This is a genomic window from Streptomyces sp. NPDC037389, from assembly GCF_040636475.1.
Lineage (GTDB): Bacteria > Actinomycetota > Actinomycetes > Streptomycetales > Streptomycetaceae > Streptomyces > Streptomyces hesseae.
Map to the genome: position 1 here is coordinate 134,285 of NZ_JBEZUS010000004.1, position 55,987 is coordinate 190,271.

Genomic DNA, 55,987 nt, shown 5'->3' on the forward strand with positions numbered 1-55,987 from the left:
GTCGCCCTTGAAGTCCAGGGCGAGGACGAAGGAGCCGCGGAAGCCGGAGTCCAGCAGGGACAGCATCATGGCGGTCGTCTTGCCGCGGCCGCTTCGTCCGATGAAGGCCGAGGTCGTGGCGTCGCCACGCTCGGAGCCGCCGGTGAGGTCGTTGCGTACGACGCCGGGCGTCGAGCCCGTCAGGTAGCCGATGATCGGGCCGGAGTCGTCGCCCACCGACGCGCCGCCCCAGAACCAGGAGCCGGCGAACGCGCCGACCGTCCGGGTGTGCACCAGGTCCGGCACCCGCAGCATGTCGCCGGGCTGGGACTCCAGCCACAGCTCGCGCTGTTCCTCGGCGGCGACGCTGACCTCGATGCCCAGTCCGCCGTAGAAGCCGATGACGGCATCGCAGCGGTTGCGCAGGTCCTCCAGCGAAACGTCACTGCTGACGATCAGGCGGGGGTGGTCCTCCAGCAGCGTGACGTCCTCGCGCTTCATGTCGCGCGAGAGGGCCGTCATCGTCTCCTCGGTCTCCTCGATCTCCTGCGCGGTCTCGCCGGCGGAGTGCTTGGCGGCGCTCTGCCGCTGCTCCTTGGCGAGCCGGCGGACCTCGTCGATCTGCTTCAGCGCGTCCCGCTTGTGGAGGACCCTGAAGCGGACGGACGGTTCGGCGTTGACCGGCTTGACGTGGATGTCCCGGTCGAGGTCGTCGTCCGTGTACTCGGGCACGTAGGTGATCTCGGCGATCGCCCGCAGCCATTCGCCAGCTCCCGGGGACTCCATCTCCTCCGGGAAGCCGTCCATGGTCAGGACCGCGGTCCACGCGGAGGTCTCGCCGCGCTGGTCGACGATGCGCAGGTGGTCGGGGTAGGGCAGCACCCGGCCGCGGGTGAGCTGGGCCAGCTTGGCGCCCGTGATCGTGCCGTCGCCGTCGGGCGTCGGCAGCGGCGCGCCGCGTCGCTGCTCGCGCGCGATCATCCAGGCCAGCATCTCGACGGTGGCCGGCTGGGCCTTCCAGGGCGTGGTCTCCAGCTGTCGGCCCAGGCGCCGGGTGAGGGCGTCGAGCCGCGCGAGCTCCTTCGGGGCGACGGACGTGGAGCCGATGCCCATGGCGTCCTGGACACCGCGGCTGCCCCGGGCCTTCGCCTGCGTGGAGCGCTCGACGAGACGGACGCCGAGCAGCAGCAGCCGGGTGGGGAGCTCCAGGTCGTCGAGGCGGTCGATCCGGGTCTCGGCCCAGGCGGCGTAGTCGCCGGCGGAGAAGAGGCTCTCCGCCTCGTCGCGGTACTCGTTGGAGTTCAGCGGCGCCCAGAGCACCTTGAGGTGGCAGTCGTAGCCGGAGAGGGTGCGGGCGAGCGCGCTGCTGGCCTGGTCGTGCTCGGCGTCCCGGGCGCTCTCCGACATCAGGTCGGTGTTGGAGCCCGAGAGGACGAACCACGCCTCGGCGTGGGTCTCGGTGACGATCAGGCCGTCCGCGAGGGCGACATAGCGGGGCGGCGGGGCGGAACGGTCACCCTCGACGCCGAGGAAACGGGCGATGCCCTTGAACAGCTTCAATGTCGGCTACCTTTACGTGCCTTCCGGGCCGGGCCGGTGCGCCGCACTGCCCGTCCACGCCTGCTGGGCCGCGTGCTGGACGTTCTTCTGTGCCGCCTGCTCGGCGGCCTTGCGCTCCTTCGCGGAGAGGCCGCGCGTCCGCACGCGGTAGACGTGGTCCGGGCCGTAGAGCCGGGGCCGGGCGTCGAGCTTCGCCGGGCGGCCCGCCGTCGGCTTGGGTTCGTCGCCGCCGAGGGCGCCCTCGAACACGCCCATGCCCGGGAGGGCCAGGAACTCGTCCGTCCGATCGCCCAGCCGGGCCCGGAGCGGCAGCCACTCGCTGCGGTCGGCCGCGCGCCGTCCGCCGTTGATGACGGGCCGGTGGCCCACCGTCAGATAGCGGATGGCCAGGGCCCACTGGGTCAGGTTCCACCGCCGCTCGTTACGCCGGGAGCGCTGCGCGCCGTAGAAGGTGATGAGCGCGGGCGGAGCGAAGTAGAGGGTGAAGAAGATCTTCGAGGGGATCCCGAAGGCGAGGAACAGTCCACCCACCCAGACCCCGTAGATCACGGCACCGGTCACGAGGACGCGGCGGGAGGGGCCCTCGCCGAGGTCCATGCCGAACAGCTCGTGCTGCCGTGTCTCCAGGTCGAAGTGGCGGGTGAACGTGTGCCCCACCCTCACGAGCCGGCGACTTTCTTCCAGACCTCGGTCAGCATCGTCTGCGAGACGTCCGGCGCGAAGACGAAGCCCGCGACGACCACGCCGGCCAGGAAGTGGCCGAGGAGCTCGCCCCACTCGCGCTTCGCGTAGTGGCCGATGGCCCTGACCGCGAGGACGATCAGGAAGATGTTCCCGGCGATCAGGAACACCCAGGACTTGAGTTCGGCGCCACTGGTCAGCGCGAGTTGCATCGGTATCTCCCCCGTGGTGAAAACGGACAGCAGTGAGTGAATGAATGAGTGAGTGGGTGGGTGGGTGGGTGTCGGCGGACCGGCGCGCTACGGCGTGAATCCGCCGTGGACCTCGGAGACCTGCCAGCGCTCGGCCTGCGCCGAGGACACGCGGGTGACCTTCACCCGGTAGGTCTGCTCGATCTCGGCCCCGCCGACGTTCCAGCTGACGACGACCGTGCCGACGCGGTCGGTGCCGCTGCCTTCGTCCACGGTCCAGTTGCGGATCGTGCCGAGCGTCATGCCGGACGGCAGGGCGGGAATGGAGGCGCCGGGCGCGGCGACCGAACCGGACTCGCCCGTGGCGTACTTCGAGAAGAACTCCTCGACCACGCCGCGGGTCTTGTCGCTGAACTCCATGTCGTTGCTCTTGGCGGTCGGCGCCGGTACGGACGGGCCGCCGTTCGGCACGCCGACGATGCCGGGCTCGCCGGTGACGACGACACGGCCGGAGGCCTCGACGACGGGGACTTCCAGACCCATCCACCGAGTGGCGGGGGCGGGCTTGGCGTCCTTCTTGGCGTCGTCCTTTTTCGAGTCGCCCTTCTTGGCGTCGTCCTTGTTGTCGCCCTTGTCCTTGTCGGCGGGGGCGGGGGCGGAGTCGGCCGGCGCCGGGCCGCTCACCAGGAGGTCCACCCGGACGCGGGCGCGCTTGTCGCCAACCACGGAGACGGTGCTCGGCAGGACGACGAGCACGGACTGGCGGCCCTTGGAATTCCAGCCGGTGGTGGTGTCGGTGCCCCTCGGCACGTCCCGCGCCAGGGCGCCGGCCCGCGCCTGCGGGTCGGTCTCGTCCCAGGTCAGATACGAGCGCGCGAAGCGCGCGGCGACCGCCTGCGCCTCCTGGACTGGGTACTGCGGCCCGCTGTCGACCTTGGTGGGAGCGGGCTTGGGCGGGGCGGGGGCCCAGAACCACGACCGGATGCCGGTGATCGCGGCGAGTGCGACGACGCCCCAGAGCACGCCACGGCCGACCTTCACGGCGAACTTGGAGCCGCTCTTCTCGTCCTCGATCCGCCAGGGGACCTGACTGCCGGGGGCGGTCCTGGGCGCGCTCTCGGGCGCCGCCGGCTCGGTGCGGGCGGGGCCCGGCGTCTGCGACTGCAGCCGCGCGGCGGCGTCCGTCCACTGCTGGAGGCCGGCGGGGGCGGAAACGGGCGCGGGAGAGGGGGCGACGGCGGGCTGGGCCACCGGGGTTGCTTGTGGCGCGAGCATGTCAGCAGTCGGCGCTACCGGAGCCTTGTCGTGCGGCTCCGGCAGATTCAGTATTCGCCACACGACTGTCTTGAATGTGCTCAACCCTGGCGACCCTTCCCCCGTACAACGCCTGAGTGCGAGGACAGTACGTTGGCTGATTACTGATCGTCAAATGTCTTCATTTGACAACTAGTAGCAGAACAGTTACCAACTCTGCCCGCGCCAATAGGCGCAAAGTTCCGACAATATGGGCTGTATCGGAAGCGCTCGCCCCAGGTTCCGGGTGACCCCGCCGACGCGTCCGCGTAGGCGGCCAGGCCGGGCCCGGCCCTTTGTAGCCATTCTGTTGCGCAGGCCTTACGACATCGATCGGCCACGCCCGCGCGACTGCGCCGGAACGGGGTCGGCGATGGTGGGCGACACGTCGGAGCGGCGGGGCGGTTCGGCCTTCGCGCCCAATCTGTCACGCAGGCCCCGGCCGCCGGTATCCAGTGATTCGCCCAGGCCATTGCCGAGGGTGTTCGCCTGCTGCTGTTCCTTGGCCGCGGCATGCGTGGCCTGGAGATCCGCCTCCATGCGCCGGACGTGCTCGATGACTTCGGGGTCCAGATTCGGATTGAGCGTGGCACGAATCTTGCGCTCGTTCAGCTCTTCGACGCCCGGAGGGATGCGGACGTTCTCGTACCGCTCGTTCTGGAGAAGGTCCGACGCCTCCTGGTAGGCCTCGGACCGCTTCGGCTCCTTTTTGGTGTTGAATTCCTCGAACTTCCCCGAGCGGGCCAGCTCATAGAGCTCGTGGTTGTCCGACTTCGCCTTAAAACTCTCCGGCGTATGGAACTGGAGCTCGAACCGCTCCTTGGTCTCCGGGTGTTCCCACGCCGTGTTCACACCCTTATAGACCGGGTCTTCCCAGGTGTTGTACTCGTATACGGTCTCGTAGCCGCGTTCCTGGAGCTCCGCGTACGTCTGCTTCGTGCCCTGGACGTATTCGTCCGTTTCGAATGTCAGCGTGTAGCGGTTGAGGTCGTCGACGTCCTCGCAGACCTCCTGGGCGTCACTGCCTCGCTTCACGGCGACGGCGGCCTTCCGCCGGAAGGAGTCCAGGCCCTTGAGGGAGTGGTCCAGCCCCTCCAGCCTGCCGCCCTGCGAGGCCGACTGCTGCTCGATGCCCCGCATCATGTCGTCGAGGCCGCCACGTGCCTCCTTGGCCGCCTCCCACCGGGCGGTGACCAGGCGGTTCTGGTCGGCCGTCAGTTGCAGGTGGTCCTCGGCCTTTTCCGCCGAGCCCTGCCACGCGCCGACGTCTGAACTGCTCACAGCTGGGTGGCCCCCATCACGCCGCGCAGTTCCTGAAGGAGTCGCTCAGCCTCTTCGACCGTGATCTCCTCCAGGTGCGGGGGGTTGCTCTGACGCGCGTCGAAGAACTCGAAGATCGCGCTGTCGGGCTCCCACACATCGCCCTGCATGAACGTTTCGTCGTAAATACGCTCAGGGCTCCTCCGGCGCCGGACCACCGTGGTGGGACCCTTGCCGGCACGCCACCTGCGCTCCGACGAGTAGAACGCCCAGTAGGTCACCCAGCCCTGCCGGTCCGCCTCCAGCTCCGCGGCCCGCTCTGCGGTCACCGGATGCAGGGCCCCGGGCCCCGGCACATGCTCGATGGTGTCCTTGACCTTGTGCCACTCCCAGTCGAGCAGCGACAGGAATTCCCACTCGTCCCCCGACCGCCGCCACAGGCTGGAGGGCCGCTCCGGCGTGTTCGGCGGCGTCGCCTTGACGAAGTACTCGTAAGTGCTCTGATCACCCATCAGTGACCTTCCCTTCCGGATTTCATTCCGTAACGCCCGCTCTGCACCAGCTCCGCCGCCTGCTCGCGCGCCTTCGAGAACTCCGGGCCGGACACGGCATGCGCGTCCCGGACCCGCCCCGAGCGGTAGAGATCGTAAAGGAGCTGGTTCTCGGACTGGGCCGAATAACTCTCCGCCGTATGGAAGCGGATCTCGAATCGTGGCTCTCCGCCCGGCCGCTGCCAGGCCGCCCGGAATCCCTTGTAGAGGGGGTCCTCCCAAGTGTTCCGTTCCGAGCCGGGGACGAGCTCGAAGCCCTGTTCGTGCAGGAGGGCGTATGTCTGCTGGACGCCCGCCGTGTAGTGATCGGTTGCGAGGACGAGGGTGTAGCGGTTGAGGTCCGTGACCTTGCGCGCGAACGCTTCCACGTCGACTCGGAGGCGTTTACGGGCGGCGGCCCGGCGGCGGAAGGCGATGAGGGACTTCAGGCGGTACTGCTTTCCCTCCAGGCGGGCCCCGTACGGTTCGGCCAGCCGGGACGCCAGGGTTTCCACGACCGTGTCGAGCTGCGGATGGGCCGCGCGGGCGCGTTCCCAGCGGGCCGTGACGAGGCGGTTCTCGTCGGCCGTCAGGGACAGGGGGCGGGCGTCGTCGGGGCGGGCGTCCTGCCAGGCGCCCACCGGCTTGTCGGTGCCCACCGGCTTGTCGGTGCCCACCGGCTTGTCGGTGCCCACCGGCTTGTCGGTGCCCACCGGCTTGTCGGTGCCCACCGGCTTGTCGGTGCTCACAGGCCGATGTCCCCGTCCGTCAGCCGCGCCGCCTCCGTCGCGTCGATCTCCACCAGGTGCGGGGGGTCGGAGGGCCGGGCGCTGAGGAAGTCGTGGACGGCGTCGGTGGGCTCCCAGACGCCGTCCGGGCCGTACGCCTCGTCGAGGACCCGCTCCGGGCTGCGCCGGCGCCGGACCACCGTGGTCGGCGGCATCCCGGCCCGCCAGTCCGGCTCGTCGGTGTGGTGGGCCCAGTAGGTGACCCAGGACTGACGGTCGGCGGCCAGTTCCAGCGCCCGTTCGGCCGGCAGCGGGTGGAGGATCTCCCGCTTCACCGGCGGTTTCTCCACCGCGTGCCACTCCCAGTCGAGAAGGGAGAGGTACTCCCACGTCTCGTCGTCGGCCGAACGCCACAGGCCGTCCGGCCGGTCGACGGTGAACCCCGGCGGGACCTCGGCGAAGAACGCGTACCGCGCGTTCTCCAGGCGCAGGCGTTCCGTCTCCGCCTCGGCGACGCGCGCGCGGAGGGCGGTCGTGTCCGTGGGGCGGCCGGGGCGGTCCGGGGAGTGGTCGGTCTCGCACTCGCTGAACATGTAGTTCTGCCGGATGCGCTCGACCGTCGGCCACAGCCACATCTGGTGCCAGTACGCCAGCTCGGAGCCGGCGCGCGCCGGGTCGGCGTCGGCCTCGACGGCCGCGCACCAGGCCGCGCGGAGGGCGGCGAGCTCCTCGACGACGCCGCCGTGCGCCGGCCAGCAGGGCCAGAAACGCAGGTGGAGCTGGGGTGCGTAGTGGCGGCCGAGCCAGTCGATCCAGTCGGCCAGGTCCTGCCAGTCCTTCTCCGTGGCGCGCAGCGACCACGGGAGGTGGCCGCCGCCGGTGGACGCCCCGGGCACGGCGACCGCCTCCAGCGCGTTCAGGCGGTCGAGGATCTCGCCCAGGATCTCCTCGACCTCGCCCTGTTCGCGCTTGACGCCCAGCGCGAACTTCTTGATGTGCTCTTCCAGGTCCGCCCGGTAGGCGGCGAAGTCCGAACGCTTCAGTACGTCGTCCATCGGCAGTACGTCGTCCACTGTCAGCGCCCCCCTTACAGGTGCTCGATCGGCGGGCGGCCGACGCGTGCCGCGCGGGTGGCCTGCTCGGCGGCGCGCAGCGCCTGGCCGTCGGGGCTCTGGTCCCACGGTTCCAGCTCGACGATGACGCCCGGGGCGCCGCGGAAGAGGAGGAGGGCCCGGCCGTGCGGGAGCTGGCGGATCTCCTCGGGGCGCAGGATGCGGCGTTCGCGGTTGACCTCGGAGGTGGTGTAACCGAAGAGGCGCTGGGTGTCGCGGGAGGTGGAGAGCTCGGCCATCTCGGTCTCGCCGATGAGCTCGGAGAAGCGGCGCAGGGCCTCGATGTCCTTGAGGCCGCCCATCACCATGGTCGCGGCGGCGTTGTCGAGGAGGGTGGCGGCTTCCTTGTCGCCCCAGCGCTGCCCGGCCTGGGCGAGGGACTGGAGGGCGTAGACGAGGTGGATGCCGTAGCCGCGCGCGTCGGAGGCGAGCGCGGGGAGCTTCGGCAGCGGGGCGACGTTGGCGACCTCGTCCAGCACCAGGCGGAGGAAGGGGTCGAGGCGGCCGGACGGCGTCCGGGGCGCGCGGCGCTTGGCGGCGTCGACGACCTCGCCGAGCAGCATGGTGGTGAGCGGGGAGACGTTCGTGGAGGCGTTGGAGTCGCTGATGAGGACGAGCGTGTCGCGCGAGGCGACGAAGCGGTCCGCGTCAAAGACCGGCACGCCTTCCTGGGGCGTCACACAGCGCAGGACCTTGCGCAGCGCGAGGGGTTCGAGCTGTGCGGCGAGGGTCTGCCGGGTGGAGGCGACGGTCTCGTCGGCGCCCGTGGAGACGGAGCGCAGCAGGACATCCCAGCCGGGCTCGGCGCCGGGGTGGTCGGTGAGGATGGCGCGGGGTTCGCTGGCCTTCTCCAGGTTGGTGGCCCAGCGCAGTACGTGCTCGATGGTGCGGCCTTCGAGCGCGGCCGCGTGCAGCAGGCGGGTGAGGGCGGACGAGGCGGTCTGCTGGAAGAAGCCGGCGTTGGTGGACGAGCCGTCGTCGGCGCCCATGCCGACGGAGAAGGACAGGGCGCGGGAGGTGGCGGTCTCGCCGTCCTGGCAGCCGGCGACCGGGTCCCACACCATGCGCTCGGGCCAGCCGACCGTGTCGAGCGGGTCGAAGACCCACACCTTGCCCTGGCGGGAGCGCGGCTGGGCGATGACGTCGAGGACGTCGGCACGCGTCGAGGTGACGACGAGCGGGCCGGGCGCGTCGAGGCAGGCGGGGATGACGACGTTGCGGGACTTGCCGCCGCCGGAGGGGGCGATGACCGCGATGGAGTCCTCCGGCGTGGCGACGAGCGGCTGTCCGCTGCCGAGCTGCCGGCCCATCCGCCAGCCGAACTCGCGCAGTTCGGCGCGGGCGACGGCCCTGGCGTCGTGGCGGCCGTCCTTGCCGGAGAAGCTGGTGGCGCGGGTCTGCGCGGCGGCGGCCCGGGCGCGTGCCTCGCCGAGGTTGTGACGGGCCTCGACGGCGGAGGCCAGGCCTTCGCCGCCGGCGCCGTGGACGCGCCGGGCACGGGCGCGCACGGCCAGCGTGATCAGGGCGATGGGCAGGGCGATGAAGGCCAGCCAGACGCAGACGGTGACGGCGGGCGAGGCGGCCCGGATGCCGTCCTCGGCCAGTCCGTCCAGCGGCCGGTGGAGGGCGAGGGCCTTGACGGTGGCGGCGACGTCCGTCACGGCCATGTCGTCGGCGGTGGCCACCAGGGCCAGATGCCAGGTGGCGAAGAGCCCCGCCACCACGGCGACACCCTTCACCAGGGCTATCTCACCCTGGGGCCCAGTGCCCTTTTCCCTCTTCCGTCCCGTTTCCCGTGCGTTCGCCACGCGCGACCCCCGTCCTCGCCTGCGTTCCTGTAGGAGCCCAGACGGTAACACCCCTGATTCCAGCGAAAGTCCCTGGTCAGGGCTGTTGGAACGGAGGGTCCGCGCTGTCCTCGGCCTCGGACTCATCCTCGGACTCGCCCTCAGGTTCGTCCTCGGATTCGTCCTCGGATTCGTCCTCGTACGGCGCCTCTTCCAGCAGCCGTTCGCCGATGTCGTCGGACCAGGCCCGTGCCCAGCCGCGCAGCTCGGCGACCCGGTCCTCCGCCAGCCCGTACGCGGTGAACTCGTGGTCGTCGATCCAGTCGGCGCCGTCCAGCCGGGCCCGCAGGTCGGCCGGGTCGAAGGCCTCGTCCCAGGCGTGCCGTCTGCCGAACTCCTCCAGCTCGGCGGGCGGCCAGTGGGCGGAGGCGGCGTGGACGTCGATGAAGTCGCGGGCGAAGCCCCGGGCGGCCAGGGCGCGGACCTTGGTGCCGACGACGTCCTCGGCCGCCAGGCAGGGGCCGAGCTCCGTCGGGACGAGCGGGCGCCAGACCGTCTCCTTGAGGATCTGCACGGCGCGCTCCTCCCCGGTCTCCGGGTCGGTCACCGCGAAGCGGGCCGACAGCGGGTCGGTCTCGGTGTGTCCCACCCGCCAGCCGTGTTCCTCCAGGGCCGTGCGCAGTGCCGCGACGACGGCGGGCATCGGCTCCTGGCTGTCGGTGGCGAGGGCCGCGTTGCACACGGGCCGGGTGGTCAGGCCGAGCGCCCGCAGGGCGAGGCCGCCGGTCAGGACGAGCGGATACGCCGTCCCCGCCGTGACGAGGTGGGCGATCAGCCGCCGGAAGGACCCGGCGATCGGCTCAGGGCCATCCGCTTCCATGGTCGTGATTATCGCGCAGGGAATGATCACCACGTGCTGTCGCGGGGCGCGGCCGTGCCGCGCCCCGCGAGTGTCGTCGTCAGTGCTGCGGCCAGCCGTCCAGCTGGCGGTGGACCTTCACGGACGGGCGGGCCGGGTGGGCGGCGGTCAGCGAGGTGGGCTGGGACAGCAGGGCCTTGACCTCGTCGGCCAGGGCGTCCGCCTGGCGCTTGAGGTCGGCGGCGGGCACCCGGGAGGCGCTCAGCGCGTCCAGCCTGCGGTGGATGCCGGCGAGCCGGTGCTGGGCGTCGGCGGTGAGCCGGGCGGGCGTGGCGGTCGAGACGACGAACTGGTAGGCGCCCGCGAGGGTCTGGCAGCCGTCGCAGTGCTCGTTGACGGCGTGGCCGTTGTTGACCGCGGAGAGCCGGACGTTCTGCCCCGAAAGGGTGACGACCTGGAAGGACAGAGCCACCGAGCGGCAGGCGTCGTCGGCGGTGCACCCCACCGACTTGGCGTCCGCGCGGTTGCCGACGCGGGCCGCCGCGACCGTGCCGAACTGGTGGATGGTGAAGCTGTCGCGGTACTCGATGTGGTGCCGGTGGTCCGCCGTCGTCCGGACGCCGTCCTGGGTGACGGCGATGGCCTCGGCGGCCTGGGCCGGGCCGGTGGCGGCCGCGGCGAGCCCGGCGGCCAGGAGACCGGCTCGCAGAAAGTGACGCGAGAGGTAGGCGTTCATGGAGTGCTCCTTGCGACGGTGTGACTGAGTGGATCAGTGGGTCGCGGCAGGCGTCGCCGTCGGCGAAGGTGCCGGGGGCGCCGGGGACGCGGTGGTGGGCACCGGGGCCGGGGGGCTCGCCGGCGCGGGGGCCGGGGCGGGCGGGGCGGACGCGGCCGACGGGGACGCGGTCGCGGCCGGGGTGGGCACCGGCTTGGGTGCCGGGGAGGGCGGCAGCGCGGGGGGCTTCGGGGGCGCCGTGGTGGGCGCCAGGACGATCGGGGCCGGGACCGCGGAGGGCTTGGGGGCCGGCGCGGGGCCCGCCGCCGGGGCGGCCGGGGCCGGGGCGGCCGACGGGGGCGGCGAGGGGAGCCCCGGGGCGGCCGACGGGGTGCGCCAGGGCAGCGGGGAGAGCGCCGGGGTGGCCGCGTCCGGGATGGCACCGCTCGGGGCGCGCCCGGCGATCGGGGCGTGCGCGTTCGCCTCGGCCGGGTCGGGCGCGGGCGGCACGGTGGGGACGTTGGGCTGGAGGATCGGCGCGATCGGCGGCTTGGGCGGCAGCGGCTTGGGCGTGACCCCGCTGGTCCAGGCGTACGCGAGGACCGTGGCCACGGCGACGACGGCCAGGACGAGCGCGGTGCGCAGCCGCGGGCGTCCGGCGGTGGCGCGCAGGGCGTTGCGGCCGAGCCGTCCGGAGAGCCGGATGGACAGGTACGTCATGCCGGCCAGCGGCACGATGAGCATCAGGCTGCCCAGCACTCCGGCGAGCCCGGCGGCGAGCTGGCCGTCGGCGAACGCCTCGTAGGTGCCGGTGAGTTGCTGGGTGAGGGAGCGGATGCCCGTGCCGATCAGGCGCGGGAGGTTCCACAGGGCGTAGGCGACCTCGGCGGCCAGCAGCGGGACCATGGTCAGCACCCAGGTGGTGACGACGGCCCGGGTCCTGGGCTTGAGGTCGGCGACGGCGGGGTCGGTGCCGCGCCAGGGCAGCGCGCTCAGCAGGATCGGCTTGATCTTGCCGTAGAGGTCGGGCACTCCGGCGAGGTCACCGAGGATGAAGTAGCCGTCGAGCCGGACGGCGGGCATCAGCTGTTCCAGCACCTCGAAGTGGCCGAGGTAGACCGCGCAGAGCAGAAAGGGCTGGCCGGTGGCGAAGTACAGCCCGGTCAGCAGCAGCATGAAGACGACGTTGAAGTAGACCCCGCCCAGGTCGGTGCGGATCCGTCCGGCCCGGCCGATGCGGTAGACGTCGGTGACGTCCGTGTACATCGAGGGCCAGATCAGGAAGAGGCCGCAGCCGATGCAGCCGGGTGTCGCGCCGTCGTATCTGCATGCCGAGGCGTGGCCGAACTCGTGGAAGACGAGCGAGGCGACGGTCAGCCCGAAGACCACGAGCAGCAGCAGCGGCTGGTCGAGGACGTTGAGCACGGGCGTCATCGCGCCGTGGACGCCGAACAGCCAGGTGTCCATAGCCAGGGCCAGCATCAGGACGACCGCCACCACGGGCGGGCGGTGCAGCCAGGCCAGCGAGCGGGCGATGACGGCGACCCGCCGCTCGTTGAAGATCACGCGGTGGCCCTTGAGGGCCAGCAGCAGGTCGGAGCGCGGTGCGTGGACCTCGTCGCCCTCCTGGCCGGGCGGCACGGTGATGCCGAGCGGCTGGAGCTTGGTCTCCACGAGATAGGCGATGTTGTCGGCGCTGACCTCGCGGCCGAACGAGACGCTGACCTCCCGGGCGATGGCCCATGTGTCGCGCCGCCCGTCGACGGCGGAGGCGACCAGGTGGAGCAGCCGGGAGAGCTGCACCACCTGGCCGTCGCCGCGGCGGGCGATGTACTTGGGCTCGGTGAACCCCGAGCCCTGGTACTCGCCGTGCAGCCGCAGCCCGGCGCTGAGCCGTGGGACGACGGCTTCCGCGTCGGGCGGCGGCGGGGTCCCGGTGGTCTCCCCCTCCGCGTACGCCGGTGGCAGGACGTACGGGAAACCGCCGGGGCCCGGCACCGGGGCTCCGCTGTCCCCTGTCCGGACCTCGGTCCCCCCGGTGCCGAAGTGGATCGTCGTGGTCGTGCCCGTGGTGCGGCGATGGCGGCTACGGCCGGCCTCGTGGTCTCCGACCACCGTCATCTGGTCTCCCCCTGGACGAACTTCGACGGATCCACCCCTGTCCCCAACCCCCAAGCCCCCCTGGGGATCGGCGGACCGCGCTTCCCCTGGACGCGGTCCGCCGAGCGCGTGGGCCGGACCGGCCTACTGCTTGATGGAGATGGACTGGGCCGCCTCGGACTGCGCCACCGCGAACGGCGAGTTGTCGTTCACCGCGAGCGACTCGTTGTGCGCGTGGACGTTGGCGATGTGCTTGGTGACGCTGGTGGTGCGGGAGAAGCTGAACTTCAGCTTGCCCAGGGCCTCACGACCCGGCAGCAGCTCGGCGGACTCGGCGTCGAGCTCGTGCGCGTTCATGCTCATGGCAGTGCCTTTCTCTGACGACGTGCGAACGATGTGCCGGTGGCGGGCCGCGGGCGGCCGGAGCCGGCCGCGGCCCCCGCCGCTACTGCTGGATGGCGATGGTCTGCGTGGCCGCCGACTGGGCGACGGCGTCGGGCGAGCAGACGTTCAGCGCCGTCGACGTGTTGTGCGCCGAGACGTTGGCGATGTGCTTGGTGACGGTCGTGGTGCGGGAGAAGCTGAACTTCAGCTTCCCCAGGGCCTCACGACCCGGCAGCAGCTCAGCGGACTCGGCGTCGAGCTCGTGCACATCGAGCATGGTCGTCCCCCTCGGGATCGTGGTCCGCGATGACGGACCGCGGTGTCGCGACCGGACCCGGGCAGGACCCCCCGGCTCGCGTCCGATGCGGTCGGACAAGCTGTCCAACGAGATTGGACAGTAGTGGGGTCCGCCGACGCCGCGCAAGTGGTTCCCCGAAGATCCCCTCTGGACGGCCTCCGTAGAATCGGTTCACCCGAGCGCGCCCGAGCCAGCCGAGAGCAGGAAGCGACCTTCAGTGACCAACGCACTGAGCCAGATCATCAAAGATCGACTGGACCGGCAGGGGTGGTCCTACGGGGAGGTCGCCCGCCGGGGCGGCGTTCCGCGGTCGACCGTGCACCACCTGGCCACGGCCGAGCGTCTGGTGCGGATGCCGCAGCCGGCCACGCTCGAAGGACTGTCGCGCGGTCTCGAGCTCCCGCTGGACACCCTGCGCCGCGCGGCCGCCGAGGCCTGCGGGATCCACCTCTACCCGACCGCGGAACCGGCCGCCCCGGACACCAGGGAGCCGGCCACGCCGGCGGACCCGGAGGTCGATCTGCTGATCGCGAGTGTCCACCGGCTGTCCGCCGACGACCGCCGGCATGTGGCGGCGCTGGTCGAGTCGTTGCTCGAACGCTCGCCCAAGGACCACCCGGACGGGGGCTGAACCACCCGTTCGGGCCGGCGAGTTCAGTACCGGACGTCGTCGGCGGCGTCCACGGTTCCCTGGATCACCGGATTCCGGCGAATATTCGCGTCCGCCCGAGGAGCGCGTCCCCACCGGGCTATCGTCTCGGTCTGCCCGAAGCCAGGGGGAATGCGTGCTCGTTGTCAGTGGTGCCTCGACGTCCAACGCCGTCGTACGGGGGCGCTGTGGGGAATCCGTGGTCCTGCTCTCCGGTGAGCTGCCCGAAGTGCTCACCGAACGGAGCGTCGCCGAACTGCTCGACCTGGCGGCCGCCGTGCTGACCGGCGAGGAGATGGCCATGTTCCGCGACTGCCTGCGCGCGCTGCGCCGGGGGGAACGGCTGGGACACCGCCGCGTGGAGGTCGGCGGCGCGGTGCTGACCATTTACCACGAGAGCTGAGACAAGCGGGCTGAAAACGGAAGGGGAGCCGCCCCCGGCCCCGAGACCGGAGGGCGGCTCCCGCACCGGGCGGGTCAGGCGCGGCCGTCAGTGGCCGTGACCGTGACCGTGCCCCCGGCCGCCCAACTCCCCGAAGAGACCTCCCTCATTGCCGGAGCCGTTGCCCGACAGGATCGGGATGTCGTCGAGGATGTGCGACAGCGGGTCGTCCCCGTCGTTGATCGTCGAGTTCTCCGTGCACATCTGCTGCTGCGACGACGACAGGATCGGGATGTCCTGGATGCTGATGGGAACCGCCCCGAGGAGACCCTGGACGCCCAGCTTGCCGATGGCGATGCACGGCTTGTTGAACGAGCCGTTGATCAGGCCCATCTGCGGGCTCATATAGCCGCTGGTGTAGGTGTTGCCGTACATCTGCATGGCACCGTTGGCGTTGTAGACGTCCCTGGCGTCACTCCCGCCGTAAGCGAACGCGGGGGCCGACGACACACCGACCGCGGAAACCGCGAGCGCGGCCGTGGCCACAACCTTCTTGAACACGTTTCTTCCTCAGCTCCGGTCGACGGAATTCCTGGACTCACTGCCTAACTCGGAGCGGCCGCGAAGGTTATCGGCCTTCATCCCTTCGGCCCAGCGCAGAGAAAAGGGGAGTCCCCCCGCAGCGGGTCCCGCACACCCGCCGCAGAGGGACTCTTGTCCGTAGCCGGACGGTCCGGTCAGTGACCGTTGCCCGAGCCGTTGCCCGACAGGATCGGAATCTCGTCGAGGATGTGCGACAGCGGGTCGTCCCCGTCGTTGATCGTCGAGTTGTCGGTGCACTGCTGCTGCTGCTGCGAGGTGAGGATCGGGATGTCCTGGAGGTTGATGGGAACCGCCCCGACGAGACCCTGGGCGTTGATCTTCCCGATGCCCACGCACGGCTTGTTCAGCGTGCCCTGGATCAGGCTCATCTGCGGGCTTTCCTTGCCGCCGGTGGCCGTGTTGCCGTAACCGGTCTTGGCGCCATTGGCGTTGAGGACATCCTGGTCGTTTCCGATGGCCATCGCCGGCGAGGCGACGGCGCCGACCGCGGAAGCCGACAGGGCGGCCGTGGCGAGAACCTTCTTGAGCACGTCTATGCCTTTCGATCGAGTAGCGCCCCCACAGAGAAAGCGTTCTGAATAACTCCGACCCATTCCTTGGGTTGCGGGGTTTCACTCGTTCGATCCAGTGGGACGCGCTAAGCCCGATCGGCGTTCATAGCGATATCCAAAAGACCCTCAACGGGTCAGCCGTCGATAGGAAAAAATGCTGGTCAGCGTCACATACCGATATTGCCCGCCGCGCTCGCTGCGCAGTTCGCCGCGCTCGATGAGATGGGCGACGGTCCACGGGGAGAGCCCCAACAGCGAGGCCGCCGTGCGCACCGGGACGCTCAGCCCCTCGAATACCGCGGGCAGGGGCTCCGCCGGGGAACGGCCGGCCGGAGCCCGGTCGTCCGGCGCGGCGTCGGCGGGCGCCTCATGGCGCGCACCACCGGCCGCGGCGAGACCCGTCGCGTAGTAGTCGTGTGCGTAGTAGTCGATCGCGGCAGCAACATGTCGTGCCATGTCGACGCGCACCATCCCCTCGGTCCAGTCACATTTACGTACCTGCCGCCAGGCTAGTCAGCTCGGTCGGAAGCGTAAGAGCCCCCTAGCCGGGCGTCAAGTATGGTTTCGCCTTGCCTGCCGTCCGGCTAGATTCCCTCCGTCGCACCCGTCCCGGCCGCCACAAGGGCACCGATAAGGGGGGTCGCCCGTTACTTACTTGCCGACGGGCTAGTTATGACCTTAAAGAAAGCGCACCACGGACCAGCAGGAGAGTGAGCCCATGGGCAGCACATCCCAGGCACGCAAGAGCGACACCCGCGAGCGCATCCAGCGGACAGCCCTCGACCTCTTCGTCTCGCGCGGATACGAGAAGACCTCGCTACGGGAGATCGCCGAGGAGCTCGGCGTCACCAAGGCCGCGCTGTACTACCACTTCAAGACCAAGGAGGACATCCTCGGCGCCCTCTCCGACCAGCTCGGCCGCCCCGTCGACGAACTGATCGCCTGGGGCCGGGACCAGCCCTCCACCCTGGAGACCAAGCGCGAGCTGCTGCGCCGCTACAGCGCGGCCCTGCGCGAGGCCGCGCCGATCTACCACATCCTCCAGGAGAACCAGGCGACGCTGCGCGAGCTCGCCATCGGCGAGACGCTCCGGCAGCGGGTGACGGCGGTCTCCGGGCTGCTCCACGACGGCGAGGCACCGCTGGACACCCGGGTACGCCTCTCCAGCGCCCTGCTGGCCGTCCACTTCGGCGCGCTCACCATGGACGCGCTGCCGGGGGACCGCGAGGCCAAACGCGCGGCCGTCCTCCGGGTCGCCCTGGAGATCCTGGACTCCACCGCCCGCGAGACCGCCGCGCAGGCCGTCACCGCGGGCTGACACTCGGGCCGGCACTCGGGCTGACGCCCCACACCACGGGAAAGGCCGGGCCGGCCGCTTGCTCAAAAAGTGGCTGGCCAATACAACATTCAATACCGTCACGTCGGTTTGCTCTACCGCCGACGAATGTTTTCAGCCGTCGCTTTCCGGCCAGCCTAAGAGAAACGGGTGCCCTGCGGCACCCTATTTACGGAATAAGACACTCCGGAATAAGTCACTCCGCCCTGGCGGGAAACCGGGGAAACGACCCGCGCGGAAAACGGCCCGCGGTTCAGCCCACCCCGGCCGGCGCGGCCTCCAGGGCACCCTCCGCCTCGGCCGACCGCAGACGTTGTCGCTCCGCCTCGGCCAGGGCCCGGGCACCGCGCCCGGGGGCCAGGTCGAGCCGGGCCAGCACCGAGGGCACCGCCACGCTGGGCATCACGTGCTCGTAGAGGATCGTGGCGCGACGCTCCAGGTCAGAGCGGTTGTTGATGGCCTGGGACATGGTGTTGATACCGGCGTACGCGCCGACGATCAGCTCCGCGGTGTCGGCCGGGACCACGTGCGGCAGCACCTCGCCGCGCTCCTTGCCCTCGGCCAGGACCCGTGTGTGCAGCTCCGTCCAGCCGTGGAAGGGGCCGCTGCGGTTGAGGTTCGTCGAACCGTGTTCGAGGGTGAGCCGGACGCTGCCGCGCAACAGCGGGTCCACGAGCAGCCGATGGGCGAAGATCATGCCCATGTCGACCAATTCCTGCATCTTGGACGCCCGGCCCGGCTCGGCGGCCGGGAGGTCCGTCATCATCTGGGCATCGATCACGGCGAGCGCCAGCTCCTCCTTGGAGGCGAAGTGGAAATACAGCGCCCCCTTGGTCACTTCGGCCCGGGCCAGGATCTCCGTAATGGTGGCGGCGTCGTAACCCCGCTCGTCGAACACCACCGCGGCCGCTTCCAGAATGGACTGGCGAGTCCTGATCGCGCGGTCCTGCTTTGCCACGGTCTGCCTCCGGATCGATGAGATAGCTCCGCCGCGTCCCGGCGGCGAGGGCGACATGTCGCCGGCCATACGTGCCGCGGTCGCCCCGGAAATCAAACCGGCGAGTACGTATCCTATCAAGAGCCGTCTGGCAACATGGCGCAATACACTCGATACCAATTCGTCCGGGGCGGCGCGGCCGGTCCCCCAACTCCCGTGTCACTCCATGCGCGTCACACCATGTGGAAGCCGCCGTCCACGGGAACGGTGGCGCCGGTGACGAAGGACGAACGGTCGCTCAGGAGCCAGGCCGCGGCCTCCGCTATCTCCCCCGGCTCGGCGGTACGGGGCTGGGGCGACGCCGCGTGCAACGCCGCCTCCATTCCCGGGTTCCGGTCGAACCACTCCGCCACCACCTCGGTGCGCGTGGTGCCCGGGGCCACGGCATTCACCCGGATGCCGCTCGCCGCGTATTCGGCGGCCGCCGCCCGGGTGAATCCGATGACCGCGTGCTTGGCGGCCACGTACGGGGCGGCCACGGGAGTGGCCAACAGCCCGCCCACGCTGCTGTTGTTGACGATGGACCCTCCGGTTCCGCCCTCCAGCATGGCGGTGATCTCGTCCCGCAGGCAGTTCCAGGTGCCCCGGGCGTTGACGTCCATGATGGCGTCGTAGAGGTCGTCGTCCATCAGATGCAGCGGAGTGCGCCCCTGGCCCCAACCGGCGTTGTTGAAAGCGGAGTCAAGTCTTCCGTATCGTTCCACGGCAAAGGCGACGGCACGGGCCGTGTCCTCGCGCCGGGTCACATCGGTGACCACGTACGCCGCCTCGGCCCCCGCCTCGCGCAGCTCCGTCACCAGCTCGCGCAGCCGGTCCTCGCGCCGGGCGGCCAGCACGACCGTCGCCCCCTCGCGGGCGAACACGCGTGCGGCCGCCGCGCCGATGCCACTGCTGGCACCGGTGATCAAGGCGATGCGGTCCCGCAGCAATCCCTGGCCACTCTTCATCAAGGGAACCCCTTCACTCACGCTCCGGCAGCGGTACCGTCGGGGGCGGTACCGTCAACCGGCTCCATGATGCTGGTTCGTCAGGCGTCGCCCGGCCCGGTGGGGGCCGCCCACGACGTCCCGGCAGTGGCCTCCGCGTCGACGGTGCGCAGCAGCGACTCGTCGATGGCGGAGAGCGAGCCGGCCAGGTGCCGTACGCCCGCCGCCCGCATCAACTCGCCCTGGAAGCCGTGGACGAAGCCGGAGGGGTGCCCGATGAACGCCACGCCGAGCTCGCGCGCCGTCTCCGCGACCCGGGCGACGTCGTCGATGAACACCGCCTCGTCGGGACGGAGCCCGAAGAACTCCGTGGTGATCTCCTTGAGGCCCGGCCGGAAATCGTTGGTGCAGACGTACCGGGGGCCGTCGAAGAGGTCCGCGTACGCGCCGAGGTGGCGGTCGAAGTGAGCGGCGTCGAGGCCGCCGTAACAGACGACGCGCAGGCCCAGGGCGCGCAGCCGGCGCAGCAGGTCCACGGCGCCGTCGAGCAGCCGGACCGGGTCGCCCTCCAGATACGCGGCGCGCTCCTGGAAGTAGACCTCCAGCACCTTCTCCGGCGTCCAGTCCACCCCGGCCGCCGCGCCCAGCGCGCGGGCCGCCACCAACTGGGGCTGGGAGAAGACGTCGTACTCCACTTCGGCGGTGTACCGGCCGCCCCGGTCGGTGACGAACCGGTGGATCACCGGGCTGAACGTGTCGTTGAGAAGGACACCGTCGATATTGACGGCGGCCAGCCGTATCCGTCGCAGGGACCCGACCACTATCGACCTCCATTGTCGAACGAAAGAACAGACGTGGGGAACGTGCCCTCGAATTACAGAGCGACGCACCGCGATTGCCCCAGGTGAGAGAGGTAAATCACATCGGCGCTGAAAGGCCGTCGCCCGCCTTGTATCTTGACCCCCCGAAGGGCGTTGACCGGGGGGCCGTCAGCAGCTCGAGAAGCCCTGACAGAACGCACCTTGACATATCCGCAGTCGATCCTGGGCGCTGCATGCAGATCCGAGGGGGAACCATGTCCCAGACCACCTCCGCCCCGGCGTCCTTCGCCCCGGCCCTGCCCCGGCTGACGACCACCGTCCCGCGTGAGTACGTCCACCGCGCGGCGGTCGCCGAGGTGTTGCTCACCGGCTGGCGCAAGGTCGAGGCGAACCGTTTCCGGGTCTGGGCCCAATGGCCGCGCGGTCACAGTTTCTTCGCCCCGCTCCGGGGAGTGCAGCACGATCCCATGCTGATCGCCGAGACCGTACGGCAGATCGGTTCGCTGCTCGCCCACGCGGAATTCGACGTACCACTTGGATTCCAGTTCCTGATGTGGCACCTGGACTACTCGCTGCGTCCCCAGCACACGACGCTCGAGTCCACCCCCGCCGAACTGGTGCTGGACGTCGAATGCTCGGAAATCCGCCGCAAGGGCCGGAGTTTCGGCGGCATGCGCTATGACGTGGTCATCCGCCGGGACGGGGCGATCGCCGCCACCGGCAGCGCCTCGTACACCTGCACCTCTCCCGAGGTCTACCGCCGGCTGCGCGGCGACCGGCTCCCCGGCACGCCGACCGTGCTCGGCGCCCCGCTGCGCCCCCGGCGCGTCGGCCGCCACTCCCCGTTCGACGTGGTGCTCGCCGAGGAGGACACGCCCGGCGCGGCCCGGTGGCGGCTGCGCGCCGACGGGCGGCATCCCATCCTCTTCGACCACCCCGTCGACCACGTGCCCGGGATGGTCTTACTGGAGGCCGCCCGCCAGGCCGCCGCCGTCCTCTCACCGGACCCGGTCATCCTCCCCACCGAGCTCACCAGCAGCTTCCACCGCTACGCGGAACTGGACAGCCCCATCTGGATAGAGGCAACCCGCGAGACCCCCGCCGGGGGGCGGAGCGGGCCGGCCGCCACCGTCGTCCGGGGCCATCAGGACGACGAGGTGCTCTTCACCTGCGCGCTGACCTCCATACGGCCGCGGAACGCCCCCGCTCCGCCCGGCGATACGGCTGTCAACCCTTCCGAGTAGCCCTGCCCCGTTTTCTCCGGCGCTCCCTCCCCCGCTCCATTAGGGTCGTCCCGCCATCGGGACCGACGAGCCGAAGGGGCGTCCGCGGGATGGGCCTGAGTCTCACCAGCACCGCGTTCCTCGTTCTGCTCGTCGTCGCGTCCGTGCTGGCCGTGGTCGCCACGCTGCTGCTGTGGGGGCGGGTCCCCGGGCCGGCGCCGCTGCGCTGGCTGGGCCGGGTCCTGCTCATCGGCCTCTGTCAGGCGACCGCGATCTGCGTGGTCGCGGTCTCGATCAACTCCAGTTACGGCCTCTACGCCTCCTGGGACGACCTCCTCGGCCGCAAGAGCACCGGGCCCGTCTCGATGCCCGGCCCGCCCGCCCACCGCGCCCGCTTCAGCAAGGCCGACTACGGCATGCAGGAGACGTACTTCCGCGGCTCGCGCTCCCAGCTCTCCGGTCAGGTCCTGGTGTGGACCCCGCCGCAGTACGAGCAGGAGCGCTACCGCCACACCAACTTCCCGGTGGTCGTCCTGCTGCACGGGGTGCCCGGCTCGCCGCAGTCCTGGATGGAGCTGGGCCGGATGCCGGGCGCCTACGAGCGGCTGCTGAAGGAGGGCGCGACCCGCCCGTTCATCCTGGCCGTGCCGATCATCAACCCCGGTGGCGTCGACACCGACTGCTCCGACGTGCCCGGCCGCAAGGTCGCGACCTGGCTCTCTGAGGATGTGCCCGAGCTGCTGCGCAAGCACTTCCGCACGGGCCGGGGCCCGGAGTCCTGGGGCGTGCTGGGCATCTCCACCGGCGGCTACTGCGCGGCCAAGCTGCCGCTCCAGTACCCCAAGGCGTACACCGCGGGCGCGGCCCTGGACCCGGATCCGCTCAACGGCGACGGCGGCGCGATCCCCGATCCCGGGCTGCGGAAACGCAACAGCCCGACGTGGCTGGTGCGGCACACCGACGCCGACGTCGGGCTGTTCGTGGCGACGTCCCGGCAGGACCGGGACAGCCCGCCGCGCTATGTCGAGGAGTTCCAGCGGGAGGCGGCGGGCACCAAGGTCCGGCTGCGGACGATGCTGCTGCCGTCCGGGGGCCACAACTACGGCACCTGGATCAACCTCTACCCGGCGGCCTTCGCCTGGCTGGGCGGACAGCTGCGGGGCGGGCCCGGCTAGCGGCCGGCTATTCGGCCGCCTCGGGCTCCTCCGACGCCTTCGGCTCCTCGGACGCCTTCGGCTCCTCCGTCGGCTTGGGCTCCGGCGAGGGCTTCGCGGCCTGCGAGGGATCCGGCGTCCCGGACGGCTTGCCGCCGTCCTTCGGCTTGGGCTGCTTGTCCGCCGTGTCCTGCGGGAACGTCAGCTGCTGGCTCATCCACTCCAGCACCGGGCCGATCTCCCGCCGCCACGTGGTGAAGTGGTGGCTGCCCTCGGCGAGGATGATCGAGGAGGCCGTCATGGGCTGCTTGACGGCCTTGAGGAACTTCTCCGTCTCGGCGTAGTTCTTCTCGCCCTTCTTGCTGCTGGTCACCAGCACGTTCACCCGGGGCACGGGCATGTTCTCCAGCCGCCAGAGCAGGTCGTGCTCCTGCTGGTTCCGCTTGGCGTCCGGGCCGCCGCCGAAGAGGTTGCCGGTGGTGAGGTCGTTGCCGACCTTGTAGTCGCCGGAGAGCGCGGCGGCCGCCGGGTAGACGTTCGGCTGGCGCATGGCGAGCTCCAGCGCGCAGGTGCCGCCCGAGGAGTAGCCGAGGACGCCCCAGGCGCTCGGGTCGTGGCCGACCCGGTAGGTGCTCTTGAGCGCGTCGGGCAGGTCCTTGGTGAAGAACGTCTCCGCCTGCGGGCCGTCGGGCACGTCCACGCACTCGGTGTCGCGCGGCGGCGCGATCGTCGGCCGGACCATCACGATGATCGTCGGCTGCATCCTGTTCTCCTGGAGCAGCCGGCCCGCCGTCTGCGGCACCTGGAGGTGCTGGGCCAAATTCATGATCCCGCCGGGATAGCCGCTGATCACGACCATGACGGGAAAGCGGTGACGTTCGTACTGCTTCTGGAAGTACTGCGGCGGGAGATAGACGAATGCGGGGTTGATGGCCCGGGAGCGCTCTCCGACGATACGGACCGACTGGACCTTCCCCTCCTTGTCGGCGGGGCCGCGCGGAATTCCGCCCACCTTGTCGAGCCCCTGCGGCCCGGCCGGCTGCACGAGCCCGTCCTTCGACGCGCCGACCGTGGCGTACGGCCCGCCCCGGCCCATCTCGTTCACATTGACGGGGGCCTTGTCGACGCGCCCGAGGAGCTGATTCCAGGTGCCGTAGAAGCCGCCCCAGGAATTCACGGCCAGTGCCAGCGCCGCCATGATGGACAGCTGGGTGGTCACGATGGCCCCCAGCCGCCCCAGCACCGGCCGGACGCCGCGGCCGGCCAGCCGGGGCCAGATCCAGACGGTGAGCCCCACGCACAACACGGCGGCGAATACCACCGTGTACAAGAGTGACCTGCTGGTCAGGCCCATGCGCCTCTCAACTCCCTGCCCCCGTGGTGGGTACTCATGTTCGGTCCGGTAATACTCACCGATAAAGAGGCCGGAACATGCGGACAGGGTTGCCCTGACCTCATTTATTGCCCTGCTCTTGTCCTGCCCGTGTCCTGGGCTTCCCCAGGCGTTCCCGACAACGAAAGCCCCCTTCGGGCGGTTACCCCGGCCCGGTGAAGAACGGTCGACCGCCGGATGGAGACTGGCCGAACGCCGCCTTCCGCTGTTTGGTGGAATCACGGCCGAGCGTCGGGGGCACCGCCCGGGGGCGGCGGGGACGGGGCCGGTGGAGGTGGGACGGCATGAACCGGAATCCGGACGCCGAGGGGCGCAATCCGTACCTCGGGGGGTTCTACGCCCCCGTGACGGACGAGACGACCGCCTTCGACCTGCCCGTGACGGGACGGCTGCCCGAGTCGCTGCGCGGCCGCTATCTGCGCAACGGCCCCAACCCCGTGCACGTCGCCGACCCGGCCGACTACCACTGGTTCGGCGGCGAGGGCATGATCCACGGCGTCCGGCTCCGCGACGGTCGCGCCGAGTGGTACCGCAACCGCTGGGTGCGCTCCGACGCCGTCGCCGGGCGGCTCGGCGAGAAGCTGCTGCACGGGCCGCGCCACCGGGGCCTGGACTTCGCGCCCAACACCCACGTCCAGTCCTTCGCCGGGCACTGTCTCGCCCTCGTCGAGGGCGGGGCGCTCCCCTACGAGCTGGACCCCGAGCTCCATACGATCGGCCCGTTCGACTTCCACGGCACCCTGCCGGGCGGCTTCTCCGCCCACCCGGTGACCGACCCGCGCTCCGGCGAGCTCCACGCGGTGGCGTACTGCCTGGACTGGCCGTATGTGCAGTACGTCGTCGCCGGGCGGAACGGCTGTGTGCGCCGGCACGTCGAGATCCCCGTCGAGGGCTCGCCGATGATGCACGCCTTCTCTCTCACCGAGCGATACGTGCTGCTGTACGACCTGCCGGTGGTCTTCGGGCGGGACCCGCGCGACGGCGGCCCCCATCCGCGCTGGGACACCGGCAGGCCCGCCCGGCTCGGGGTCCTGCCGCGCGACGGCGGGGCGGCGGAGACGCGCTGGCTGGAGACCGAACCGTGCTTCGTCTTCCACCCCATGAACGCGTACCAGCGCGCCGACGGCCTGATCACCGTCCATCTCGTCGTCTACGAACGGTACTTCGACCGCCACCGGCTGCCCGGCGAGCACCTCGCCCGGCTGGAGCGCTGGACCGTCGACCCCGCGGCGGGCACCGTGCGCCGACTCCCGCTGGACGACCGGCCGGTGGAGTACCCCCGCGTCGACCCCCGGCGGCTGACCGTCCACCACCGCTTCGGCTACGTCATGCGGGAGCGCGCGGCAGGGCGGGACACCGCACTCATCAAATATGACCTGGAGCGCGGTACGAGCGAGGAGTTCGAGGTGCCGGCGGGCGGCGACGTGGGCGAGGGCGTGTTCGTCCCGGCCGCGCCCGGGGCGGCGGAGGACGAGGGATGGGTGCTGGCGTACGCGTACGACCCGGAACGCGGGGCAGGCGAACTGGTGGTGCTGGCGGCCCAGGACTTCACGGCCGGCCCCGTGGCCCGGGTGCACCTCCCGGTACGGGTGCCGCTGGGTTTCCACGGGAGCTGGATCCCGGACTGCCCATGACCGGACCGTCCATGACCGGACTGCTCATGACACACGCTACGGCGTGTCGGGTGTGAACGTACTGGACCGGACTTGACAGCTAGCCTTACGTAGTCGCCAAGCATGCGGACTTTTACGAGCAGTACGGACATAAACCTCCTCCCCTCCATCCCCTCCCTCCCCCGGCACCACTCGCACCCCGAGACACACGAAGGGCATCTCCCCATGGGCATTCGGAGTCTGCTGCGGAACGCGTTCGGCCGCGCCAAGGCCGCCGGACACGACGAACCGAGCCTCCCCCAGCAGAACGCGGGCCCCGACCACACAGCGAACGCCGTGTCCGTTCCGGCCCAGCCGACCGCCGAGACCGCCGACCGCGCCGGCTCGACCATTCCCGACCCCGGCCCGCTCGGCCCCATTCCCACCCCGGGCCCCGCCCGGCCCGAGCCGGTCCCCGAGCCCGAGCCGTCGCCGACCCCGATGCCGAAGCCCAAGCCCATCCCCGAGCCGGATCCGGTCCCCCGGCCGGACCCCCACCCCGTACCCGAGCCGCCACCCGGCCCGGACCCGGAGCCCGCTCCCGCGATGACGGCGGAGCCCGGCACGGCAGAGCCCGGCACGGCGGAGCCCGGCACGGCGGAGCCCGGCACGGCGGGGGCGGCCATCAGCCTGGAGAAGGTCCAGGAGACCGCGCCCGGCCTCGTCAGCCTCTACAAGTCGGCGGGCGTCTCGCTGCGGAAGCAGGGCCTGGCGGGCCAACGAGCGGCGGTCTACCTGGTCCTGGACCGCTCGGGCTCCATGCGCCGCTACTACAAGGACGGCTCCGTCCAGCACCTCGCCGAGCAGGCGCTGGGCATGGCGGCCCACCTCGACGACGACGGCGTCGTCCCCGTCGTCTTCTTCTCCACGGACGTCGACGGCACGGCCGAGATCGACCTCGGCAACCACCAGGGCCGGATCCAGGAACTCCACCAGTCCTACGGTCACATGGGCCGCACCAACTACCACTGGGCCATCGAGGCCGTCATCACGCACTACAAGGCGTCCGGAGCGACCGACCCCGCGTTCGTCATCTTCCAGACCGACGGCGCGCCCTACAGCAAGCCCGCCGCGGAGAAGGCGCTGTGCGAGGCGGCCGGGCTGCCGATCTTCTGGCAGTTCGTGGGCTTCGGCGACCCCGAGGCCAAGGGCTTCGACTTCCTGCGCCGCCTCGACGACCTGCCCGTGCCGGAGCGCCGGGTGGTCGACAACGCCGGCTTCTTCCACGCCGGTCTCGAACCGCGGCTGCTGACGGACGACGAGCTCTACAAGGAGCTCATGATCGAGTTCCCCGAATGGCTGATGGAAGCACGCGCCGCCGGAATCGTCCGCTAGCGCGCCCGTCCGGCCGGCAGGTCGACGACCACCCGAAGGCCGCCCCCCGCGTCGGGGCGGCCTTCGCCGTACCGCCGTTCGCCGGCCTCTGAATCACCACACGCCCTCTTGATCCCCGCGTCACTCTCCGCAACCATTCAATAACCGATCAGGCGACGTGCGAGTGGGCATGGATAGAGGCGTGAGCGATGAAATTCCCTGTGGGACGTACGCCGTCGACACCCGGACCGGGCGGCTCGGCGAAGTGATGGACCACCATGCCGGTCACGTACAGCTACGGCCGCCACGCGGCGGGCTGGAGTGGAACTGCCCGCCCGAGCACGCGCGGCCGGCGACGGAGAGCGAGGCCGGTCCACCCGGGGGCGGCGCCGAGGGGCATGGAGAGGGGGAAGGGTCGTGACGGCGCGGACGGTCTTCCTCTTCGGTACGTGGACACTCGCGCCGGATCAGGAGCCGGACGCCGAGCCGATCACGTACGCGATGCAGTGCGCCGTGTGCGGGGCGGGCTCGGAGTCGAGCGAGGACGCGGCGGTGGGTCAGCGGTGGACGTTCCAGCACGTGGGGCGGAACCCTTCCCACCACACCTTCCGGGAGTCGATCACCCGGCCGTGGCGGGCCTGGATGCAGCCGTGAGCGAGAGGAACGCGCGGGCTCCCGACATTGACACAGCCGTCATAAAAGCAGCGCGGCCCCCCTCTGGCGCTCGGATACGCTAAAGGTGCACAAGCCTTTGACACACAGCGACCAGGGAGCAGCCGCAATGGCTCGACACCTCATCACCAGCGCCCTTCCGTACATCAACGGGATCAAGCACCTGGGCAACATGGTGGGGTCCATGCTCCCGGCCGATGTGTACGCGCGCTTCCTGCGGCAGACCGGCCGCGAGGCCCTGTACATCTGCGCCACCGACGAGCACGGCACGCCCGCCGAGCTGGCGGCCAAGGAGGCGGGGCTGCCCGTCGACACCTTCTGCGCCCAGCAGCACGACGCGCAGAAGGCGATCTACGACGGCTTCGGGCTGTCCTTCGACTACTTCGGCCGCAGCTCCTCGCCGCAGAACCGCGAGATCACCCAGCACTTCGCGCGCCGGCTCCAGGAGAACGGGTTCATCGAGGAGCGGTCGATCCGCCAGGTCTACTCCCTGACCGACGGCCGTTTCCTCCCCGACCGCTACATCGTCGGCACCTGCCCGCACTGCGGCTACGACAAGGCGCGCGGCGACCAGTGCGAGAACTGCACCCGTGTCCTCGACCCCACCGACCTGATCGACGCCCGCTCGGCCATCAGCGGCAGCAGCGACCTGGAGGTGCGCGAGACCAAGCACCTCTTCCTCCTCCAGTCGAAGCTCCAGGGCGAGGTCGAGGCCTGGATCGACGAGCACGGCAAGGACTGGCCGGTGCTGGCGTCCTCCATCGCCCGCAAGTGGCTGACCGAGGGCCTCAACGACCGCGCCATCACCCGTGACCTGGACTGGGGCGTCCCGGTCCCGGCGGACACCTGGCCCGAGCTGGCCGCCGAGGGCAAGGTCTTCTACGTCTGGTTCGACGCGCCCGTCGAGTACATCGGCGCCACCAAGGAGTGGGCGGAGGCGGACCCGGAGAACCGCGACTGGAAGTCCTGGTGGTACGAGGCCGAGGACGTCCGCTACACCCAGTTCATGGCGAAGGACAACGTCCCGTTCCACACGGTGATGTTCCCCGCCACCGAGCTGGGCACCCGTGAGCCCTGGAAGAAGGTCGACTACGTCAAGGCCTTCAACTGGCTGACGTACTACGGCGGCAAGTTCTCCACCTCCCAGAAGCGCGGCATCTTCACCGACGCCGCCCTTGAGGTGCTCCCCGCCGACTACTGGCGCTACTTCCTGATCGCGAACGCCCCGGAGTCCGACGACTCGTCCTTCACCTGGGAGCACTTCGCCGCGACGGTCAACAAGGACCTCGCCGACACCCTGGGCAACTTCGTCAACCGCGTCCTGTCCTTCTCCCGCAAGCGGTTCGGCGACGAGGTCCCGGCCGGCCTGGAGGAGGGCGAGGCCGAGGCGCAGCTGGGCCACCAGATCGCCGAGCTGCTCGCGGAGTACGAGCGGCACATGGAGGAGCTCCAGTTCCGCAAGGCCGCGCAGGCGCTGCGCGCCCTGTGGAGCGCGGGCAACTCCTACCTGGAGACCAAGGCCCCCTGGCTGGAGATCAAGACCAACCCCGAGGGCGCCGCGCTGACGCTGCGTACGGCGATGAACCTCATCCACCTGTACGCGATCGTCTCCGAGCCCTTCATCCCGGCCTCGGCGGCCGCCATGCGCTCGGCCTTCCGGCTGGACGGTGACAACGCCACCTGGGTCACGCAGGACGAGGCCCGCTCGCTGACCTTCGTCCCGGCGGGCACGCCGTTCACCGTGCCGCCGGTTCTCTTCGCGAAGATCACCGAGGACGACCTGGCGGCGTACCGCGAGCGCTTCGGCGGCGACGAGACCGCCGTCTGAGCCTGACGGACACCGGCTGACTCAAGGCCCGGAACCGCTCTCGCGGTCCCGGGCCTCCGTGCGCTATACGCGCGTTGATCGTTCGACAATCGTTCGTTCAGCCCGCTCCGGAAGGCTTCACCATGTGTTCGAGAAGTCCATCACCGTAAACGTTCATTCCGCCGACGAGGTCGGCCGGCACCGGATCGTCCGGCAGCTCCGGTCGCTTCCCGGTGTCGACGTCGTCAGCCAGACGCCGGCGGTCGACATCCTGCTGATGGGGCGGTACGACACCGACGCCCCGGAGAAGCTGCGCAGACTGGCCCGGGCCGGAGACGCGCCCCTGGTGGTGATCGCCGACGACCTCGGCGAGACGGAGCTGATGGCCGTGTCGGAGTACGGCGTGCGCTCCGTCCTGTGGGGGGAGCGGCTCACTCCGGGCCGGTTGTCGCGGGCGGTGCACCAGGCGGCGGGCTGCTGCCCGAGAGAGCCGATATCCGCCGCCCTGGTCTGACCCACCGCCGTGAGACAGCGAAACGCCGCAGGGCGGGCTCCCCGGGGAGCCCGCCCTGCGGCGTTCGCGGAAGCGGAAGGGTGTTACTTCACCTGGGTCTGCGGCTTGCGGATCGACAGGTGGAGCTCCTTCAGCCGGGACTCGTCGACCTCGCTCGGGGCGCCCATCAGGAGGTCCTGGGCGTTGCCGTTGAGCGGGAAGGCGATGGTCTCGCGGATGTTCGGCTCGTCGGCCAGCAGCATCACGATGCGGTCGATGCCCGGGGCGATGCCACCGTGCGGCGGGGCGCCGAACTTGAAGGCGCGCAGCATGCCGCCGAACTCCTGCTCGACCTCCTCGTTGCTGTAACCGGCGATCTCGAAGGCCTTGTACATGACCTCGGGCTCGTGGTTACGGATGGCACCGGAGGACAGCTCGGTGCCGTTGCAGACGATGTCGTACTGCCAGGCCAGGATGTCCAGCGGGTCCATGGTCTCCAGGGCCTCAAGGCCGCCCTGGGGCATGGAGAACGGGTTGTGGGAGAACTCGATCTTGCCGGTCTCCTCGTCCTTCTCGAACATCGGGAAGTCGACGATCCAGCAGAACCGGAAGACGTTCTCCTCGAACTGGCCGGCGCGCTTGGCGGCCTCGACGCGCACGGCGCCCATGATCTTGGAGACCTCGTCGAACTCGCCGGCGCCGAAGAAGACCGCGTGGCCCGGGGTGAGGCCGAGGCGCTCGACGAGGGCCTTGACGTTCTCCGCGGTGAGGAACTTGGCGATCGGGCCGGTGAGGACGTCGCCCTCGCCGACGCGGACCCAGGCCAGGCCCTTCGCGCCCTGCTCGACCGCGTAGTCGCCGAGGCCGTCGAAGAACTTGCGCGTCTGGTCCTGGACGTCCGGCACGGCCAGGGCACGGACGTGCTTGCCCGCGAAGGCCTTGAACTCCGAGCCCTCGAAGACGTCCGAGACGTCCACGAGCTCCAGCTTGGCGCGCAGGTCCGGCTTGTCGGAGCCGTACTTGAGCATCGCCTGGCGGAACGGGATGCGCGGGAAGGGGGAGGTGACGTGGCGGCCGTTGCCGAACTCCTCGAAGAGGTCGGTCATGACCTTCTCGATCACCTGGAAGACGTCCTCCTGCTCGACGAAGGACATCTCCATGTCGAGCTGGTAGAACTCGCCCGGCGAGCGGTCGGCGCGGGCGTCCTCGTCGCGGAAGCAGGGCGCGATCTGGAAGTAGCGGTCGAAGCCCGCGATCATCAGCAGCTGCTTGAACTGCTGGGGGGCCTGCGGCAGCGCGTAGAACTTGCCGGCGTGCAGCCGGGACGGCACCAGGAAGTCGCGCGCGCCCTCGGGGGAGGTGGCGGACAGGATCGGGGTGGCCATCTCGTTGAAGCCGAGGTTCGTCATCTTCTCGCGGATGGAGGAGATGACGGCGGAGCGCAGCATGATGTTGCTGTGCATGCGCTCGCGGCGCAGGTCGAGGAAGCGGTACTCCAGACGGCGCTCCTCGTTCACCCCGTCCTCGGCGTTGATGGTGAAGGGGATCTGCTCGGCGGCGCCGAGCACCTCGACGGCGGTGACCTCGACCTCGACCTCGCCGGTGGGCAGCTCGGGGTTGACGTTCTCCGCGCCACGGCTGGTGACCTTGCCGTCCACGCGGACGACGGTCTCCTTGGTGAGGTGGCTCAGGGCCTCGTTCGCCGGGGTGCCGGGGCGGGCCACCAGCTGGGTGATGCCGTGGTGGTCACGGAGATCGATGAAGAGGATGCCGCCCAGGTCGCGCCGATTGTGCAGCCAGCCACTCAGACGGACGTCGGTGTCGACGTCAGCCGCACGGAGCTCGCCGCAGTTGTGGGACCGGTACCGATGCATCGTTCATCCAAGTCGTGGTCGAGGGCGTTGGTCTAAGGTGCGCCGCACAGTGCATACAGCACCAAGCAAGGGTACTGCCCCACCCGGCATCGGTGGTCTCCCCTGTGCATACCTGCATAAGGTGGGGCAATGCGCACCGAGGACGTCCTGGCCACCGTGGCGACCGGTCTGTGGTGCTGGGACAACGCCGCCGGAGCCGTCACCCTCGACGCCGAGGCCAGGCGACTGCTGGCGCTGGCCGAGCACGCCCCGCTGACCGAGGGCGTCATCCGTGCCCGTTTCCACGCGGTCGACTGGCTGGAGTTCCGCAGCGTCCTCGCCCTCTCCGGGGCCGAGGGGTCCCTCGGCGAGCTGCGGATGCGCGTGGTGGACGACCGGGGCGAGACGCTCAGGACCGTACGGCTGCGCGCCAAGCCGGCCCGGGGCGGCAGCAGCGACTACCTGATGGTCGGCACCATCGAGGAGATCGCCGAGGCCATGGAGGGCACCTCGACCGCCCGGATGCCCATCGTCGCCGACTGGCACCGCAACCGCGAGGCGTTCCTGCTGGACGCGGGCCGGGCGCTGGCCGAGGCGCACTCGACGTCCGAGGTGCTGCGGGTGGCGGCCGGGCTGTCGATGCCGGGGTTCGAGCCGTCGGGGCTGGCGGTCTTCGTCGGCGAGGCCGGCCGGGTGCGGGTGATCGGCCACCACGGCTACGCGCCGGGCGAGGCGGACCCGTTCCTCGACCAGCCGCTGGACTCGGCCTACCCCGCCGCCGAGGTCATCCGCACCGGCCGCGCCGTCTATCTGCCCGCGCCCGACGACTACCGGCGGCGCTTCCCCGACGCCTACCGCAAGGTGGCCCACTTCGGCCGCACCTCCTGGGCCTTCCTCCCGCTGATCAACGCGGGCCGCACCATCGGCGCCTGGATGGCCGGCTTCGGCGTCCCCGTCGCCTTCACCCCCGACGAGCGCTCGGTGCTCACCACCGTCGCCCGGATGCTCGCCCAGGCGCTCGGCCGGGCCAGTGTCACGGAGTCCGAGCGCGAGCTCAGCGTGGGCCTCCAGCGCTCGATGCTGCCCACCGTCCAGCCCGACATCCCGGGCATGGCGGTGGCCGCCCGCTATGTGCCCACCGGCGGCGGGCTGGAGGTCGGCGGCGACTGGTACGACATGATCCCGCTGCCCAACGGCAAGATCGCCCTGGTCATCGGCGACGTCCAGGGCCATGACGTGAGGGCCGCCGGGCTCATGGGCCAGCTGCGGATCGCGCTGCGCGCGTACGCCTCCGAGGGCCACCACCCCGACGCGGTACTCTCCCGCGCCTCCCGCTTCCTGGCCGGCATCAACGGCACCGGCGACACGGGCGACGAGCAGCGCTTCGCCACCTGTCTCTACATCGAGGTGTGCCCCTCCAGCGGACTGCTGGTGATCGCGCGGGCCGGCCACCCCGACCCGGCGATCCGGCTCAGCGACGGCACCCTGCTGGTACGGCCCACGGCGGGCGGGCTGCCGCTGGGGATCATCCCCGACACGGACTACCCCACCACCCGGATCGTCCTGGAGCCCGGCGAGACGATGCTCGTCTTCACCGACGGCCTCATCGAGACCGGCGGCCACGACCTGGAGTCCGGCATGGCCCGGCTGCGTCAGACCGTCGAGGGCCACGCCCTGGACGCGGACGGCGATCTGGAGGAGCTCGCCGACGCGCTCGTCCAGGCCGTCCACGGGCCGCCCTCGCACTACACGACCGGGCCGCTCATCGACCGCCGCGAGGACGACATCGCCCTGCTGCTGCTCCGCCGCACGGTCCCGGCCGCCGTACTGGAGGGCGCGGCGCCGGGGGCGCTGCCGCATCCGCCGCGCCGCACGGTCATGACCATCGCCCAGGCCGAGCCCGAGCGGATCGCGCATGCCCGGCAGCAGATCCGCGAGCTCATGCACGACTGGCCGGACGAGGACCAGACGGACTCCGCCGTGCTGATGGTCTCCGAGATGGTGACGAACGTCCTGGTCCACACGGACGGCGACGCGCTGCTGATCGCCGAGATATCGGGCGAGCGCGGCACCCGCTGTGTCCGGGTCGACGTCGCGGACTCCAGCGACGAGCTGCCCCACCGCCGGCACCCCGGGGAGATGGCCTCCTCGGGCCGCGGCCTGGTGCTGATGGAGCTGCTGGCGGGGGCCTGGGGCGTCGACCCCCGGGGCGAGGGCAAGAACATCTGGTTCGAGCTGTACGAGGCCGCCGCCGGTGTGGAGGCGCAGTTCGAGGGCGTGACCTGAGCAGTTGGAAGCGGGAGGGCTTCAGAAGGTCGTCGTCCACCCCGCGCCCTGGACCTGTTCGCGGGTGTAGGCGACGCCGTGCGCCTTGAGCCCCGCCGGATCGATCAGGGTGACCGCTCCCCCCTCCGGGCCGAGCCGGAATCCGTTGCCTCCCGCGACGGTGACGGTCGTCCCGGAGGCGAGAGGTCCCGTGGGGAGCGGGCGGAGGTGTCCCCGTCCGTCGGCGAGCCGCCAGCCGCCCATGTCGACGGGGTCGGGGGAGGCGTTGAGCAGCGTGACGGACTCGGCGCCCTGCCCCAGGCGCGCCGGGCCGACGCGGGCGGCCACGATGCGCAAGGGGGCCTCGCGTTCCCCGACCGGGAACGGTGCGCCGCCCGCTGTTCGCAGGGTGTGCCCCGTGGTGTCGTCGGTGTGCCACGCCTGCGACTGGAAGGCCAGGAAGACCCCCACCCAGCGGTCCTCCGCGGTCACGTGGAACAGCAGCCCGCCGTCCTGCCACACGCCGTCGTCCGGGACGAACGGCTCGACGTTGCCCTGGTTCATATGGATGTCGTGGACACCGATGACGGCGGGGCCGCTCCCCGCGGACCGGAACCGGAAGACCCTGGCGAGGAGGGAGCGGTGGGGCCCGAAGCCCTGGCCGAAGGCGTAGACGGCCACGGTGGGGTCGGCGATGGCGCGCTCGGCGTAGTGGTCCAGGAAGTCGGAGAGGTCGTTGTCCACGCCGGGGCGGTCCGGCGGCAGCGGGCGCATCCGGGTGTGATCGAAGAGATTGCCGCGGATGAAGTCGAGGGCGCCCGAGCCCGCCTGCGAGGCGAGCGGGGTCCAGCCGCTGCCCGCCGGCGGCAGGAGCCGCGTCATCGGGTGACGGAAGTCGTCGTCCGCCAGGAACAGCAGCTCGGACGGGGCCACTTTGGACAGGACGTTCACGGGCACCTGGTAGGAGGCGCCGGCGTTGTCCTTGAGGAAGAGCTGGTAGTGCGGCGTCTGGGTGCCGCCCTCCCGACGTCGGTCGGTGGCACGGGCCGCCAGTACGCCATAAGGCCTGATCGGCATGGCCGGGCCTCCGTTTCTGAAGGATTCCGCTGGTAACACCCACCCCCATTTCCACCCTGCGCCCACCGGAACCCCGGCACCACTCGACTGGCGCCGGGACGTCACTCATGTCCAGAGTCTGGAACTTGATCACCGCTGCCGCGAGCCGCCTCTTCCCGCACGACAGACGTCACCCTCTCGGCAACCTTTTTAGCCAGTCGTTCGTTGTCGGCCACCTTGTCGCTGAGCGCAGCAGCCAGATCATCGGCGTTCGCGGACTTCAAAGCCAGCATCACGTCAGTCGCCGTCCACAAATAGCCGACCATGAATCCCAGTATCAGAAACAGGACCATAAGGCAGCCGGCCATGACTCTCGCCCCATCGCCGCCCCCGAGGCTTTTGCCCACCACGCCGACCAGTCGACCCGCCGGCGCACCCATACGACCAAATTCAACCAGCCCGATACCCACGAGTATTTTGGTGAGCCAGTCCGACACCTGCTCAAGATTCGTGTTGGGCAAATAATCGGACAGACGGCGCCCGGCACCGGCCTCTCGACCGGTTGCAGCACCACCCCCCTCCCGTCTGCGAGGGATCCCGAAGAGGAAACCGATGACGCCGCCCGCAGTGGCCGACGCAGCCGAGACGGCAAGGCCGATGCCGAATACTTGCCACTCAACAGAAGCGCTTTTGTGCAAGGTGCTGGAGTAAATCAGCAGACCGCCGATGCCGACCACCACTCCGATGACACCCAGGGCTATATAAATGCCCGTTGGTTGATCTTTAGCGGGGGTCGCACGCTGCCCGCGATCAGCAGGGGGGCCACCATCAGCCATGTCGAACCACCTCGCAGCGGGGCGACCGTCACCGGACATGGTCTCCGTGCCCACAGTCGCCCGGACGGGGGCAAGTCGCCAGTCGATCAAGGGGTCGAGCCCGCCCCTGACAGCCGAGTGGCGCCCTGCATCCCTCGGGGCGACGATGGGATTCAACTGTCTTCGACGACGGAGGAAAAGGGGGAAAGAAATGACAGCCTTTGATATCGGCTGGGACACCATAGCCGCCAACAGCTCGACCAATTGGTTTGTTCACGGCTGGAGCCAAAACGAATCAGTCAATTTCAGCATCGTCGTGTTCCCCGGGTCCGGCGAAGGCGTGCCCAACCCTCTGGCGCACGCAACCCTTACTCAGGGCGAAGCATTCCAGCACGTCGACGGAACGAGCGCATACAGGATCTACATCCAGAACAATGCACCCTTCAACTCCTGCAACGTTCACATACTCGCACAGTCCGAGTCACTGTGAAGGAAGAGAAGAGCAAGGAGGAATGGGCATGGCCACAGTCAGGGCGTCCATCGTGCACGACATTTCCGGGCGCGTCGTTTCGGTAGCCCGTCCCGCGAACGGCACCAAGGTCAAGGTCACAGTACTGAGTGGCCCCGGGCAGTCCGTCCTCGAAACGGATATCGAGGAAGACGACATCCGCGAACTGATAAACGGAAAGCTCAGGGTTGACACGGAGAAGAAAAACATCGTCTCCTACAACCAATAACGTGCGAGAGGGGATCGGCCGACCACAACGGATTGCGGCCGGCCGATCTCTTGCACGCGTCGTCGAGTGTCTTCGACAATCCCCTCAGGCGGTCGGGACGGTCCCCAGTCGTCCCGCCCGGAAGTCCTCGAAGGCCTGGGCGAGCTCGGCGTGGGTGTTCATCACGAACGGGCCGTAGTGGCGCATCGGCTCACGGATCGGCTGCCCGCCCAGCAGGACCACCTCGAAGTTCGGGCTGCGCGACTCCTGGCTCGCGTCCGCCCGGAGGGTGAGCGCGTCCCCGTCGCCGAAGACCACGGTCTGGCCCGTGCGGAACGGCCGTCCCTCCACGCCCGCGGTACCGCGGCCGGCGAGGCCGTAGGCCAGGGCGTTGAAGTCCGGGCGCCAGGGGAGGCTGAGTTCGGCGCCGGGGCTGAGGGAGATGTGGGTCATCGTGATGGGCGTGTGGGTGATCCCCGGCCCCCGGTGACCGCCGATCTCGCCCGCGATCACGCGGATCACCGCCCCGCCGTCGGCGGAGGTGAGCAGCGTGACCTTGCCGCCGCCGATGTCCTGATAGCGGGGCGGCATCATCTTGTCCTTCTTCGGCAGGTTCACCCACAGCTGGAGGCCGTGGAAGAGCCCGCCGCTGACGACCAGCGACTCCGGCGGCGCCTCGATGTGGAGCAGCCCCGACCCGGCGGTCATCCACTGGGTGTCGCCGTCGCTGATCGTTCCGCCACCCCCGTGGGAGTCACGGTGCACAAACGTTCCGTCGATCAGGTAGGTGACGGTCTCGAAGCCGCGGTGCGGGTGCCACGGGGTGCCCTTGGGCTCGCCCGGCGCGTACTCCACCTCGCCCATCTGGTCCATCATGATGAACGGGTCCAGGTAGCGGTAGTCGATCCCCGCGAAGGCCCGGCGGACGGGGAAGCCCTCCCCCTCGAAGCCGCCGGGGGCGGTGCCGACGTACAGCACCGGGCGCCGCGCCACATCCCCGGCGGGCGCCGGGACACGGGGCAGGGTCAGCGGGTTCTCTACGGTCACGGCGGGCATGGCGGCCTCCTCGGGTGGGGTGCGGTTCCAATTTAGTTGAATGGTGAACCACTGGCAAGGAGCGTTCATTCCCGGAAGAGGGACACTTGATCGATGCGCCCGACTCACGCCGCTCTCGTCACCGCCGCAGTGCTGGTCCTCGCCGCCCTGGGGCTCTTCGTGGCGTTCGGCGGCCCGGCCGCTGACGCGCCGCTGGCCACCGGCGACGCGACCGGGCACTACAGACAGTCCAAGGCGGCTGCCGACGAGGCGGCGAAGGCGCTGAAGGGCGTTCTGCGGATCCCCCGGCAGGCCGCGCCCGCCCCGCTGAACGCCCCGCCGCAGGCCGGCCCCGCCGAAGCCGCCCCGGAGTCCCCCGCGCAGCCGCCGGCCGCCGCGGAGGCGGGCCCCTCCTCCGCCGTGGGGCCGCTGTTCTACACCTCCGAGAGCGTCCCGGCCCACGGCTGCACCGCGAGCGTGGTGCACAGCCCGGCGGGCGACCTGGTCGTCACCGCCGCGCACTGCGTGTACATGGACGGCTTCCGCACCGACCTCGCCTTCGTCCCGGGCTACAAGGACGGCACGGCTCCCTACGGGGTGTGGGTGCCGACCTCCATCGACATCGACCCGGAGTGGGCGGCCGACCGGGACCCCGACCACGACATGGCGTTCCTGCGCGTCCGCCCGGCGGAGGGCGGCTCACCCCTCGAGCGGGTGACGGGGGCGGAGCGGGTGCGCTTCGACCCGCCGCGCGAGCGGCTCACCCAGGTGCTGGGCTACCCGAACGACGACGAGCGGCCCGTGTCCTGCCGGAACACGACGGAGGGCGAGGGCGACACCCAGCTGCGCTTCGACTGCGAGGGCCTGCCGAACGGCACGAGCGGCAGCCCGTTCCTCACGGACGTGGACCCGGGGACGGGGCTGGGGACGCTGGTCGGCGTCCTCGGCGGCAAGGACGAGGGCGGCGACGAGGAGACGTCGTACGCGTCGTACTTCGGGCCCGCCGCCAAGCGGCTGTACGAGCGCGCGACGCGTGCGTAGGGCCTCAGCCCTGCATGCCTCGGCCGTACGCGATGCCTCAGCCGTACATCCGCCGCATGGCGAAGTCGACCATCTGCTCCACCGACTTCGCGTCGAAGACCATGCGGTGGTCGCCCTCCATGTCGAGGACGAAGCCGTAGCCGGTCGGCAGCAGGTCCAGGACCTCGGCGCCGGTGATGACGAAGTACTTGGACTCCTTGCCCGCGTACCGCCGCAGCTCCTTCAGCGAGGTGAACATCGGGATCACCGGCTGCTGGGTGTTGTGCAGCGCCAGGAAGCCGGGGTTCTCGCCGCGCGGGCAGTAGACCTTGGAGTTCGAGAAGACCGTCTGGAAGTCCTCGGCGGACATCTGGCCCGTGGTGAAGGCCCGTACCGCGTCGGCGAGCGACGGGGGCGACGGCTCGGGGTACAGCGGCTGCTCGCCGTAGCCCCCGGGCTGCTGCGGGGGCGCGTAGCCCTGCTGTGCCGCGTTCTGGTCGTAGCCGTACATGGCTCCAAAGCCTAGAGGGTCGTACGGGTCACAGTTGGCCGATCAGGTCTTGCTTCTTATTACCGGTGGGTAGCATCATGCTGCTTACTGACCGGTACGCACAGAGGATCGCCCCTCCCGTCACCTACGGAGCCGTCTGTCATGGGCCACTACAAGTCGAATCTTCGCGACATCGAGTTCAACCTCTTCGAGGTCCTCGGCCGCGACAAGGCGTACGGCTCCGGCCCGTTCGCGGAGATGGACGTCGAGACCGCGAAGAGCGTCCTGTCGGAGATCACGCGGCTGTCGGAGAACGAGCTGGCCGAGTCCTTCGCGGACACCGACCGCAACCCTCCGGTCTTCGACCCGGAGACCAACACGGCCCCGATCCCGGCCTCTTTCAAGAAGAGCTACAAGGCGTTCATGGACGCCGAGTGGTGGCGTCTGGGCATCCAGGAGGAGATCGGCGGCACCACCGCGCCGCGCTCCCTGATCTGGGCGTACGCGGAGGCGATCCTCGGCTCCAACCCCGCCATCTGGATGTACTCCTCGGGCCCCGCGTTCGCGGGCATCCTCTTCGACGAGGGCACCGAGCAGCAGAAGCACATCGCGAAGATCGCGGTGGAGAAGCAGTGGGGCTCCACCATGGTCCTCACCGAGCCCGACGCCGGCTCGGACGTGGGCGCCGGCCGCACCAAGGCCGTCCAGCAGGAGGACGGCTCCTGGCACATCGAGGGCGTCAAGCGCTTCATCACCTCGGGTGAGCACGACATGGCGGAGAACATCCTCCACTACGTCCTCGCCCGCCCCGAGGGCGCCGGCCCCGGCACCAAGGGCCTCTCCCTCTTCCTCGTGCCGAAGTACGAGTTCGACTTCGAGACCGGCGAGCTGGGCGAGCGCAACGGCGTCTACGCCACCAACGTCGAGCACAAGATGGGCCTCAAGGCCTCCAACACCTGCGAGATGACCTTCGGCGACAAGCACCCCGCCAAGGGCTGGCTCATCGGTGACAAGCACGACGGCATCCGCCAGATGTTCATGATCATCGAGTTCGCCCGGATGATGGTCGGCACGAAGGCCATCGCCACCCTCTCCACCGGCTACCTCAACGCGCTGGAGTACGCCAAGGAGCGCGTGCAGGGCACGGACCTGGCGAACTTCATGGACAAGTCCGCGCCCAAGGTCACCATCACCCACCACCCCGACGTGCGCCGCTCGCTGATGACCCAGAAGGCGTACGCGGAGGGCATGCGCGCCCTCGTCCTCTACACCGCGACCGTCCAGGACGAGATCGCCGTCAAGGAGGCCGCCGGCGAGGACGCCAAGGCCCTCCACGGCCTGAACGACCTGCTGCTGCCCATCGTCAAGGGCTACGGCTCGGAGAAGTCCTACGAGCTGCTGTCCCACCAGTCGCTCCAGACCTTCGGCGGCTCCGGGTACCTCCAGGAGTACCCGATCGAGCAGTACATCCGGGACGCCAAGATCGACACCCTCTACGAGGGCACCACCGCCATCCAGGGCCAGGACTTCTTCTTCCGGAAGATCGTCCGCGACCAGGGCCAGGCGCTCACCATCCTCTCCGAGGAGATCAAGAAGTTCCTCGCCGAGGCCGCCGGCGGCGAGGAGCTCGCCGAGGCCCGCGAGAAGCTCGCCACGGCCGCGGTGGACCTGGAGGGCATCGTCGGCGCCATGCTGACCGACCTCGCCGCCACCGAGAAGGACGTCAAGTCCATCTACAAGGTGGGCCTGAACACCACCCGTCTGCTGATGGCCTCCGGTGACGTCGTCGTCGCCTACCTCCTCCTCAAGGGCGCGGTCGTGGCGGCCGAGAAGCTGCCGAACGCCTCGACCAAGGACAAGTCGTTCTACGAGGGCAAGATCGCCGCGGCGAAGTTCTTCGCCAACACGGTCCTGCCGGCCCTGGCCGTCGAGCGCACGCTCGCCGAGTCCGTCGACCAGTCCCTGATGGAGCTGGACGAGGCCGCCTTCTAGGACTCGTCCACGGCCCCGCGGACCGTTCCTCCCGCACCGTCAAAGGGCAAGTGCCGGGCACCCGAAAGGGCCGCCCGGCGCTTGCCCTGATCCTTATCCTGAGGCTTATGAGCTCTGCGCACCGCTTCGACCGCGGCCACACCGACGACCTGATGTCCTTCCTCGCGGCCAGCCCCTCGCCGTACCACGCGGTGGCCAACACCGCCGAGCGGCTGGAGAAGGCCGGTTTCCGCGAGGTCGTGGAGACCGACGCCTGGGACGGTCGCACCGGCGGCATGTACGTGCGCCGCGGCGGCGCCGTCATCGCCTGGTACGTGCCCGAAGGGGCCACCGCCGCCACCCCGTTCCGCGTCATCGGCGCGCACACCGACTCCCCCAATCTGCGGATCAAGCCGCTGCCCGACACGTCCTCGCACGGCTGGCGGCAGGTGGCCGTCGAGCTCTACGGCGGCACGCTGCTCAACACCTGGCTCGACCGCGACCTCGGCCTCTCCGGCCGTATTACTTTGCGGGATGGGGGCACCTCCCAGACGAAGTCCGGGGGAGGCAGCCACCGGCTCGTCAATGTCGACCGGCCGCTCATGCGCGTCCCGCAGCTCGCCATCCACCTCGACCGCGGGGTCAACCAGGACGGCCTCAAGCTCGACAAGCAGCGCCACATGACCCCCATCTGGGGCCTCGGCGAGGTGGGCCAGGGCGATCTGATCCGCTTCGTCGCCGAGGAGACCGGCGTCGCGGCCGATGAGATCGGCGGCTGGGACCTGATGCTGCACAGCGTCGAGGCGCCCGCCTACCTCGGCCGCGACAGCGAGCTGCTGGCCGGCCCGCGCATGGACAACCTGCTGTCCGTGCACGCCGGCATCGCCGCACTCGTCGCCGCGTCCTCCTCCGCGAGCCTGCCGTACATCCCCGTGCTGGCCGCCTTCGACCACGAGGAGAACGGCAGCCAGTCCGACACCGGCGCCGAGGGCCCGCTGCTCGGCAACGTCCTGGAGCGCTCGGTCTTCGCCCGCGGCGGTACGTTCGAGGACCGGGCCCGCGCCTTCGCCGGCACCGTCTGCCTGTCCTCCGACACCGGCCACGCCGTGCACCCCAACTACGCCGAGCGCCACGACCCGGGGCACCACCCGATGCCCAACGGCGGCCCGATCCTCAAGGTCAACGTCAACCAGCGCTACGCCACCGACGGCGCCGGACGGGCCGTCTTCGCCGCCGCCTGCGAGCGGGCCGGGGTGCCGTGGCAGCACTTCGTCTCCAACAACGCCGTGGCCTGCGGCACCACCATCGGCCCGATCACCGCGGCGCGGCACGGCATCTCCACGGTCGACATCGGTGTGGCGATTCTCTCGATGCACTCCGCCCGTGAGCTCTGCGGCGCCGAGGACCCCCATCTTCTCGCCGCCGCGCTGACCGCTTTCCTTGAAGGATGATCGCCAATTGATCGTTCTTGACTGATCGTTCTCGATGGCCGCTACCGAGGGCTGATATACAGCCTTCACACGTCATACGCCCGTCCCACCCCCCGGGGGAAGCACCATGACCACCCGCACCCTGCGGATCGCCGTCGCCGCGCTCACCGCCACGGCCGCCCTCACGCTCACCGCCTGTGGCGGCTCGGACGGCGAGGAGGGCAAGGCGGCCAAGGACGAGCAGGTCGCGGCCGACGCCGCCACCGGTGGGGACGACGAGGGCGGCGAGACCACCTCGGACGACGAGAACGGCCAGGAGCAGGACAAGGGCGACGCCTGCGGTCCCGGCACCGTGAAGATCGAGGCGAAGGCGGTGAAGTCGCCCGTCAACCACGTGCTGCTGGTGGCGACCAACACCTCCAAGTCGCCCTGCACCGCCTATGGCTTCCCGTTCCTGCGCTTCGACCAGGACCAGGCCACGGCCATCGCGGTCGAGGAGAGCAAGCCGAAGGGCAAGGTCACGATCGCCCCGGGCAAGTCGGCCTACGCGGGGGTGCTGGCCTCCGCCGCGGACGGCTCGGGCGGCACCGGCCGGGACGCCAAGCAGCTGTCGGTCACCTTCCAGACGCCGGGCGGTGACCCCCTCGCGGGTGACCCGTCCTCGGCGGCCGCGCCGGGCGGACCGCTGCACGTGGACGACTCGGCGCGCACGACGTACTGGGTCGACGCGGAGGACGCCGCCCTCAAGTGGTGATCCCGGTGTCCTCCGGCCGTCAGCAGTCAGTCGTCCGCCGGAGGACACGGGGCGCACACCTGGCCTCCGCTAAGCGTCCAGCCCCGCCAGCACCAGCGGCAGCCGGTCCGCGCCGCCGGCGACCACCCGCACGGGGACGCCCCAGTCCTGCTGGTGGACATGGCACGCCGGGTACTCGTTCGCCGGGTCGTCGTCACATGACGCCGCCATCGCCGAGACGTGGAGGACGCCCTCGGTCACCCCGTCCGCGAGCCGCAGCTCACGGCCGAGGTCCGTGCCCTTCCCGGCACCCTCCGCGAGGAGCTCCGGCGGGGTGGAGCTGACCAGCAGCCGCGTCGACGGCCCGTAGCGGGTGTCGAGCTTCTGCCCGGCGGGCGCCTGGAAGACCACGTCCAGCCGCAGCGTGCCCGGGGCGATCTCCGTGGCCTCGCGCCGGGTGCGGTGCGCTATGGACTCCACCCGCACCGCCTCCTCCGGCAGCCGCAGCCGCGTCAGCCGGTGCCGGGCGGACTCGACCACGACGATGTCCTCGCCGACGAGGACGGCGTCGGAAGGCTCCCGCAGATCCGTGGCCAGCGTCGACACCTCGCCCGTCGCCGGGTCGAAGCGGCGCAGCGCGTGGTTGTAGGTGTCGGAGACGGCCACCGAGCCGTCGGGCAGAGCGGTGACGCCGAGGGGGTGCTGGAGGAGGGCCTGGGCGGCGTCGCCGTCGCGGTGGCCGAAGTCGAAGAGGCCGGCGCCCACGGCGGTGCGCACCGTGCCCTCGCGGTCGATCCAGCGCAGCGCGGACGTCTCCGAGTCGGCGAGCCACAGCCGCTCGCCGTCGGCGGAGGTCGCGAGCCCGGACGGCTGGGCGAACCAGGCCTCGGCGGCGGGGCCGTCCACCAGGCCCTCGTTGGTCGTCCCGGCGGCGACCTCGACGGTGGCCGTCCCGGGGTCGTACGTCCACAGCTGGTGGACGCCCGCCATGGCGATCCAGACGCGGCCGCCGAACCAGGCGACGTCCCAGGGGGAGGAGAGGTCGACCTCGCGGGCCGGGCCGCTCGTGGGCGAGCCCTGCCACCACTGCTTCCCGGTGCCGGCGACGGTCGTCACGGTGCCGGTGGCCGGGTCGTAGGCGCGCAGCGCGTGGTTGACGGTGTCGGCGACGATCACCGTGCCGTCGGGGAGCAGGGCGAGGCCCTGGGGCTCGCTGAAGGCGGCGGTGCCGGCCGGGCCGTCGACGAGGCCGCGCTCGCCGGTGCCGATGCGGCGGACGACGGTCTCGCCGTCGGCGGCGAGCTCGACGAGCCGGTGGCGGGTGGAGTCGGAGACGAGGAAGCCGCCGTCCGGCAGCAGCAGCGCCTTGCCGGGGAAGCGCAGGTCGCCCGCGACGGGCTCGGGGGCGACGTAGGGGCCGTCGCCGCGGCGCAGGGTGCCCTTGGCGGCGTGGGCGGCCTCCAGCTCCTCGACCAGCTTGGCGAGAGCGTGGGCGTGGCCCTCGCCGGCGTGCTGGGCGACGACGTAGCCCTCGGGGTCGATGACGACGAGCGTGGGCCAGGCCCGGACGGCGTACTGCTTCCAGGTGGCGAGCTCGGGGTCGTCGAGGACGGGGTGGTGGACCCCGTAGCGCTCGACGGCGTCGACGACGGCCTGGTGCTCGGCCTCGTGGACGAACTTCGGCGAGTGGACGCCGATGATCACCACGGTGTCGCGGTGCTTCTCCTCGAGCTCGCGCAGCTCGTCCAGGACGTGGAGGCAGTTCACACAGCAGAACGTCCAAAAGTCGAGAATGACGATGCGACCCCGCAGATCGGCGAGGGTGAGGGCGTTGCCGCCCGTGTTCAGCCAGCCGCCCTTTCCGATGAGTTCGGGGGCGCGGACGCGTGCGTGGGAAGCCATGTGTCCATCCAACAACATCGGGCCGGAAAGATTTCCACAGGCACCATCGGAAAGTATTAACGTCCTATGAAGCCTGCGCAGCGCTATTCGGCTTCAGCGCATTCCCCAGGACGCGGTCCTTCAGCGCCGGGAATTCCTCACGGACCGTGTCGACCCGCTTCGGGTCCAGGTCGACGGTCAGCACCTCCTCGCCCGCGCCCGCCTCCGCCAGGACCTCGCCCCAGGGGCCGACGACGATGCTGTGGCCGGCCTGCTCGACGCCCGCGTGGGTGCCGGCCGTGCCGCAGGCGAGGACGTAGGACTGGTTCTCCACGGCCCGCGCGCGGGCGAGCAGGGTCCAGTGCTCGCGGCGGCGCTCCGGCCAGCCCGCCGGGACGACGAAGAGCCGCGAGCCCGCGTCGACCAGGGCCCGGAACAGCTCGGGGAAGCGCAGGTCGTAGCAGGTCGCCAGGCCCAGTGTGGCCTGCGGGTGGGGCACCGTGACAGGGTCGGTGCCCGCGCTCATCAGGATCGCCTCGCCCTTGTCGAAGCCGAAGCGGTGGATCTTCCGGTACGTGCGGGCGAGCGCGCCGTCGGGCGAGAAGACGAGGGAGGTGTTGAACAGGGCTCCGTCGGGGGCCCGTTCGACGATGGAGCCCGCGTGCAGCCAGACGCCCGCGTCCCGGGCGGCGGCCGCCATGGCCTCGGCCGTGGGGCCGTCGAGGGGCTCGGCCTCGGTGGTGAAGGACTCGAAGGCGAAGGCGCCGACGGGCCACAGCTCCGGGAGCACCACGAGATCGCTGTCGCCCAGCGAACGGACGAGTCCGGCGGCGCGCTCGCGGCGCGCGGCGACCGTTTCGAACGGATCGACTTCGAACTGGATCAGGGAAGCGCGCACAGTACCACCACTCTCCGCATGCGTCACACGAAACCTCTGCCGTGGCGACCGTCCGCAGCGTAACTTAACGAGTGAGAACCCCGACAGCCTTGCTCGCCCCGGACAGCCTTGCCCGCTCCGCAGCCCGCCGTCGCCCGTCACCCGCAGCCGCCGCCCAGCACCGCCGAGGGATCCGCCCGTGACAGTCCACCCCAGCCTTCAGCCCGCGATCGACGCCTGGACACAATCCATCGAATCCGTGCACGAGTTGGTCAAACCCCTGGCCGAGAGCGACTGGAACCGGGCCACCGAGTGTCCCGGCTGGTCCGTCCGGGACGTGGTCTCGCACATCATCGGCGTGGAGTGCGAAATGCTGGGCGAGCCACGGCCGATCCACACCCTCCCGCGCGATCTGCGGCACGTCACCGACGAGTTCTCGCGCTACATCGAGGTCCAGGTGGATGTGCGGCGCTGTCACACGGCGCCGGAGATGACCTCCGAGCTGGATTACACGATCATCCGGCGGTCACGGCAGCTGCGCAACGATCAACGCTCCCCGCAGGCGTCCGTCCGCTGGCCGCTGGGCGGCGGCAGCGAGCGGACGCTCGAACGGACGCTGGCCATGCGGGCCTTCGACGTCTGGGCCCATGAGCAGGACCTGCGCCGCGCCCTGGGCGTCCCCGGCAACCTCGACTCGCCCGCCGCCGTCATCGCCCGGGACATGCTGCTGGCGGCGCTGCCCCAGGTGGTGGCCCAGGACTCGGGGGCGCGGCCCGGTACGACGGTGGCCTTCGACGTGCACGGCCCGCTGGAGTTCCTGCGCACCGTACGGGTCGGCCCGCAGGGCAGGGGGACGATCGACGGCAGCGTCTCCCTGGGGCCCACGGCGACGCTGATCCTGGACTGGGAGACGTATGTGCGCCTCGCGTGCGGGCGCGTACGGGCGGAGTCGGTGGCCGACCGGGTCAAGACCGAAGGCGATCAGGAACTGGCGTGGTCGGTCCTCCGCGAGTTCGCGGTCACCCCCTGAACCCGTAAGGCCCCTCAGGCGCGCAGCCCGCCGCCCTTGTTGTCCCGCACCGGTACGTGCACGGTTGTCACGCGCGACGCCACGATCCGCTCCCGCTCGCGCCGCAGCGCCGGGCCGCGCAGCAGCAGGATCCGGGACAGCCCCAGCGCCTGAAGAACGAAGACGGAGCAGAAGGCGATCCGGTAGCTGCCGCCGGTGGCGTCCAGCAGGACACCGACGGCCAGCAGGGTCGTGATGGTGGCGAGGAAGCCGCCCATGTTGACGATGCCGGAGGCGGTGCCCTGGCGCTCGGGCGGGTTCGCGGGGCGGCCGAAGTCGAAGCCGATCATCGAGGCCGGGCCGCAGGCGCCGAGCACCACGCACAGGGTCACCAGCAGCCACAGCGGCGCGTGCGCCCCGGGCCAGCCGAGGACGGCCGCCCACAGCAGGGCCGTCGCCGTGAGCGTGCCGAGCGCGAGGGGCAGCCGGGCCTCGTTGTGGCGGGCGACGACCTGTCCGTAGACCAGGCCGACGCCCATGTTGGACAGGACCACGAGCGTCAGCAGGGTGCCCGCCGTTCCCCTGGCCAGCCCCTGGGCCTCCACCAGGAACGGCATGCCCCACAGCAGCAGGAAGACCATCGCGGGGAACTGGGTGGTGAAGTGCGTCCACAGGCCCAGCCGGGTGCCGGGCTCCCGCCACGCCCCCACGAGCTGCCCGCGCACCGCGCCCTTGCCGGGGCGGGGGCCGGGGGCGGGCTCGTACCCCTCGGGATGGTCCTTCAGGAAGAACAGGAGCAGGGCCAGCGCCACGAGACCGGCGGCCGCGCTGCCCGCGAAGGCCGGGGTCCAGCCGATGTCGTGGAGCAGCCGGGACAGGACGAGGGTCGAGACGAGATTGCCGCCCATCCCGATGAGCGCCGCGACCTGCGCGATCATCGGGCCCCGGCGGGCGGGGAACCAGCGGGCGCCCAGCCGCAGCACGCTGATGAAGGTCATGGCGTCGCCACAGCCCAGCAGGGCCCGGCAGGCGAGCGCCGCGCCGTAGGAGTGGGCGAAGGCGAAGCCGAACTGGCCGGTGGTGAAGAGCACCGCGCCCAGGGCGAGCACCTTCCTGGTGCCCATCCGGTCGACCATCAGGCCGACGGGTATCTGCATCCCCGCGTAGACGAGCAACTGGAGTATGGAGAACGCCGACAGCTCCGAGGCGCCGACGTGGAAGCGGTCGGCGGCGTCGATGCCGGCGACCCCGAGGCTGGTGCGGAAGATGATCGCGACGAAGTAGACCGTCACGCCGACGCCCCAGACGACCATGGCCCGGCGGCCACCGGGTGGGTCGCCGGGCAGTCCTGGGGCGGCGCCTCCGCCGGGGCTCACCGTGTCTCCCCGCGGGCCAGGTTGCGCACCCAGCTGACGTGCCGGTGGACGATGTCCGTCGCCGCCGTGGCGTCCCCGGAGCGCAGGGCCGTGAGGATCTCGGTGTGCTCGGCGATGTTCTTGGCGATCCGGTCGGGGTGGGCGTGCATCACGGCCACGCCCATCCGCAGCTGCCGGTCGCGCAGCTGTTCGTAGAGGTCCGAGAGGATGCGGTTCCCGGCGCTGCGCACGATCTCCGCGTGGAAGGCGCGGTCGCTGCGGGAGACGGCGTTCAGATCGTCCGCCGCGGCCTGCTCCCGCATGTCGTCCACCAGCTCCTCCAGCCGGGCGATCAGCCCCGGCGGGGCCGGTACGGCCTTGCCCACCGCGTGCTTCTCGACCAGCAGCCGGGTCTCCACCACATCCGCGATCTCCTGTGCGGACACGGCCAGCACGAGCGCCCCCTTCTTCGGGTAGAGCTTGAGCAGCCCCTCGCCCTCCAGTCGCAGCAGCGCCTCGCGCACCGGGGTCCGGGAGACCCCGACAGCCTGCGCCAGATCGCCTTCGGTGAGGAGCGTGCCGCCTTCGTAACGCCGTTGCAGTACGGCTTCCTTCACATGTGCGTAGACACGGTCCGCGGCGGCGGGACGTCTGCTCTGGACGGTGGGGGCGCTCGGCATGCGCACAGCATAGATACAACACAGATGCGTGATGAGGCCCTGTCCGCGATACGGACGATCGTCCGTCTAGGAGCCGGCTCCGGCGCGCCGGCGAAACGTCACCTCGGGACGCCCGCCCAGCCGTCCGCCGGAGTGATGAAGACGAAGCGCAGATCCGTGCGCTGTATCGGCAGCAGCACATGGCTGGTCACGCACACCTCGGCGTGCCCGTGGTACGGCAGGCGCAGCCGGAAGACATGGCCGTCGCGGTGCTCGACCACGTCGTACTCCTCGGCCCAGATACGGCGGCAGTCGGCGTCGGAGTCGAGGATCTCCTGGACGAGGGCGCGCAGTTCGGCGTTGCCGGGGTCGCTGTTGGCGGCGACGCGGAGCATGGCGAGGTAGACGCGGGCGCAGGCGTCCTCCCAGTCGAGCATCTGCTCGCGGGCCTCGGGTTCGAGGAGCGCCCAGCGCATCAGATTGGGGCGGGGGCGCAGGACCCAGGGGAACCACTCGCCCATGAGGGCGTTGGCGGCGACGACGTTCCAGGCGCCGTCGGAGAGGTAGGCGGGGTAGGTGACCTGCTGGTGGAGCAGGGCCTGGACGCCCCGGGGGAGGTCCGTGCGGTCGCGCCCGGCCTCGGGCGGGCGACGGCCGGAGACTGCCAGGAAGAGGGTGAGCGTCTCCGCCTCGCTGAGCCGGAGGGCTTCGGCGACCCTCAGCAGAAACCTTTCGGAGAAGTCCTGGCGACGGCCGGCCTCCAGCGCGCGGTACCAGCCCTCACTGACGCCGGTCATCCGCGCGACGTGCGCCTGCGAAAGCCGACGCCCCGGTCTGGGAAAAAGCCCGCGCAACTCGCGGACCGTCCGCGCGTCGACACGGCCCCGCCAGGCCCGGAGCAGACGGCTGATGGATTCACCGTCGTCCGCGCGATCCACCGCGGCCTTCAAAGCGGCCTCCAAATCCGACAGTGCAAGTGTCGGTCAATCTTAAGTAAATTGCCCAGCACGGGCCATTCCACCCTCTGTCAGGGTGATGCCCCGAGGCCGCTCCGCATGCGGACAGAGGGCCCGGACGCCATGCTCTCTCCTCACTGGAGGGGGGTGAGGAGCGAGTGTCCGGGCCCTCTGTCCTGTACGCGACATCTTGGCCATTGGTCCGTTTTCCGGACCGCCGAGGCGGTTTTATATGGCCTATGAATGCATCTCCGCGGGACCCCTATGCCCGTCCGGTCACGCCCAGGTGATCAGGCGCTTGGGGTCCTCCAGGACGGCGGCGACATCCGCGAGGAAGCGGGAGCCGAGCTCGCCGTCGACCAGGCGGTGGTCGAACGAGAGCGCCAGCGTGGTGACATGACGCGGCTTGACCTTGCCCTTGTGGACCCACGGCTGGAGCTTGATCGCGCCGAAGGCCAGGATCGCGGACTCGCCCGGGTTGAGGATGGGCGTACCGGTGTCGACGCCGAAGACGCCGACGTTGGTGATGGTGAGGGTGCCGCCGGCCATGTCCGCCGGGGATGTCTTCCCCTCGCGGGCGGTGGCCACGAGGTCGGACAGCGAACTCGAGAGCTCCGGAAGCGTCTTGTCCTGGGCGTCCTTGATGTTCGGCACGATCAGCCCGCGCGGCGTCGCCGCCGCGATGCCCAGGTTGACGTAGTGCTTGAGGACGATCTCCTGGTTCTCCTCGTCCCAGGCCGCGTTGACGTCCGGGTTGCGCTTGACCGCCACGAGCATGGCCTTGGCGACGAGCAGCAGCGGATTGACGCGCAGACCGGCCATGTCGGGGTCGGCCTTGAGCTTCTGGACGAGCTTCATCGTGCGGGTGACGTCGACGGTGACGAACTCCGTGACGTGCGGCGCGGTGAAGGCGCTGGCGACCATCGCCTGGGCGGTGGCCTTGCGGACGCCCTTGACGGGGATCCGTGTCTCGCGTGCCCCGCTCACGACGGGCACGGCGACGGGGGTGGCGGCGGGCGCCACGGCCTCGGCGGCCGGCTGTGCGACGGCCTGGGTCGCGGCGTGGACGTCCTCCCGGGTGACGACCCCACCGGGACCGGTCGGTACGACCGTGGTCAGGTCGACGCCGAGGTCCTTGGCGAGCTTGCGCACCGGAGGTTTGGCGAGCGGACGAGCACCAACGGGCGCTGCGGGCGCGACGGCCGCCGGAGCGGGCGCCGGAACCGGTGCGGCGGGAGCCGCCGGAGCGGTGCCCGCGTGCCCGTTGAGCTCGGCCTGGATCGCGGCGACCACGGCCGTGCGCGGCGCGGCCGGGCCGGTGCCCTCCGCCGGGACGCCGGCGTGCGGCCCGGCCGTGCCCGTAGCGGCGGCGACGGACGCCTTGCGCGGGCGGCGCTTGGTCGAGGACGGCGCGGCGCCGTAGCCGACCAGCACGGCCTGGCGGCCCTGCTGCTCCGGCTCGGGCTCCTCGGTGGCGGCCGGGGCCGCCGCCGGGGCCTCCTCCGCGGGCCCCGCGCCGGGCTGGGTGTCCACCGAGATGATCACCTGGCCGACGTCCACCGTCGTGCCCTCGCCGAAGCGCAGCTCGTGCACCACGCCGTCGAAGGGGATCGGCAGTTCCACGGCCGCCTTGGCGGTCTCGACCTCGCAGACCACCTGTCCGTCGGCGACCGTGTCGCCGACGTTCACGTACCACTTGAGGATCTCGGCCTCGGTCAGTCCCTCGCCGACGTCCGGCATCTTGAACTCACGGAAGCGCTGGGTGTTAGCGGTCATCGTCACGACTCTTCCTCGTCCCTAGTACGCCAGCGCGCGGTCGACGGAGTCGAGCACACGGTCCAGGCCCGGCAGGTACTCGTCCTCCAGCCGGGACGGCGGGTAGGGGGCGTGGTAGCCGCCGACCCGCAGGACGGGGGCCTCCAGGTGGTAGAAGCAGCGCTCGGTGATCCGGGCGGCGATCTCGGCGCCCGAGCCGAAGAAGACGGGCGCCTCGTGGACGACGACCAGCCGGCGGGTCTTCTCCACCGACCGCTGGATCGCGTCGAAGTCGATGGGCGAGATCGACCGCAGGTCCAGGACCTCCAGCGACTTGCCCTCCTCCGCGGCCGCCGCGGCGGCCTCCAGACAGGTCTTGACCATCGGGCCGTAGGCCACCAGCGTCAGGTCCGTGCCCTCGCGCACCGTGCGCGCGGCGTGCAGCGGGCCGGGGATCGCGGCCGTGTCGACCTCGGCGCGGTCGTGGTAGCGCCGCTTGGGCTCGAAGTAGATGACCGGGTCGTCGCTCTGGATGGCCTGCTGCATCATCCAGTAGGCGTCGGCGGAGTTCGACGGCGAGACGATCTTCAGACCGGCGACGTGCGCGAACAGCGACTCCGGCGACTCGCTGTGGTGCTCCACCGCGCCGATCGCACCGCCGTAGGGGATGCGGATGACGACGGGCAGCTTGACCTTGCCGAGCGCGCGGGCGTGCATCTTCGCCAGCTGCGTGACGATCTGGTCGTACGCCGGGAAGACGAAACCGTCGAACTGGATCTCCACGACCGGCCGGTAGCCGCGCAGCGCCATCCCGATCGCGGTGCCGACGATGCCGGACTCCGCCAGCGGGGTGTCGATGACGCGGTCCTCGCCGAAGTCCTTCTGGAGGCCGTCGGTGACCCGGAAGACGCCGCCGAGCTTGCCGACGTCCTCACCCATGATCAGGACCTTGGGGTCGGTCTCCAGGGCGGTCCGCAGGGAGGCGTTGATCGCCTTGGCGATCGTGAGCTTCTCGACGCTCATGGCTAGTTGGTCTCCTCTGCGAACGAAGCCTGGTACGCGGCGAACTGGGCGCGCTCCTCGTCGACCAGCGCGTGGCCGTCGGCGTAGGTGTGCTCGAACATCGCCATGTGGTCGGGGTCGGGCATGGCGCGCACGGTGTCGCGGACCCGCTTGGCGAGCGCGTCGCTCTCGCTCTCCAGCTCGGTGAAGAAGTCCTCGTCGGCGAGGCCTTCGCGCTCCAGGTGGGCGCGCAGGCGCAGGATCGGGTCCTTCGCCTCCCACAGCTCCCGCTCCTCGTCGCGGCGGTAGCGGGTGGGGTCGTCGGAGGTGGTGTGGGCGCCCATGCGGTAGGTGAACGCCTCGATCAGCATCGGGCCCTCGCCGGTGCGGGCGCGGTCCAGGGCGGCCTTGGTGACGGCCAGGACGGCCAGCACGTCGTTGCCGTCGACCCGGACGCCGGGGAAGCCGTAGCCCTGGGCACGCTGGTAGAGCGGGACGCGGGTCTGCTTCTCGGTGGGCTCGGAGATGGCCCACTGGTTGTTCTGGCAGAAGAAGACCACCGGCGCGTTGTAGACGGCGGCGAAGGTGAAGGCCTCGGCCACGTCGCCCTGGCTGGAGGCGCCGTCGCCGAAGTAGGCGATCACGGCGGAGTCCGCGCCGTCCTTGGCGATGCCCATCGCGTAGCCGGTGGCGTGGAGCGCCTGGGAGCCGATGACGATCGTGTAGAGGTGGAAGTTGTTCTCGTTGGGGTCCCAGCCGCCGTGGTTCACGCCGCGGAACATGCCCAGCAGGTTCGTGGGGTCGACCCCGCGGCACCAGGCGACGCCGTGCTCGCGGTAGGTCGGGAAGACGTAGTCGTCGTCGCGGGTGGCCCGGCCGGAGCCGATCTGCGCGGCTTCCTGGCCCAGCAGCGAGGCCCACAGGCCCAGTTCGCCCTGCCGCTGGAGAGTCGTCGCCTCGCCGTCGAAACGGCGGGTCAGCACCATGTCGCGGTACAGGCCACGCAGTTCCTCGGGCGACAGGTCGATGGAGTAGTCCGGGTGCTCGACCCGCTCGCCTTCCGGCGTCAGCAGCTGTACGAGCTCGGGCTCGCCGGTGGCCTTCTTGGCCCCGGCGCGCTTGACGCCGCTGCGTCGCGACTTGCGCGCGGCAGTGCTGTCCACGGTCACGTGTGCTCCTCCGTCTGTCCGGCCCCCGGGGTCGCCGGCGGCCAGAGGGGGTCTCCCCGCCGTGAGGCGGGAAGAGGCTCGCTCGATCCCCGACGGCACACGGGGTGGGTGTGCCGAGGCCGGAACCGGGCGTGACAGGTTGCCCCGGCGAATGGCCTGCAATAAGCACGTTACCCAGTACGAGGCATTCCTGCGAAACCCCGCCTGACCTGCGATTTTGCTTGGATTTCCAAGTAAATCGAGAAAGCCGGGCCAATGGAGGTGCCAATCCACTGGTCAGCGCCTTGCGAACCGCCGACGGAACGGGGGCACGTTATCCCGGCGGACAAGGGCGGGGGAAGACTTGACGTGCAAGACTGACACCGTGCGCGAACAAGGAAAAATCACGGTATTTCTGCTTGACGACCATGAAGTCGTACGCCGCGGCGTCCACGAGATGCTCGCCGGGGAACCGGACATCGAGGTCGTGGGCGAGGCCGGAACCGCCGCGGACGCGCTGGTGCGCATTCCGGCCACCAGACCGGACGTCGCCGTACTGGACGTTCGCCTTCCGGATGGCAGCGGAGTAGAAGTATGCCGTGAGATCCGCTCGCAGGACGAAAACATTAAATGCCTGATGCTCACCTCGTACGCGGACGACGAAGCGCTCTTCGACGCCATCATGGCGGGCGCGGCGGGCTATGTCCTCAAGGCCATCCGCGGCAATGAGCTGCTCTCGGCCGTACGCGACGTGGCGGCCGGCAAATCCCTGCTGGACCCGGTGGCCACCGCGCGCGTCCTGGAGCGGCTGCGCGACGGCAGGAACTCCCGGGGCGACGACCGCCTCGCCTCCCTCACCGACCAGGAACGCCGCATCCTCGACCTGATCGGCGAGGGCCTGACCAACCGCTCCATCGGCGAACGGCTGCACCTGGCCGAGAAGACCATCAAGAACTACGTCTCCAGCCTCCTCTCCAAGCTGGGCATGGAACGCCGCTCCCAGGCCGCCGCCTATGTCGCCCGGCTCCAGGCCGAGAAGCGCTAGCGAACGGCCCGGCCGGCCGCGCGCCCGGGACCTAGGTCCCGGCCATCCGGGACGGGTGGCCCCTACGAACCACGCGGGGCGGCAGTGCAAAGTGGTGCCCATGCCAACCGCGCCTCACGACGGACACCGGGCGGACGAATACCGCGCGCTCGAGCTGCTCTCCCGCACGCCCTACGGCAGGGTCTCGGTGAGCATGCGCGCCCTGCCCTTCGTCACCGTCGCCCGTCACGTCGTCGTCGACGGCAAGGTCCTCATGCGGCTGCACGGCGGTTTCGGCTACGCCCAGGCGTGCGACGGCAGCGTGGTGGCGTACGGCGCCGACAACCTCGCCGACCGCGAGGAGGGCGAGGAATCCGTCTGGACCGTGCAGTTCGTCGGCACGGCGCGGATCTTCGCACCCGGCCCGGAGGAGCTCCGGCTCTTCGGCCGCGCCCCGCACTCCGCCGACGACGCGCCCTTCGTCCCCGAATACCTGTGCATAGAACCTCAGTTCATCACCCTGCACCACCTCGAAGGCGTACCCGCGCGACGAGCCGCGCACTCAGCGTGAACTAACATTTGGGGCGTGCCGCGCTCACTTGTCACCGATGCCGATGCCCCAGCCGACACCGGACCCGACACCGGCACCCTGCGCGCCCTGCTGCGCCGCTACGAGAAGGCCGGCGAGCCCGTCGCCTGCGACACGCTGACCGAGGGCCTGCTCAACCGCGGCTACCGGCTCACCACAACCCGCGGCCGCTTCTTCCTCAAGCACCACCTCGACGGCGACCGGGACGCCATCGCCCGCCAGCACGAGGCCACCCGCCGGCTGGGCGCCCTCGGCCTGCCCGTCGCCCCGCCCGTGGCGGACACCGCCGGCGAGACCGTCGTGGTCCTCGGCGGCCGCTGCTACGCCCTCCACCCCTGGATCGAGGGCCGGCACCGGGACGGCGGCGAGCTCACCGCCGCCCAGTCGCGCCGTCTGGGCGCTCTGCTGGGCCGGGTGCACAAAACCCTGGAGCAGGTCATGGAAGGCCCTGAGGGGGCCTTCCACGGCCTCGGGGCGGCCCGGGACGCGGCGGCCGACCCCGAGGACACCTTCGCCCTGATCGAGGAGCTCCTGAGCCTGGTCCGCGGCGGGGACAGCCGCCCCCGCGACTGCTTCGACGAGCTGGCCGAGCACCGCCTCGTCGAGCGCCGCGCGCTGCTGGAACTGCACGCCCACCGGCGCCCGCCGGCCGCCGCCACCCCCGCCCGGGGCTGGGTGCACGGCGACTTCCACCCGCTCAACCTGCTCTACCGGGGCGCCGAGCCCGCCGCGATCGTCGACTGGGACCGGCTGGGCGTCCAGCCGCGCGCCGAGGAGGCCGTACGGGCCGCGGTGATCTTCTTCCTCCGCCCGGACGGCACGCTGGACCTGGCGAAGATACGTCCCTACGCGCGTGCCTACCGCCGGGTCACCGGCGCGGACGCGGCGGAGCTGGGCG

55 protein-coding genes (2 of these 55 cut by a window edge) are annotated in these 55,987 nt (G+C 70.6%); 21 read left to right on the forward strand and 34 right to left on the reverse strand.

The window, feature by feature from the left end; genetic code table 11:
- From AB0E98_RS10220 to AB0E98_RS10285, 14 genes are all read right to left on the reverse strand, one after another.
- Positions 1 to 1,539: the 5' portion of an ATP-binding protein gene (locus tag AB0E98_RS10220; protein ID WP_361700826.1), read on the reverse strand. 1,008 nt of this gene lie to the left of the window's left edge; the window shows 1,539 of its 2,547 coding nt (coding positions 1-1,539); the start codon lies at positions 1,537 to 1,539; its stop codon lies beyond the left edge, outside the window.
- 12 nt (positions 1,540 to 1,551) lie between these two features.
- The gene (locus AB0E98_RS10225; protein WP_361700828.1) at positions 1,552 to 2,202 is read right to left on the reverse strand and encodes a hypothetical protein; all 651 of its coding nucleotides are present in this window, start codon (positions 2,200 to 2,202) and stop codon (positions 1,552 to 1,554) included.
- On the reverse strand, positions 2,199 to 2,432 hold the full coding sequence (locus AB0E98_RS10230) for a hypothetical protein (protein WP_229354211.1): 234 nt from the start codon (positions 2,430 to 2,432) through the stop codon (positions 2,199 to 2,201). The genes AB0E98_RS10225 and AB0E98_RS10230 overlap by 4 nt, the downstream gene beginning before the upstream one ends.
- 87 nt (positions 2,433 to 2,519) lie before the next feature.
- Positions 2,520 to 3,686, reverse strand: a complete 1,167-nt coding sequence (locus AB0E98_RS10235; RefSeq protein ID WP_361700832.1) for a conjugal transfer protein — start codon at positions 3,684 to 3,686, stop codon at positions 2,520 to 2,522.
- A 339-nt stretch (positions 3,687 to 4,025) separates the two neighbouring features.
- Complete coding sequence (locus AB0E98_RS10240) at positions 4,026 to 4,985, reverse strand: hypothetical protein (protein WP_361700834.1); 960 nt, start codon at positions 4,983 to 4,985, stop codon at positions 4,026 to 4,028.
- Positions 4,982 to 5,476 (reverse strand): hypothetical protein, encoded by a 495-nt coding sequence (locus AB0E98_RS10245; protein ID WP_361700836.1) that lies wholly within the window; start codon positions 5,474 to 5,476, stop codon positions 4,982 to 4,984. The genes AB0E98_RS10240 and AB0E98_RS10245 overlap by 4 nt, the downstream gene beginning before the upstream one ends.
- Positions 5,476 to 6,243, reverse strand: coding sequence for a hypothetical protein (locus tag AB0E98_RS10250; RefSeq protein WP_361700838.1), 768 nt, complete (start codon positions 6,241 to 6,243; stop codon positions 5,476 to 5,478). Before AB0E98_RS10250 ends, AB0E98_RS10245 begins: the two co-directional genes overlap by 1 nt.
- Positions 6,240 to 7,295, reverse strand: coding sequence for a hypothetical protein (locus tag AB0E98_RS10255; RefSeq protein ID WP_361700840.1), 1,056 nt, complete (start codon positions 7,293 to 7,295; stop codon positions 6,240 to 6,242). Before AB0E98_RS10255 ends, AB0E98_RS10250 begins: the two co-directional genes overlap by 4 nt.
- Before the next feature lie 14 nt (positions 7,296 to 7,309).
- On the reverse strand, positions 7,310 to 9,073 hold the full coding sequence (locus AB0E98_RS10260) for a type IV secretory system conjugative DNA transfer family protein (RefSeq protein ID WP_361700843.1): 1,764 nt from the start codon (positions 9,071 to 9,073) through the stop codon (positions 7,310 to 7,312).
- Between the two features lie 145 nt (positions 9,074 to 9,218).
- Positions 9,219 to 10,001: a nucleotidyl transferase AbiEii/AbiGii toxin family protein gene (locus AB0E98_RS10265; protein WP_361700846.1), complete on the reverse strand. Its 783-nt coding sequence runs from the start codon at positions 9,999 to 10,001 to the stop codon at positions 9,219 to 9,221.
- A gap of 79 nt (positions 10,002 to 10,080) precedes the next feature.
- Positions 10,081 to 10,716 (reverse strand): hypothetical protein, encoded by a 636-nt coding sequence (locus tag AB0E98_RS10270; RefSeq protein WP_361700849.1) that lies wholly within the window; start codon positions 10,714 to 10,716, stop codon positions 10,081 to 10,083.
- Positions 10,717 to 10,749: 33 nt separating this feature from the next.
- Positions 10,750 to 12,816 carry a hypothetical protein gene (locus AB0E98_RS10275; RefSeq protein WP_361700852.1) on the reverse strand — a complete coding sequence of 689 codons (2,067 nt, stop codon included), beginning with the start codon at positions 12,814 to 12,816 and terminating at the stop codon, positions 10,750 to 10,752.
- Positions 12,817 to 12,939: 123 nt separating this feature from the next.
- Positions 12,940 to 13,158, reverse strand: a complete 219-nt coding sequence (locus tag AB0E98_RS10280; RefSeq protein ID WP_189455678.1) for a hypothetical protein — start codon at positions 13,156 to 13,158, stop codon at positions 12,940 to 12,942.
- A gap of 82 nt (positions 13,159 to 13,240) precedes the next feature.
- The gene (locus AB0E98_RS10285; RefSeq protein ID WP_311612792.1) at positions 13,241 to 13,456 is read right to left on the reverse strand and encodes a hypothetical protein; all 216 of its coding nucleotides are present in this window, start codon (positions 13,454 to 13,456) and stop codon (positions 13,241 to 13,243) included.
- Positions 13,457 to 13,694: 238 nt separating this feature from the next.
- Here AB0E98_RS10285 and AB0E98_RS10290 point away from each other — a divergent pair, with 238 nt between their 5' ends.
- Both AB0E98_RS10290 and AB0E98_RS10295 read left to right on the forward strand, forming a co-directional pair.
- Complete coding sequence (locus AB0E98_RS10290) at positions 13,695 to 14,108, forward strand: helix-turn-helix transcriptional regulator (protein WP_361700856.1); 414 nt, start codon at positions 13,695 to 13,697, stop codon at positions 14,106 to 14,108.
- Positions 14,109 to 14,262: 154 nt separating this feature from the next.
- Positions 14,263 to 14,529: a hypothetical protein gene (locus AB0E98_RS10295; RefSeq protein WP_358623777.1), complete on the forward strand. Its 267-nt coding sequence runs from the start codon at positions 14,263 to 14,265 to the stop codon at positions 14,527 to 14,529.
- Positions 14,530 to 14,616: 87 nt separating this feature from the next.
- On the opposite strand, the gene AB0E98_RS10300 is transcribed toward AB0E98_RS10295, so the two are convergent.
- The 3 genes from AB0E98_RS10300 to AB0E98_RS10310 form a co-directional block, all read right to left on the reverse strand.
- Positions 14,617 to 15,069, reverse strand: coding sequence for a rodlin (locus AB0E98_RS10300; RefSeq protein ID WP_361700859.1), 453 nt, complete (start codon positions 15,067 to 15,069; stop codon positions 14,617 to 14,619).
- A 176-nt stretch (positions 15,070 to 15,245) separates the two neighbouring features.
- On the reverse strand, positions 15,246 to 15,641 hold the full coding sequence (locus tag AB0E98_RS10305) for a rodlin (protein WP_361700862.1): 396 nt from the start codon (positions 15,639 to 15,641) through the stop codon (positions 15,246 to 15,248).
- Positions 15,642 to 15,788: 147 nt separating this feature from the next.
- On the reverse strand, positions 15,789 to 16,118 hold the full coding sequence (locus AB0E98_RS10310; protein WP_361700865.1) for a hypothetical protein: 330 nt from the start codon (positions 16,116 to 16,118) through the stop codon (positions 15,789 to 15,791).
- Positions 16,119 to 16,380: 262 nt separating this feature from the next.
- On the opposite strand from AB0E98_RS10310, the gene AB0E98_RS10315 reads away from it, so the two are divergent.
- On the forward strand, positions 16,381 to 16,980 hold the full coding sequence (locus AB0E98_RS10315) for a TetR/AcrR family transcriptional regulator (RefSeq protein ID WP_361700868.1): 600 nt from the start codon (positions 16,381 to 16,383) through the stop codon (positions 16,978 to 16,980).
- 271 nt (positions 16,981 to 17,251) lie between these two features.
- Here the strand turns inward: AB0E98_RS10315 and AB0E98_RS10320 are convergent, their stop codons facing one another.
- The 3 genes from AB0E98_RS10320 to AB0E98_RS10330 all read right to left on the reverse strand — a co-directional run bounded on the left by AB0E98_RS10320 (position 17,252) and on the right by AB0E98_RS10330 (position 19,745).
- Positions 17,252 to 17,956, reverse strand: a complete 705-nt coding sequence (locus tag AB0E98_RS10320) for a ScbR family autoregulator-binding transcription factor (RefSeq protein WP_361700871.1) — start codon at positions 17,954 to 17,956, stop codon at positions 17,252 to 17,254.
- Between the two features lie 212 nt (positions 17,957 to 18,168).
- Positions 18,169 to 18,942 (reverse strand): glucose 1-dehydrogenase, encoded by a 774-nt coding sequence (locus AB0E98_RS10325; protein WP_361700874.1) that lies wholly within the window; start codon positions 18,940 to 18,942, stop codon positions 18,169 to 18,171.
- Positions 18,943 to 19,022: 80 nt separating this feature from the next.
- Entirely contained in the window at positions 19,023 to 19,745 is a 723-nt protein-coding gene (locus AB0E98_RS10330) for an HAD family hydrolase (RefSeq protein WP_361701512.1), read from the reverse strand.
- A gap of 251 nt (positions 19,746 to 19,996) precedes the next feature.
- On the opposite strand from AB0E98_RS10330, the gene AB0E98_RS10335 reads away from it, so the two are divergent.
- Positions 19,997 to 20,986, forward strand: coding sequence for a ScbA/BarX family gamma-butyrolactone biosynthesis protein (locus AB0E98_RS10335; protein WP_361700877.1), 990 nt, complete (start codon positions 19,997 to 19,999; stop codon positions 20,984 to 20,986).
- An 89-nt stretch (positions 20,987 to 21,075) separates the two neighbouring features.
- Positions 21,076 to 22,140 (forward strand): alpha/beta hydrolase-fold protein, encoded by a 1,065-nt coding sequence (locus tag AB0E98_RS10340; RefSeq protein ID WP_361700879.1) that lies wholly within the window; start codon positions 21,076 to 21,078, stop codon positions 22,138 to 22,140.
- 7 nt (positions 22,141 to 22,147) lie between these two features.
- On the opposite strand, the gene AB0E98_RS10345 is transcribed toward AB0E98_RS10340, so the two are convergent.
- Positions 22,148 to 23,473 (reverse strand): alpha/beta hydrolase-fold protein, encoded by a 1,326-nt coding sequence (locus AB0E98_RS10345; RefSeq protein ID WP_361700881.1) that lies wholly within the window; start codon positions 23,471 to 23,473, stop codon positions 22,148 to 22,150.
- Positions 23,474 to 23,796: 323 nt separating this feature from the next.
- Between AB0E98_RS10345 and AB0E98_RS10350 the strand changes: the two genes are divergently transcribed.
- From AB0E98_RS10350 to AB0E98_RS10370, 5 genes are all read left to right on the forward strand, one after another.
- A complete protein-coding gene (locus AB0E98_RS10350) occupies positions 23,797 to 25,146 on the forward strand; it encodes a carotenoid oxygenase family protein (RefSeq protein ID WP_361700884.1) in 1,350 nt (449 codons plus the stop codon).
- Between the two features lie 204 nt (positions 25,147 to 25,350).
- Positions 25,351 to 26,499, forward strand: a complete 1,149-nt coding sequence (locus AB0E98_RS10355) for a VWA domain-containing protein (RefSeq protein ID WP_361700887.1) — start codon at positions 25,351 to 25,353, stop codon at positions 26,497 to 26,499.
- Between the two features lie 396 nt (positions 26,500 to 26,895).
- The gene (locus AB0E98_RS10360) at positions 26,896 to 27,132 is read left to right on the forward strand and encodes a hypothetical protein (protein WP_361700891.1); all 237 of its coding nucleotides are present in this window, start codon (positions 26,896 to 26,898) and stop codon (positions 27,130 to 27,132) included.
- Between the two features lie 127 nt (positions 27,133 to 27,259).
- The gene (gene metG / locus AB0E98_RS10365; protein ID WP_361700894.1) at positions 27,260 to 28,978 is read left to right on the forward strand and encodes a methionine--tRNA ligase; all 1,719 of its coding nucleotides are present in this window, start codon (positions 27,260 to 27,262) and stop codon (positions 28,976 to 28,978) included.
- Positions 28,979 to 29,102: 124 nt separating this feature from the next.
- Positions 29,103 to 29,471, forward strand: coding sequence for a DNA-binding response regulator (locus tag AB0E98_RS10370; protein WP_361700897.1), 369 nt, complete (start codon positions 29,103 to 29,105; stop codon positions 29,469 to 29,471).
- Positions 29,472 to 29,554: 83 nt separating this feature from the next.
- Here the strand turns inward: AB0E98_RS10370 and aspS are convergent, their stop codons facing one another.
- Positions 29,555 to 31,324, reverse strand: a complete 1,770-nt coding sequence (aspS, locus tag AB0E98_RS10375; protein WP_361700901.1) for an aspartate--tRNA ligase — start codon at positions 31,322 to 31,324, stop codon at positions 29,555 to 29,557.
- Positions 31,325 to 31,453: 129 nt separating this feature from the next.
- On the opposite strand from aspS, the gene AB0E98_RS10380 reads away from it, so the two are divergent.
- On the forward strand, positions 31,454 to 33,589 hold the full coding sequence (locus AB0E98_RS10380) for a SpoIIE family protein phosphatase (RefSeq protein ID WP_361700904.1): 2,136 nt from the start codon (positions 31,454 to 31,456) through the stop codon (positions 33,587 to 33,589).
- Positions 33,590 to 33,610: 21 nt separating this feature from the next.
- Here the strand turns inward: AB0E98_RS10380 and AB0E98_RS10385 are convergent, their stop codons facing one another.
- The gene (locus AB0E98_RS10385) at positions 33,611 to 34,645 is read right to left on the reverse strand and encodes a DUF2278 family protein (protein WP_361700907.1); all 1,035 of its coding nucleotides are present in this window, start codon (positions 34,643 to 34,645) and stop codon (positions 33,611 to 33,613) included.
- A 101-nt stretch (positions 34,646 to 34,746) separates the two neighbouring features.
- Positions 34,747 to 35,460, reverse strand: a complete 714-nt coding sequence (locus tag AB0E98_RS10390) for a hypothetical protein (protein WP_361700910.1) — start codon at positions 35,458 to 35,460, stop codon at positions 34,747 to 34,749.
- 190 nt (positions 35,461 to 35,650) lie between these two features.
- Here AB0E98_RS10390 and AB0E98_RS10395 point away from each other — a divergent pair, with 190 nt between their 5' ends.
- Both AB0E98_RS10395 and AB0E98_RS10400 read left to right on the forward strand, forming a co-directional pair.
- Positions 35,651 to 35,929 carry a hypothetical protein gene (locus tag AB0E98_RS10395; protein ID WP_361700913.1) on the forward strand — a complete coding sequence of 93 codons (279 nt, stop codon included), beginning with the start codon at positions 35,651 to 35,653 and terminating at the stop codon, positions 35,927 to 35,929.
- Between the two features lie 28 nt (positions 35,930 to 35,957).
- Positions 35,958 to 36,176, forward strand: a complete 219-nt coding sequence (locus tag AB0E98_RS10400) for a hypothetical protein (protein ID WP_361700916.1) — start codon at positions 35,958 to 35,960, stop codon at positions 36,174 to 36,176.
- An 84-nt stretch (positions 36,177 to 36,260) separates the two neighbouring features.
- Here the strand turns inward: AB0E98_RS10400 and AB0E98_RS10405 are convergent, their stop codons facing one another.
- A complete protein-coding gene (locus AB0E98_RS10405; protein WP_361700919.1) occupies positions 36,261 to 37,211 on the reverse strand; it encodes a pirin family protein in 951 nt (316 codons plus the stop codon).
- Positions 37,212 to 37,304: 93 nt separating this feature from the next.
- On the opposite strand from AB0E98_RS10405, the gene AB0E98_RS10410 reads away from it, so the two are divergent.
- Positions 37,305 to 38,231, forward strand: a complete 927-nt coding sequence (locus AB0E98_RS10410) for a trypsin-like peptidase domain-containing protein (protein ID WP_361700921.1) — start codon at positions 37,305 to 37,307, stop codon at positions 38,229 to 38,231.
- 37 nt (positions 38,232 to 38,268) lie between these two features.
- On the opposite strand, the gene AB0E98_RS10415 is transcribed toward AB0E98_RS10410, so the two are convergent.
- On the reverse strand, positions 38,269 to 38,721 hold the full coding sequence (locus AB0E98_RS10415) for an SseB family protein (protein ID WP_126914970.1): 453 nt from the start codon (positions 38,719 to 38,721) through the stop codon (positions 38,269 to 38,271).
- Positions 38,722 to 38,862: 141 nt separating this feature from the next.
- Between AB0E98_RS10415 and AB0E98_RS10420 the strand changes: the two genes are divergently transcribed.
- The 3 genes from AB0E98_RS10420 (at position 38,863) to AB0E98_RS10430 (ending at position 42,855) form a co-directional block, all read left to right on the forward strand.
- Entirely contained in the window at positions 38,863 to 40,692 is a 1,830-nt protein-coding gene (locus tag AB0E98_RS10420; RefSeq protein WP_361700924.1) for an acyl-CoA dehydrogenase, read from the forward strand.
- 107 nt (positions 40,693 to 40,799) lie between these two features.
- A complete protein-coding gene (locus AB0E98_RS10425; RefSeq protein ID WP_361700927.1) occupies positions 40,800 to 42,122 on the forward strand; it encodes a M18 family aminopeptidase in 1,323 nt (440 codons plus the stop codon).
- Positions 42,123 to 42,228: 106 nt separating this feature from the next.
- Complete coding sequence (locus AB0E98_RS10430; protein WP_361700930.1) at positions 42,229 to 42,855, forward strand: DUF4232 domain-containing protein; 627 nt, start codon at positions 42,229 to 42,231, stop codon at positions 42,853 to 42,855.
- Positions 42,856 to 42,924: 69 nt separating this feature from the next.
- Here AB0E98_RS10430 and AB0E98_RS10435 read toward each other — a convergent pair whose 3' ends face one another.
- Together AB0E98_RS10435 and AB0E98_RS10440 are read right to left on the reverse strand one after the other, a co-directional pair.
- Positions 42,925 to 44,736, reverse strand: coding sequence for an NHL domain-containing thioredoxin family protein (locus AB0E98_RS10435; RefSeq protein WP_361700932.1), 1,812 nt, complete (start codon positions 44,734 to 44,736; stop codon positions 42,925 to 42,927).
- 64 nt (positions 44,737 to 44,800) lie between these two features.
- A complete protein-coding gene (locus AB0E98_RS10440; RefSeq protein WP_361700935.1) occupies positions 44,801 to 45,613 on the reverse strand; it encodes a carbon-nitrogen family hydrolase in 813 nt (270 codons plus the stop codon).
- Positions 45,614 to 45,791: 178 nt separating this feature from the next.
- Here AB0E98_RS10440 and AB0E98_RS10445 point away from each other — a divergent pair, with 178 nt between their 5' ends.
- The gene (locus AB0E98_RS10445; protein WP_361700938.1) at positions 45,792 to 46,622 is read left to right on the forward strand and encodes a maleylpyruvate isomerase family mycothiol-dependent enzyme; all 831 of its coding nucleotides are present in this window, start codon (positions 45,792 to 45,794) and stop codon (positions 46,620 to 46,622) included.
- Between the two features lie 14 nt (positions 46,623 to 46,636).
- Here AB0E98_RS10445 and AB0E98_RS10450 read toward each other — a convergent pair whose 3' ends face one another.
- From AB0E98_RS10450 to pdhA, 6 genes are all read right to left on the reverse strand, one after another.
- Positions 46,637 to 47,914, reverse strand: coding sequence for an MFS transporter (locus tag AB0E98_RS10450; protein WP_361701513.1), 1,278 nt, complete (start codon positions 47,912 to 47,914; stop codon positions 46,637 to 46,639).
- Positions 47,915 to 47,973: 59 nt separating this feature from the next.
- Positions 47,974 to 48,636, reverse strand: a complete 663-nt coding sequence (locus tag AB0E98_RS10455; RefSeq protein ID WP_361700941.1) for a GntR family transcriptional regulator — start codon at positions 48,634 to 48,636, stop codon at positions 47,974 to 47,976.
- Between the two features lie 98 nt (positions 48,637 to 48,734).
- Positions 48,735 to 49,553, reverse strand: a complete 819-nt coding sequence (locus AB0E98_RS10460) for a helix-turn-helix transcriptional regulator (RefSeq protein ID WP_361700944.1) — start codon at positions 49,551 to 49,553, stop codon at positions 48,735 to 48,737.
- 294 nt (positions 49,554 to 49,847) lie between these two features.
- Complete coding sequence (locus tag AB0E98_RS10465) at positions 49,848 to 51,347, reverse strand: dihydrolipoamide acetyltransferase family protein (protein ID WP_361701514.1); 1,500 nt, start codon at positions 51,345 to 51,347, stop codon at positions 49,848 to 49,850.
- A 21-nt stretch (positions 51,348 to 51,368) separates the two neighbouring features.
- On the reverse strand, positions 51,369 to 52,349 hold the full coding sequence (locus AB0E98_RS10470) for an alpha-ketoacid dehydrogenase subunit beta (protein ID WP_361700947.1): 981 nt from the start codon (positions 52,347 to 52,349) through the stop codon (positions 51,369 to 51,371).
- Positions 52,350 to 52,351: 2 nt separating this feature from the next.
- Entirely contained in the window at positions 52,352 to 53,497 is a 1,146-nt protein-coding gene (gene pdhA, locus AB0E98_RS10475; RefSeq protein ID WP_361700950.1) for a pyruvate dehydrogenase (acetyl-transferring) E1 component subunit alpha, read from the reverse strand.
- A gap of 364 nt (positions 53,498 to 53,861) precedes the next feature.
- Here pdhA and AB0E98_RS10480 point away from each other — a divergent pair, with 364 nt between their 5' ends.
- From AB0E98_RS10480 to AB0E98_RS10490, 3 genes are all read left to right on the forward strand, one after another.
- Positions 53,862 to 54,521 (forward strand): response regulator transcription factor, encoded by a 660-nt coding sequence (locus AB0E98_RS10480; RefSeq protein ID WP_361701515.1) that lies wholly within the window; start codon positions 53,862 to 53,864, stop codon positions 54,519 to 54,521.
- Between the two features lie 100 nt (positions 54,522 to 54,621).
- Complete coding sequence (locus AB0E98_RS10485; RefSeq protein ID WP_361700953.1) at positions 54,622 to 55,071, forward strand: pyridoxamine 5'-phosphate oxidase family protein; 450 nt, start codon at positions 54,622 to 54,624, stop codon at positions 55,069 to 55,071.
- A 15-nt stretch (positions 55,072 to 55,086) separates the two neighbouring features.
- Positions 55,087 to 55,987, forward strand: the 5' portion of a protein-coding gene (locus tag AB0E98_RS10490) for a phosphotransferase (protein WP_361700956.1). The gene runs 167 nt beyond the window's last position; only the first 901 of its 1,068 coding nucleotides appear in the window; it begins with the start codon at positions 55,087 to 55,089; the stop codon falls past the right edge of the window.

Bases quoted from the DNA above. Each gene is read 5' to 3' on its own strand.
- AB0E98_RS10455 (WP_361700941.1), bottom strand. From the start codon at position 48,636: ATGCCGAGCGCCCCCACCGTCCAGAGCAGACGTCCCGCCGCCGCGGAC.
- AB0E98_RS10485 (WP_361700953.1), top strand. From the start codon at position 54,622: ATGCCAACCGCGCCTCACGACGGACACCGGGCGGACGAATACCGCGCG.
- AB0E98_RS10315 (WP_361700868.1), top strand. From the start codon at position 16,381: ATGGGCAGCACATCCCAGGCACGCAAGAGCGACACCCGCGAGCGCATC.
- AB0E98_RS10390 (WP_361700910.1), bottom strand. From the start codon at position 35,460: ATGGCTGATGGTGGCCCCCCTGCTGATCGCGGGCAGCGTGCGACCCCC.
- AB0E98_RS10285 (WP_311612792.1), bottom strand. From the start codon at position 13,456: ATGCTCGATGTGCACGAGCTCGACGCCGAGTCCGCTGAGCTGCTGCCG.
- AB0E98_RS10340 (WP_361700879.1), top strand. From the start codon at position 21,076: ATGGGCCTGAGTCTCACCAGCACCGCGTTCCTCGTTCTGCTCGTCGTC.
- AB0E98_RS10430 (WP_361700930.1), top strand. From the start codon at position 42,229: ATGACCACCCGCACCCTGCGGATCGCCGTCGCCGCGCTCACCGCCACG.
- AB0E98_RS10420 (WP_361700924.1), top strand. From the start codon at position 38,863: ATGGGCCACTACAAGTCGAATCTTCGCGACATCGAGTTCAACCTCTTC.
- AB0E98_RS10380 (WP_361700904.1), top strand. From the start codon at position 31,454: ATGCGCACCGAGGACGTCCTGGCCACCGTGGCGACCGGTCTGTGGTGC.
- AB0E98_RS10310 (WP_361700865.1), bottom strand. From the start codon at position 16,118: ATGGCACGACATGTTGCTGCCGCGATCGACTACTACGCACACGACTAC.
- AB0E98_RS10235 (WP_361700832.1), bottom strand. From the start codon at position 3,686: ATGCTCGCGCCACAAGCAACCCCGGTGGCCCAGCCCGCCGTCGCCCCC.
- AB0E98_RS10470 (WP_361700947.1), bottom strand. From the start codon at position 52,349: ATGAGCGTCGAGAAGCTCACGATCGCCAAGGCGATCAACGCCTCCCTG.
- AB0E98_RS10410 (WP_361700921.1), top strand. From the start codon at position 37,305: ATGCGCCCGACTCACGCCGCTCTCGTCACCGCCGCAGTGCTGGTCCTC.
- AB0E98_RS10465 (WP_361701514.1), bottom strand. From the start codon at position 51,347: ATGACCGCTAACACCCAGCGCTTCCGTGAGTTCAAGATGCCGGACGTC.
- AB0E98_RS10345 (WP_361700881.1), bottom strand. From the start codon at position 23,473: ATGGGCCTGACCAGCAGGTCACTCTTGTACACGGTGGTATTCGCCGCC.
- AB0E98_RS10335 (WP_361700877.1), top strand. From the start codon at position 19,997: ATGTCCCAGACCACCTCCGCCCCGGCGTCCTTCGCCCCGGCCCTGCCC.
- AB0E98_RS10275 (WP_361700852.1), bottom strand. From the start codon at position 12,816: ATGACGGTGGTCGGAGACCACGAGGCCGGCCGTAGCCGCCATCGCCGC.
- AB0E98_RS10230 (WP_229354211.1), bottom strand. From the start codon at position 2,432: ATGCAACTCGCGCTGACCAGTGGCGCCGAACTCAAGTCCTGGGTGTTC.
- aspS (WP_361700901.1), bottom strand. From the start codon at position 31,324: ATGCATCGGTACCGGTCCCACAACTGCGGCGAGCTCCGTGCGGCTGAC.
- AB0E98_RS10395 (WP_361700913.1), top strand. From the start codon at position 35,651: ATGACAGCCTTTGATATCGGCTGGGACACCATAGCCGCCAACAGCTCG.
- AB0E98_RS10415 (WP_126914970.1), bottom strand. From the start codon at position 38,721: ATGTACGGCTACGACCAGAACGCGGCACAGCAGGGCTACGCGCCCCCG.
- AB0E98_RS10425 (WP_361700927.1), top strand. From the start codon at position 40,800: ATGAGCTCTGCGCACCGCTTCGACCGCGGCCACACCGACGACCTGATG.
- AB0E98_RS10270 (WP_361700849.1), bottom strand. From the start codon at position 10,716: ATGAACGCCTACCTCTCGCGTCACTTTCTGCGAGCCGGTCTCCTGGCC.
- AB0E98_RS10405 (WP_361700919.1), bottom strand. From the start codon at position 37,211: ATGCCCGCCGTGACCGTAGAGAACCCGCTGACCCTGCCCCGTGTCCCG.
- AB0E98_RS10325 (WP_361700874.1), bottom strand. From the start codon at position 18,942: ATGAAGAGTGGCCAGGGATTGCTGCGGGACCGCATCGCCTTGATCACC.
- AB0E98_RS10355 (WP_361700887.1), top strand. From the start codon at position 25,351: ATGGGCATTCGGAGTCTGCTGCGGAACGCGTTCGGCCGCGCCAAGGCC.
- metG (WP_361700894.1), top strand. From the start codon at position 27,260: ATGGCTCGACACCTCATCACCAGCGCCCTTCCGTACATCAACGGGATC.
- AB0E98_RS10435 (WP_361700932.1), bottom strand. From the start codon at position 44,736: ATGGCTTCCCACGCACGCGTCCGCGCCCCCGAACTCATCGGAAAGGGC.
- AB0E98_RS10265 (WP_361700846.1), bottom strand. From the start codon at position 10,001: ATGGAAGCGGATGGCCCTGAGCCGATCGCCGGGTCCTTCCGGCGGCTG.
- AB0E98_RS10280 (WP_189455678.1), bottom strand. From the start codon at position 13,158: ATGAGCATGAACGCGCACGAGCTCGACGCCGAGTCCGCCGAGCTGCTG.
- AB0E98_RS10245 (WP_361700836.1), bottom strand. From the start codon at position 5,476: ATGGGTGATCAGAGCACTTACGAGTACTTCGTCAAGGCGACGCCGCCG.
- AB0E98_RS10450 (WP_361701513.1), bottom strand. From the start codon at position 47,914: ATGGTCGTCTGGGGCGTCGGCGTGACGGTCTACTTCGTCGCGATCATC.
- AB0E98_RS10385 (WP_361700907.1), bottom strand. From the start codon at position 34,645: ATGCCGATCAGGCCTTATGGCGTACTGGCGGCCCGTGCCACCGACCGA.
- AB0E98_RS10350 (WP_361700884.1), top strand. From the start codon at position 23,797: ATGAACCGGAATCCGGACGCCGAGGGGCGCAATCCGTACCTCGGGGGG.
- AB0E98_RS10400 (WP_361700916.1), top strand. From the start codon at position 35,958: ATGGCCACAGTCAGGGCGTCCATCGTGCACGACATTTCCGGGCGCGTC.